At 69.2% G+C, this 55206-nt stretch carries 55 protein-coding genes and 1 pseudogene (1 of these 56 only partly in view); 19 read left to right on the forward strand and 37 right to left on the reverse strand.

Annotated elements, in window-relative coordinates; genetic code table 11:
* Positions 1 to 330: 330 nt before the first annotated feature.
* Entirely contained in the window at positions 331 to 726 is a 396-nt protein-coding gene (locus QFW77_RS01635) for a GFA family protein (protein WP_280572439.1), read from the reverse strand.
* A gap of 32 nt (positions 727 to 758) precedes the next feature.
* On the reverse strand, positions 759 to 1181 hold the full coding sequence (locus tag QFW77_RS01640; protein WP_280572441.1) for a DUF1801 domain-containing protein: 423 nt from the start codon (positions 1179 to 1181) through the stop codon (positions 759 to 761).
* A 283-nt stretch (positions 1182 to 1464) separates the two neighbouring features.
* Between QFW77_RS01640 and QFW77_RS01645 the strand changes: the two genes are divergently transcribed.
* Together QFW77_RS01645 and QFW77_RS01650 are read left to right on the forward strand one after the other, a co-directional pair.
* Positions 1465 to 2922, forward strand: a complete 1458-nt coding sequence (locus QFW77_RS01645; protein WP_280572444.1) for a serine hydrolase domain-containing protein — start codon at positions 1465 to 1467, stop codon at positions 2920 to 2922.
* The gene (locus QFW77_RS01650) at positions 2903 to 4009 is read left to right on the forward strand and encodes a serine hydrolase domain-containing protein (RefSeq protein ID WP_280572445.1); all 1107 of its coding nucleotides are present in this window, start codon (positions 2903 to 2905) and stop codon (positions 4007 to 4009) included. The genes QFW77_RS01645 and QFW77_RS01650 overlap by 20 nt, the downstream gene beginning before the upstream one ends.
* A 151-nt stretch (positions 4010 to 4160) precedes the next feature.
* Here the strand turns inward: QFW77_RS01650 and QFW77_RS01655 are convergent, their stop codons facing one another.
* The 4 genes from QFW77_RS01655 to QFW77_RS01670 all read right to left on the reverse strand — a co-directional run bounded on the left by QFW77_RS01655 (position 4161) and on the right by QFW77_RS01670 (position 7319).
* Entirely contained in the window at positions 4161 to 4592 is a 432-nt protein-coding gene (locus QFW77_RS01655; RefSeq protein ID WP_280572447.1) for a GNAT family N-acetyltransferase, read from the reverse strand.
* A 103-nt stretch (positions 4593 to 4695) separates the two neighbouring features.
* The gene (locus QFW77_RS01660; protein WP_280572449.1) at positions 4696 to 5046 is read right to left on the reverse strand and encodes a DUF2200 domain-containing protein; all 351 of its coding nucleotides are present in this window, start codon (positions 5044 to 5046) and stop codon (positions 4696 to 4698) included.
* 166 nt (positions 5047 to 5212) lie between these two features.
* Positions 5213 to 5692: a hypothetical protein gene (locus QFW77_RS01665; protein WP_280572450.1), complete on the reverse strand. Its 480-nt coding sequence runs from the start codon at positions 5690 to 5692 to the stop codon at positions 5213 to 5215.
* Positions 5693 to 5810: 118 nt separating this feature from the next.
* Positions 5811 to 7319 (reverse strand): amidohydrolase family protein, encoded by a 1509-nt coding sequence (locus tag QFW77_RS01670; protein ID WP_280572451.1) that lies wholly within the window; start codon positions 7317 to 7319, stop codon positions 5811 to 5813.
* 149 nt (positions 7320 to 7468) lie between these two features.
* Between QFW77_RS01670 and QFW77_RS01675 the strand changes: the two genes are divergently transcribed.
* From QFW77_RS01675 to QFW77_RS01690, 4 genes are all read left to right on the forward strand, one after another.
* Positions 7469 to 8083, forward strand: a complete 615-nt coding sequence (locus tag QFW77_RS01675) for a TetR/AcrR family transcriptional regulator (protein ID WP_280572452.1) — start codon at positions 7469 to 7471, stop codon at positions 8081 to 8083.
* Positions 8084 to 8237: 154 nt separating this feature from the next.
* On the forward strand, positions 8238 to 8798 hold the full coding sequence (locus QFW77_RS01680; RefSeq protein WP_425603248.1) for a MarR family transcriptional regulator: 561 nt from the start codon (positions 8238 to 8240) through the stop codon (positions 8796 to 8798).
* Positions 8785 to 9477, forward strand: coding sequence for a hypothetical protein (locus tag QFW77_RS01685; protein ID WP_280572454.1), 693 nt, complete (start codon positions 8785 to 8787; stop codon positions 9475 to 9477). The genes QFW77_RS01680 and QFW77_RS01685 overlap by 14 nt, the downstream gene beginning before the upstream one ends.
* A gap of 45 nt (positions 9478 to 9522) precedes the next feature.
* Entirely contained in the window at positions 9523 to 9783 is a 261-nt protein-coding gene (locus tag QFW77_RS01690) for a YlcI/YnfO family protein (RefSeq protein WP_280572455.1), read from the forward strand.
* On the opposite strand, the pseudogene QFW77_RS01695 reads toward QFW77_RS01690, so the two are convergent.
* From QFW77_RS01695 to QFW77_RS01710, 4 genes and pseudogenes are all read right to left on the reverse strand, one after another.
* A pseudogene (locus QFW77_RS01695) lies at positions 9773 to 9877 on the reverse strand (cold-shock protein); the annotation flags it as partial. The gene QFW77_RS01690 and the pseudogene QFW77_RS01695 overlap by 11 nt on opposite strands.
* 64 nt (positions 9878 to 9941) lie before the next feature.
* A complete protein-coding gene (locus QFW77_RS01700) occupies positions 9942 to 10370 on the reverse strand; it encodes a type II toxin-antitoxin system VapC family toxin (protein ID WP_280572456.1) in 429 nt (142 codons plus the stop codon).
* Positions 10371 to 10384: 14 nt separating this feature from the next.
* Entirely contained in the window at positions 10385 to 10636 is a 252-nt protein-coding gene (locus QFW77_RS01705) for a type II toxin-antitoxin system Phd/YefM family antitoxin (protein WP_280572457.1), read from the reverse strand.
* 67 nt (positions 10637 to 10703) lie between these two features.
* Positions 10704 to 11189 (reverse strand): MarR family winged helix-turn-helix transcriptional regulator, encoded by a 486-nt coding sequence (locus QFW77_RS01710; RefSeq protein WP_280572458.1) that lies wholly within the window; start codon positions 11187 to 11189, stop codon positions 10704 to 10706.
* 76 nt (positions 11190 to 11265) lie between these two features.
* On the opposite strand from QFW77_RS01710, the gene QFW77_RS01715 reads away from it, so the two are divergent.
* Positions 11266 to 12324, forward strand: coding sequence for an efflux RND transporter periplasmic adaptor subunit (locus QFW77_RS01715; protein WP_280572460.1), 1059 nt, complete (start codon positions 11266 to 11268; stop codon positions 12322 to 12324).
* Positions 12321 to 15383 (forward strand): efflux RND transporter permease subunit, encoded by a 3063-nt coding sequence (locus QFW77_RS01720; RefSeq protein WP_280572462.1) that lies wholly within the window; start codon positions 12321 to 12323, stop codon positions 15381 to 15383. The genes QFW77_RS01715 and QFW77_RS01720 overlap by 4 nt, the downstream gene beginning before the upstream one ends.
* 259 nt (positions 15384 to 15642) lie before the next feature.
* Here QFW77_RS01720 and QFW77_RS01725 read toward each other — a convergent pair whose 3' ends face one another.
* Complete coding sequence (locus QFW77_RS01725; RefSeq protein ID WP_280572464.1) at positions 15643 to 16188, reverse strand: carboxymuconolactone decarboxylase family protein; 546 nt, start codon at positions 16186 to 16188, stop codon at positions 15643 to 15645.
* An 86-nt stretch (positions 16189 to 16274) separates the two neighbouring features.
* Between QFW77_RS01725 and QFW77_RS01730 the strand changes: the two genes are divergently transcribed.
* Together QFW77_RS01730 and QFW77_RS01735 are read left to right on the forward strand one after the other, a co-directional pair.
* Complete coding sequence (locus QFW77_RS01730) at positions 16275 to 17198, forward strand: AraC family transcriptional regulator (RefSeq protein WP_280572466.1); 924 nt, start codon at positions 16275 to 16277, stop codon at positions 17196 to 17198.
* A gap of 47 nt (positions 17199 to 17245) precedes the next feature.
* Positions 17246 to 17704, forward strand: coding sequence for an efflux RND transporter permease subunit (locus tag QFW77_RS01735; RefSeq protein WP_425603249.1), 459 nt, complete (start codon positions 17246 to 17248; stop codon positions 17702 to 17704).
* Positions 17705 to 17713: 9 nt separating this feature from the next.
* Here the strand turns inward: QFW77_RS01735 and QFW77_RS01740 are convergent, their stop codons facing one another.
* The 3 genes from QFW77_RS01740 to QFW77_RS01750 are packed head-to-tail and all read right to left on the reverse strand — an operon-like array spanning position 17714 to position 23237.
* Entirely contained in the window at positions 17714 to 20968 is a 3255-nt protein-coding gene (locus QFW77_RS01740; protein WP_280572470.1) for a DEAD/DEAH box helicase, read from the reverse strand.
* Positions 20969 to 21015: 47 nt separating this feature from the next.
* The gene (locus QFW77_RS01745; protein WP_280572471.1) at positions 21016 to 22857 is read right to left on the reverse strand and encodes a DNA/RNA helicase domain-containing protein; all 1842 of its coding nucleotides are present in this window, start codon (positions 22855 to 22857) and stop codon (positions 21016 to 21018) included.
* Between the two features lie 29 nt (positions 22858 to 22886).
* Positions 22887 to 23237, reverse strand: a complete 351-nt coding sequence (locus QFW77_RS01750; RefSeq protein WP_280572473.1) for a nucleotide pyrophosphohydrolase — start codon at positions 23235 to 23237, stop codon at positions 22887 to 22889.
* 231 nt (positions 23238 to 23468) lie between these two features.
* Here QFW77_RS01750 and QFW77_RS01755 point away from each other — a divergent pair, with 231 nt between their 5' ends.
* The 5 genes from QFW77_RS01755 to QFW77_RS01775 all read left to right on the forward strand — a co-directional run bounded on the left by QFW77_RS01755 (position 23469) and on the right by QFW77_RS01775 (position 26731).
* Positions 23469 to 23714: a CopG family transcriptional regulator gene (locus tag QFW77_RS01755; RefSeq protein WP_280572475.1), complete on the forward strand. Its 246-nt coding sequence runs from the start codon at positions 23469 to 23471 to the stop codon at positions 23712 to 23714.
* Between the two features lie 222 nt (positions 23715 to 23936).
* On the forward strand, positions 23937 to 24566 hold the full coding sequence (locus QFW77_RS01760; RefSeq protein WP_280572477.1) for a nucleotidyltransferase domain-containing protein: 630 nt from the start codon (positions 23937 to 23939) through the stop codon (positions 24564 to 24566).
* Complete coding sequence (locus QFW77_RS01765) at positions 24520 to 24963, forward strand: UBA domain-containing protein (protein ID WP_280572478.1); 444 nt, start codon at positions 24520 to 24522, stop codon at positions 24961 to 24963. The genes QFW77_RS01760 and QFW77_RS01765 overlap by 47 nt, the downstream gene beginning before the upstream one ends.
* Positions 24964 to 25346: 383 nt before the next feature.
* Positions 25347 to 25595: a hypothetical protein gene (locus QFW77_RS01770; protein ID WP_280572479.1), complete on the forward strand. Its 249-nt coding sequence runs from the start codon at positions 25347 to 25349 to the stop codon at positions 25593 to 25595.
* Between the two features lie 335 nt (positions 25596 to 25930).
* On the forward strand, positions 25931 to 26731 hold the full coding sequence (locus QFW77_RS01775; RefSeq protein WP_280572481.1) for an XAC0095 family protein: 801 nt from the start codon (positions 25931 to 25933) through the stop codon (positions 26729 to 26731).
* Between the two features lie 205 nt (positions 26732 to 26936).
* Here the strand turns inward: QFW77_RS01775 and QFW77_RS01780 are convergent, their stop codons facing one another.
* Positions 26937 to 28745: a sensor domain-containing diguanylate cyclase gene (locus QFW77_RS01780; protein ID WP_280572483.1), complete on the reverse strand. Its 1809-nt coding sequence runs from the start codon at positions 28743 to 28745 to the stop codon at positions 26937 to 26939.
* Between the two features lie 575 nt (positions 28746 to 29320).
* Here QFW77_RS01780 and QFW77_RS01785 point away from each other — a divergent pair.
* Positions 29321 to 29473: a hypothetical protein gene (locus QFW77_RS01785; protein WP_280572487.1), complete on the forward strand. Its 153-nt coding sequence runs from the start codon at positions 29321 to 29323 to the stop codon at positions 29471 to 29473.
* Here QFW77_RS01785 and QFW77_RS01790 read toward each other — a convergent pair.
* From QFW77_RS01790 to QFW77_RS01840, 12 genes are all read right to left on the reverse strand, one after another.
* Complete coding sequence (locus QFW77_RS01790; protein WP_280572488.1) at positions 29440 to 29865, reverse strand: VOC family protein; 426 nt, start codon at positions 29863 to 29865, stop codon at positions 29440 to 29442. The two genes, QFW77_RS01785 and QFW77_RS01790, sit on opposite strands and share 34 nt — an antisense overlap.
* Before the next feature lie 143 nt (positions 29866 to 30008).
* The gene (locus QFW77_RS19075) at positions 30009 to 30494 is read right to left on the reverse strand and encodes a type II toxin-antitoxin system PemK/MazF family toxin (RefSeq protein ID WP_425603245.1); all 486 of its coding nucleotides are present in this window, start codon (positions 30492 to 30494) and stop codon (positions 30009 to 30011) included.
* Entirely contained in the window at positions 30394 to 30939 is a 546-nt protein-coding gene (locus tag QFW77_RS01795) for a hypothetical protein (RefSeq protein ID WP_280572489.1), read from the reverse strand. The genes QFW77_RS19075 and QFW77_RS01795 overlap by 101 nt, the downstream gene beginning before the upstream one ends.
* Before the next feature lie 120 nt (positions 30940 to 31059).
* On the reverse strand, positions 31060 to 31290 hold the full coding sequence (locus tag QFW77_RS01800; protein WP_280572490.1) for a hypothetical protein: 231 nt from the start codon (positions 31288 to 31290) through the stop codon (positions 31060 to 31062).
* An 86-nt stretch (positions 31291 to 31376) separates the two neighbouring features.
* Positions 31377 to 32444 (reverse strand): lipocalin-like domain-containing protein, encoded by a 1068-nt coding sequence (locus tag QFW77_RS01805; RefSeq protein WP_280572492.1) that lies wholly within the window; start codon positions 32442 to 32444, stop codon positions 31377 to 31379.
* A complete protein-coding gene (locus tag QFW77_RS01810) occupies positions 32434 to 34896 on the reverse strand; it encodes an FtsX-like permease family protein (protein ID WP_280572493.1) in 2463 nt (820 codons plus the stop codon). The genes QFW77_RS01805 and QFW77_RS01810 overlap by 11 nt, the downstream gene beginning before the upstream one ends.
* Positions 34893 to 35567 carry an ABC transporter ATP-binding protein gene (locus QFW77_RS01815; RefSeq protein ID WP_280572494.1) on the reverse strand — a complete coding sequence of 225 codons (675 nt, stop codon included), beginning with the start codon at positions 35565 to 35567 and terminating at the stop codon, positions 34893 to 34895. The genes QFW77_RS01810 and QFW77_RS01815 overlap by 4 nt, the downstream gene beginning before the upstream one ends.
* 73 nt (positions 35568 to 35640) lie before the next feature.
* Complete coding sequence (locus QFW77_RS01820) at positions 35641 to 36024, reverse strand: VOC family protein (RefSeq protein ID WP_280572495.1); 384 nt, start codon at positions 36022 to 36024, stop codon at positions 35641 to 35643.
* Between the two features lie 345 nt (positions 36025 to 36369).
* The gene (locus tag QFW77_RS01825) at positions 36370 to 36642 is read right to left on the reverse strand and encodes an antibiotic biosynthesis monooxygenase family protein (RefSeq protein WP_280572496.1); all 273 of its coding nucleotides are present in this window, start codon (positions 36640 to 36642) and stop codon (positions 36370 to 36372) included.
* A 78-nt stretch (positions 36643 to 36720) separates the two neighbouring features.
* A complete protein-coding gene (locus QFW77_RS01830) occupies positions 36721 to 37125 on the reverse strand; it encodes a nuclear transport factor 2 family protein (protein ID WP_280572497.1) in 405 nt (134 codons plus the stop codon).
* Between the two features lie 79 nt (positions 37126 to 37204).
* On the reverse strand, positions 37205 to 38044 hold the full coding sequence (locus QFW77_RS01835) for a methyltransferase domain-containing protein (protein ID WP_280572499.1): 840 nt from the start codon (positions 38042 to 38044) through the stop codon (positions 37205 to 37207).
* A 34-nt stretch (positions 38045 to 38078) separates the two neighbouring features.
* Positions 38079 to 38477 carry a hypothetical protein gene (locus QFW77_RS01840; protein WP_280572500.1) on the reverse strand — a complete coding sequence of 133 codons (399 nt, stop codon included), beginning with the start codon at positions 38475 to 38477 and terminating at the stop codon, positions 38079 to 38081.
* Positions 38478 to 38780: 303 nt separating this feature from the next.
* On the opposite strand from QFW77_RS01840, the gene QFW77_RS01845 reads away from it, so the two are divergent.
* From QFW77_RS01845 to QFW77_RS01855, 3 genes are all read left to right on the forward strand, one after another.
* The gene (locus QFW77_RS01845) at positions 38781 to 39650 is read left to right on the forward strand and encodes an alpha/beta fold hydrolase (protein WP_280572501.1); all 870 of its coding nucleotides are present in this window, start codon (positions 38781 to 38783) and stop codon (positions 39648 to 39650) included.
* Between the two features lie 288 nt (positions 39651 to 39938).
* Positions 39939 to 40439: a hypothetical protein gene (locus QFW77_RS01850; RefSeq protein ID WP_280572504.1), complete on the forward strand. Its 501-nt coding sequence runs from the start codon at positions 39939 to 39941 to the stop codon at positions 40437 to 40439.
* A gap of 19 nt (positions 40440 to 40458) precedes the next feature.
* Positions 40459 to 40656 carry a helix-turn-helix transcriptional regulator gene (locus QFW77_RS01855; protein WP_280572506.1) on the forward strand — a complete coding sequence of 66 codons (198 nt, stop codon included), beginning with the start codon at positions 40459 to 40461 and terminating at the stop codon, positions 40654 to 40656.
* A 356-nt stretch (positions 40657 to 41012) separates the two neighbouring features.
* Here the strand turns inward: QFW77_RS01855 and hslU are convergent, their stop codons facing one another.
* From hslU to QFW77_RS01905, 10 genes are all read right to left on the reverse strand, one after another.
* Entirely contained in the window at positions 41013 to 42398 is a 1386-nt protein-coding gene (gene hslU, locus QFW77_RS01860) for an ATP-dependent protease ATPase subunit HslU (RefSeq protein WP_280572507.1), read from the reverse strand.
* 134 nt (positions 42399 to 42532) lie between these two features.
* Entirely contained in the window at positions 42533 to 43084 is a 552-nt protein-coding gene (gene hslV / locus QFW77_RS01865) for an ATP-dependent protease subunit HslV (RefSeq protein WP_280572508.1), read from the reverse strand.
* A 307-nt stretch (positions 43085 to 43391) separates the two neighbouring features.
* A complete protein-coding gene (locus QFW77_RS01870) occupies positions 43392 to 48656 on the reverse strand; it encodes an autotransporter domain-containing protein (RefSeq protein WP_280572509.1) in 5265 nt (1754 codons plus the stop codon).
* 288 nt (positions 48657 to 48944) lie between these two features.
* The gene (gene xerC / locus QFW77_RS01875; protein ID WP_280572510.1) at positions 48945 to 49865 is read right to left on the reverse strand and encodes a tyrosine recombinase XerC; all 921 of its coding nucleotides are present in this window, start codon (positions 49863 to 49865) and stop codon (positions 48945 to 48947) included.
* Positions 49858 to 50532, reverse strand: a complete 675-nt coding sequence (locus QFW77_RS01880) for a DUF484 family protein (protein WP_280572511.1) — start codon at positions 50530 to 50532, stop codon at positions 49858 to 49860. The genes xerC and QFW77_RS01880 overlap by 8 nt, the downstream gene beginning before the upstream one ends.
* On the reverse strand, positions 50529 to 51386 hold the full coding sequence (gene dapF / locus QFW77_RS01885) for a diaminopimelate epimerase (protein ID WP_280572547.1): 858 nt from the start codon (positions 51384 to 51386) through the stop codon (positions 50529 to 50531). Before dapF ends, QFW77_RS01880 begins: the two co-directional genes overlap by 4 nt.
* Positions 51387 to 51390: 4 nt before the next feature.
* Positions 51391 to 51804 carry an LPS translocon maturation chaperone LptM gene (gene lptM / locus QFW77_RS01890; RefSeq protein WP_280572512.1) on the reverse strand — a complete coding sequence of 138 codons (414 nt, stop codon included), beginning with the start codon at positions 51802 to 51804 and terminating at the stop codon, positions 51391 to 51393.
* Between the two features lie 65 nt (positions 51805 to 51869).
* Positions 51870 to 52265, reverse strand: coding sequence for a YbaN family protein (locus QFW77_RS01895; RefSeq protein WP_280572513.1), 396 nt, complete (start codon positions 52263 to 52265; stop codon positions 51870 to 51872).
* 261 nt (positions 52266 to 52526) lie between these two features.
* Positions 52527 to 54674 carry a S9 family peptidase gene (locus QFW77_RS01900; RefSeq protein WP_280572515.1) on the reverse strand — a complete coding sequence of 716 codons (2148 nt, stop codon included), beginning with the start codon at positions 54672 to 54674 and terminating at the stop codon, positions 52527 to 52529.
* 79 nt (positions 54675 to 54753) lie between these two features.
* Positions 54754 to 55206 carry the 3' portion of a prolyl oligopeptidase family serine peptidase gene (locus QFW77_RS01905; protein ID WP_280572516.1) on the reverse strand. 1656 nt of this gene lie beyond the right edge of the window, so only the last 453 of its 2109 coding nucleotides appear in the window; its start codon lies off the right edge, out of view — the gene reads right to left on this strand; its stop codon occupies positions 54754 to 54756.

Genomic DNA, 55206 nt, shown 5'->3' on the forward strand with positions numbered 1-55206 from the left:
GGAGCAACGTAGCCACCACCGCCATCGTGCATCATCACTGCCATGTCGTTGTCTCCGTGGGGAGGCGCACCACGGGCGCGGCGCGCGCATGAGCGAATGCTGCGCCTTGCCACGCGCCGCGGCATCTGGGGTCGTCCCTAGGTCGGCCCGAAACCGTGCACCCTGCACAACGGCACCGGCGCGACACCCGCCGTCATCCCCGCGGGAACGCCCCCGTAGGAGCGGGCCATGCACGCGAAAGCCGGCGCCGTCGGCCGACACCCGGCATCACCGCCACCCAACCGAAGCCCCCATGGCCGCGACAGCCGACGCCCCTTACCCGGCCGCACCTCAGTCGATGTGCTCCATGTCCTCAGGCAGCCCCAACCAGCCGTGCATGCGCGACTCGTACACCGACACCCGCGGCCGGGGGAACGCCGGGTCCGCGAAGGCCCCGATCGGGATCACCACCACGTCGGCAAGCGCATCGGGCGTGTAGAAGACCGTGGTGCCGCAGACCGGGCAGAAATGGAACCGCGCCCTGCCGCCCTCGTCGCCGACGCGGACGTACTCGGTGCTCGGCCCCTCGATTGTCACCGCGTCGGCAGGGAACCGCGCCTGGGCGGCGAACACGCTGCCGCTGCGCCGCTGGCACGCCAGGCAGTGGCAGATCGAGATCCGCACCGGCTCGCCGCGTACGCGGGCGACGAGCTTGCCGCAGCAGCAGGAGGCGAGACGGTCGGCCATGGCGGGGTGCCCCGTGAACCCGGGTGCGCCGCTCAGAACAGCGCGTCGCCGGGCAGCTTCGCCGCCTGCTTGAACCACTTGGCCAGCTGCGCCTCGTCGATCTCCTCGTCCTCGTGGATGTGGAGGTAGCGCACCTGCTCTTGCTTCGACGTCTCCGGCGGCATCGGGCGCAGCGAGGCGCCGTTGAGGAAGGTCACCTTCACGTACCGGGCGAAGCAGTGGTAGCTGAGGAACCAGCCCTTTCCCTCCACGCCGTAGAAGGGCGAGTTCCAGCGCACCGCCCTGCGCACCTTCGGCACGGCCTTTTCGACCAGCGCGTCCAGGCGCTCCCCCACCTCCCGCTTCCAGCCCGGCATCGCCTCGATGTAGGCCTGCACCGGGCCGTCGCCGTCGCCCTTGGGGATCTGCGGATTGCCGCCGGACAGCAGGGCCGGCTTCTTCGCTGCCTTGGTCATGATCTCACCCGTTCCGAGAGTCTGGGGTCCGGCTCCTGCGGGAGCCTTGCGCCAGCCCATTGGACTGCAAACCGCCGCGCCACTCAAACGGGGCCGCTCGCTTTGCGCGGCGCCAACGCCGCGGCGCCCCGCTTCGCCCGCCCCAGCCGCGCGCAGCCGTCGCGCTCCAACCGTCGCCCCGATCGGGCACCCATCCGCGTTTTCGGCGGTTCCGTCGCATCGCGGTTGATCGACGTCCGCGCCCGCGCCAGCCTGCCCCCGGTCCTTCACCGGCGTTCATCTCATGAAACTTCTCGCATCCTGCCTGGGCGTGCTCTGGGGGCTGGCGGCCGCCACCGCGTCGGCGGCGGCGCCGGACACCAGCCCCGAAGCGGCGGCCGCGCGCGTCCGCGAGGGCCTGCTGCCCGCCCACTACCTGGACGGGCACCTCGCCGCCAGGTCGATCCCGCAGGCGATGCTGGAGGAGGGCATTCCGGGGCTCGCCATCGCCTTCGTCGACGACGGCGAGATCGCCTGGCAGCAGGCGTTCGGCTACGCCGACCTCCGGACCGCCACCCCGGTCACGCCCGACACGGTGTTCGCGGCAGCGTCGCTGAGCAAGCCGGTGGCGGCCATGACCGCGCTGCACCTGGTGGACCGGGGCCTGCTCGGCCTCGACGAGGACGTCAACCAGCACCTGCGCGGCTGGAAGCTCCCCGCCGACCGGTTCACCGAGACCGAAAAGGTCACCCTGCGCCGGCTGATCGGCCATACCGCCGGGGTCAAGAACCACGTGTGGGCGTCCTACGCGCCCGACCGGCCGCTGCCGACGGTGGAGGCCCTGCTCTCGGGCGCCGCGCCCTCGGTGGATCCGCCGGCCGTGCTCGAATCCGAGCCCGGCCAGCGCTACAGGTACTCGAACCCGGGGTACCTGATCGTCGAGAAGCTCATCCAGGATGCGACCGGCCGGGACTTCGGCGCCGAGGCCGAGCGGATCGTGTTCGCGCCCGCCGGCATGCGGCGCAGCTCCTTCGCGCAACCGCTGCCGCCAGCGTTGCGGGCCGATGCCGCCACCGGCTACTCGGGCGATCTGCACCCCTACCCGTACCGCGCGTTCCCGTTCCTGGCCGCGGGCGGGCTGTGGTCCACGCCCGGTGACCTCGCACGGTTCGCGGCCACCCTCATGGCCGACCACGGCCCGGGCCGGAACCGGATCGTTTCGGACGAACTGGCGGCGGAGGTCTTCGCCCGCTCCGAGGCCAGGCTGGGCTTCACCAAGAAGCTGGGCCCGGGCGAACTGCTGTTCGAGCACTGGGGCAGCAACGCCGGTTTTACCAGCTACCTGGTCGGCTCGCTTCCGGACCGGCAAGCGCTGGTGGTGATGACCAACAGCGACCAGGGCTTCGACCTGATGGCGTCGATCGCCCGCGCGGTGGCCCGGGAGTATGGCTGGGCGCCGCTGGAACCCGAGGTCTACCGGGAAACCGCCGTCCCCGTGGCCGCGCTGGAGCGCTTCGCCGGCACCTACGGCGCGGAAGAGGATGGGAGAAACCGGCTGGTGTTCACGCTGGCGCAGGGCGAGCTGCGCCTGCGGGAGCCCGGCGCGGAGTCCGCCCAGGCGCTCGTCCCGGTCGGCGACCAGACCTTCCTTTCGGTCCCGCGCAACACCAGCTACCGCTTCCTCGAGGCGAAGGACGGCGGCATCGGCTGGGTGCGCGTGACCGCCGCCAGCGGCTACAACAATGACTTCCCGCGGAACTAGGCTACGCCAGCGGCGGAGCGGCTGGCCGGCACTGGCGTCGTTCGCCCTGGCGGCGCTGCTGGCCGGCTGCGCGGCCGCCCCCGAAGCGCCGGCCGGCGCCCACCAGGCGAGGGACTTCGCCGCGCTCGACCGGTTCGTCCGCCGCGAGATGGAAGCGGCCGGCGTGCCCGGCCTGGCGATCGCGGTGCTCCGGGACGGCCGCATCGTCCACCAGGGCGCCTACGGCGTGAAGCACGCGGCGAACCGCGAGCCGGTCACGCCCGACACCCTGTTCGAAGCGGCCTCGCTGTCCAAACCGGTGTTCGCGGCCTTCGTCGTGCTGCAGGCCGAGCAGGGCCTGCTGGACCTGGACCGGCCACTGTACCGCTACCTGCCGCACCCGGACCTCGCCGGCGACCCGCGGCATCGCCGGCTGACGGCGCGGATGGTGCTGGCCCATGCCTCCGGGCTGCCGAACTGGCGGCAGGACACCGGCGGCGAACTCAAGTTCCTGTTCGAACCGGGAACGCGGTTCGGCTACTCCGGCGAAGCCTACGAATACCTCAAGGACGTGCTGAAGCACCTGCTCGGCGTGGACGATGCCGGCCTGCAGGCGCGCCTGGAGGCGGATGTCTTCGGGCCGATCGGCGCGCCTTCCATGCGCTACACCTGGGACGCATCCATTCCCGCCCGCAAGGCGTACGGGCACCGCGGCGGCACCCCCACCGACAATCACCGGCACGATGACGGGTTCGGGGCCTCGTACACCCTGCACGCCACGGCATCGGACTACGCCAGGTTTCTGGCCATGCTGGCCCGGCCGGGCCGCGACCGCGCGCCCGCGGTGGCGCGGCTGCTGGCGATCCAGCGGGACCTGCCGCACGAAGAGGGCGAACTGCACCGGAGCCTGGGCTTTCCGGTGAAGGCCACGGCGCGGGGCCTGCGCTACTACCACGCCGGAAACAACGGCGACTTCCGGGCGTACTGCCATCTCTACCCGGGTCGGGGCGACGGCGTGGTGCTGTTCGGCAACGCCGACAACCTGTTCTCGTCCGGCCTGGCGCAGCGGATCCTGGAGCGCCTCGAGGAGCCGTGGTTCTACATGTAAAGCGCGAATGGCGTGCGGACCCCACTTCGCCCGGCCCGTTTTACCCCCGCCTGGAGTCGATGCCGCGGGCATTGTCGATCGGCATGTCGAGGCGGCAGAACGGCCCGCGGCCGCAGCCAACGCCGTTTCGGCGCGGCCGTCGCCCCGGTGCTCAGCAAAGCCTGGACCGGAAGTGGAAGCACTCGATCCCGAAGCCCTCGCGGAAGTAGAACCGGTGCGCCTGCTCCCGGGTCACGCGCGAGATCAGCTGGATTTCGCTGCACCCCAGGGCCCGCCCCTGCTCCTTGAGCCTGGCGATCAACGCGGCGCCGTAGCCGCGCGAACGCACCCGCTCATCGACGACGAGGTCGTCGACGTAGATGAGTTTCTCGCAGTAAAGCATTCGCATGACGCGATACGTGGCCACGGCCCTGACCGCACCCCCGTCCCGCAGCGCCAACAGCCCGAGCCCTTCGCTCGCCATGAGGCTGCGGATCATCGGGACGTACTGGTCCTGTGCGATCTGGGGCCGGAGTTGCCGCATGACCTCGAAGGTGGCGGCAATCTGCTCGTCGGTTTCCGCAAAGGCGATGTCGATAGTCATTGGGATCCAGCGTTTGGATGAAGCGGGTGCCCGGGACGACCTAAACGGGCAACTCCGCGCAGCGCCGCCACACGGCGGCCGTTCTTCGACCCGTCGATCACCATCACCGCATGATCTTGTCCAGCGCCTTGCCCTTCGCCAGTTCGTCGATCAGCTTGTCCAGGCAGCGGACGTTGCGCACCAGCGGATCCTCGATCTCCTCCACGCGCACGCCGCAGACCACGCCCTTGATCAGCGCGCGGTTGGGGTGCATGGCCGGGGCCTCGGCGAAGAAGGCCTGGAAATCGCTTTCCTTGTCGATCTGCTGCTGCAGGCCGCGTTCGCTGTAGCCGGTGAGCCAGCGGATGAGCTGGTCGACCTCCTCCCGGGTGCGCTGCTTGCGCTCCGCCTTGGCGACATACATGGGATACACCTTCGAGAACTTCATCGTGGCCATGCGATGGTCGTTCTTCATTGCTCCTCCGATGGTGGGCCGAGCGCTGCCGGCCATCCGGGCTGCCGATCCGTCCGCGGCGCACATGAGAGACGCCGGGGCGGTTGGGGCGACGTGAACGCCCGCAAGCGACAGGGGCAGATTCACGCCGATGGATTCCCTGTTTCCCGGAAAGCCCGCCCCTGGTTCAAGCGGCACCGCGAAGCGGCATCGCCGTCGATGGCTTGCCCAACCACGCACCGCTGGCGCTTTCGCACCGGTGCCGCACCAGCTCCCGGCCGGGTGCGCTGGTCCGGTCGATCAGCCGGTCGCCGTCCGCCGAGAGCGTGAACTTCGCGGTGGCGAGCCAGGTTTCGCCTTCGCCGGACAGCTCCGAGATGAGTGCGATCTCGTCGCCGCGCACCACCACCGCCTCGATCGGGCCTTCGCTTTCCCAGTAGGCGATGCGGTGGTGCGCGATCCGAAGGATCAAGTCGTCGATGTGGGCATCGCACGCGCCGGGGCTGCCGGCCCAGCGACCCACGAAGCGGTCCGGAACCGTGGCTGCCGGATGCCCGGCGGAGAGTTGAAGCGGTAGCAGCAATGCGGCGATCGCAACGATGCGCTTCATCGGCCTCCCAGGCGCGCTGTCGACCGAATACGGCGATTTTTTCGAAGGCTTGCCCATGGATTTTTCCTCGGTTCGGCCAGGCTTCGGGCCGGACCGCAAGCCTAGCCGAGATCGCCTGGACGCTCGACAAGCAATGCAGATGGCATCCAGACACTTCATCGCCGCCCCGCCCGGATCAGTCGGCGATCGCGGGCGACCCGGCCTGCCGATTGGCGGCCTCGACGGCCCGCAGCATGGCGTCGAGATCGGCGCGTGACAGGACGCGGCCGTTGACGACGACCGTCTCGATGCTGGCCGTCGCACCGATGTCCTCGAGCGGATTCTCGCGCAGCAGCACCAGGTTGGCGCGGAAACCCTCCTCGATCCGGCCGGTGTTCCATTCCATCCAGCGGCCCGGCAGCGACGTCGCCGAGGCCAGCACCTGCGCGGGGCGCATGCCCGCCGCCACCAGCGCCTGCATTTCCTCGTGCATCGAGAACCCGGGCACCATCACCGGCACGTTGGCGTCGGTGCCCACCAGAATGGTGACGCCCGCGTCCAGCAGCGCCTCGAGCATCAGGTGGTGGGCCTGCGCGTAGGCCGCCCAGTAGGCCTCGTTGCGGCCGCGCCAGCCCTCGTTCCGGTGAGCGTCCGGCACCCGGTACGGATTCACGCCCGGCACCCAGCCCATGGCGTCCCCCTGCGCCACGCCGGGATTGACGTAGCCGAGCGCCACGTCCGGGAGCAGGCCTTCGAGGTCGACCGCCTGGCGGCCGAAGCTTTCGCTCAGGGCCAGCGTCGAGGTGACGTGGATCCCGTTCGCCGCCAGCCGTTCGGCGATCTCGCCGCGCCGCGCCCGCACATGGGCAAGGAACGCCTCGGCATTGGTGCTTCGCAGGCCCCCGAACTCGCGACCGAGCGCCTTCACCAGCTCCTCCACATGGGCGACCTCGGACTGGTTCGACGCCCACAGGTCCGGCAGGCCGGCGGCCAGGGGCAGATGACCGACCAACGGGACCGACATCTCCCGCGACGCCCGGCCCGCCTCGGCGTAGGCCTCGCGGCTCAGGAAGCTGCTGGCCTTGACGGCGTCGTAGCCCTGCTCGACGAGCGATTCGATCCTGCGCGCGGTGGCCGGCGGCGAGCGCACCACGTTGCGCCCGGAGGTCCAGCCCACCCAGAGCCCCTCCCAGAGCCCATAGGACGCGAGCTGCGCGGCGACGACGTACATGTCCGGCCCCAGGCGCCCGGATTCGATCTCCTGCTTCCATTGCAGGTGATGGGGGCGGCCGTGCATTTCGCGGACCTGCGTGACCCCGTTCGCCAGGTACAGCAGCAGATCGTTCGGGCTGTTCCACAGGTGCACGTGCGAATCGGTGTAGCCGGGCACGGCGAACAGCCCGCTGCCGTCGATCACGGCGATCGAACCGGCCGGCTCGACCGAAGGGCCGACGGCGCGGATGACGCCATCCTCGACCAGGATGGATTGCCGTGGTCGGAACTCCTCCCCGGCGGGGCCGAGCACCGAGACGTTGGCCAGCACGAACCGATCCGGCGAGCGCTGCGCCAGCCCCGGCTGCGCCACCGGCGTCGCGCCGCCGAACATCGTATCCACGGCATCCTCGATGACGAAGAAGGTCACCACGCCGCTGGCGATCGCCAGCACCGCGATGGCCAGGAAAATCCGAACGAGCCACTTTTTCACTGCAACCCCCTGTCAGGCCGACGCCCTGCATGGGCGGGTCGGCATGGATGCCATCTAGGCACTGTCAGGATCACCCTACGAGCCTAACTAGACACTGTCAAGATGCAGCCGTATCATCGGCGTCCTGATGCGCTGACGTTGGCGAGCCGGTGAACCGACAGCCCTACCATCATGGAAACCTGCCCTCGGCGCTGTTGCAGGCGGCCGAGGAGGAGCTGGCGCTGCACGGCATCGAGCGTTTTTCGCTGCGGGCGGTGGCCAAGCGCGCAGGGGTCAGCCATGCGGCGCCGGCGCATCATTTCCGCGACCTGCGCGGAATGCTGACCGCGCTGGCGGCCCGCGGCTACGAGCGGCTGCTCGCGTTCCAGGGCCGCCGGCAGGCAGCCGCCGCGCCCGATCCCCGCGCGCGGATCGTCGCCTCGGGGCTTGGCTACATCGACTTCGCGATCGCCCACCCGGCGCTGTTTCGGCTGATGTTCGCCTCGGATCGGCCGGACCGCGACGATCCCCGGTTCGCCACGGCGTCGCTGCAGACGTTCGAGAAGCTGGTCGCCGAAACCGAAGCGATCGCGAACAGGAACCCGTACCGGGACCCGGCGGCCATGAAGGACCTGATGGCCTCCTGGGCGCTCGTCCACGGCTTGGCCGAGCTGATCGTGTCCGGACGGGCCGAGCGCCCGCTGGGCCTGTCCGCACTGCAGGACGACGAACGCGACGCCCTGTTGACCGATATCGTTCAACGCTTGGCATCGGCGGGGGGCTGAAGGTGGAAAAGCTGCGTGCGATGCGGCGAAGGGGCTGGAGGACGTGCGCGCAGGCCGCACCGCCACGGCGGCAGAAACTGAAGCGCGGATTTGCACACGGGGGGCGCAATAGCCGGCACAGTCAGCCCTTGCCAAACAGCGACGCGTCGGCCATATTCGTTATTCGGGAATAGCGAATATGGCCATGTCTCTCAAACCCCAGGAATTGTTGGTGCTGCTCAAGGTGTGCGCGCACCCGGAGCGCAAGTTCACCTTCGCCGCGCTCTCGAAGGAACTGTCGATGAGCGCTGCGGAAGTACACGCCAGCGTGAAGCGCGCGGTCGTTGCCGGGCTGGCGGTGCAGCGGGGGCGAGGCGACTGGCAGCCGATCCGCCCGGCCCTGCAGGAATTCCTGCTGCACGGTGCGCGCTATGCCTTCCCGGCTGAGGTGGGCGCGGTGAAGCGGGGCGTGCCCACCTCGTACGGCGTACCACCCCTGGCCGGCGCGCTGCTCGGTGGAGGAGACGCGCCCGTGTGGGCCCACCCGCAAGGCAGTGCGCGCGGACCTAGCCTGTCCCCGATCTATCGCACGGCTCCGCAGGCGGCACTGGCCGACCCGGCACTCCACCAGCTGTTGGCGCTTCTGGATGCACTGCGCACGGGACGCGCGCGCGAGCGCGAACTGGCGGGTAAGTTCGTCCTGGCCGCCTTGAGTGGTCTGGATGCAGCGGCCTGACCCCAATCTGCCGCATCTGCTCGCAATCGCCGGCGCGCTGGGCGAGCTACGCGAGCGGATGGTCTTTGTCGGCGGTTCGATCGCGGGTCTGTTGCTGACGGATCCGCTGGCCGAAGGCGTACGTCCGACCCTCGACGTGGATGCCGTTGTCGAAGCGGATGGCTGGCTGAACTTTCATCGCGTCGAGGAGCAGATCGAACAGCGAGGCTTCGTGCGCGACGCCGCAAGCGGCGTGATCTGCCGATGGAAACACCGGGCATCGGGCATTCCATTCGACCTGATGCCGGTGGACTCCAACGTGCTTGGCTTCAGCAATCGCTGGTACGGCGAGGCGGTGACTACAGCGCAGCCCATGCAGCTGGCCGACGGGATCGTGATCCGCATGGTCGCCGCGCCGGCCTTCGTGGCGACCAAGCTTGAGGCCTTCCTGGGTCGCGGCCAAGGCGATTACCTGGCCAGCCATGACTTGGAAGATGTGCTCAACGTCGTCGACGGGCGTGACGAGTTGCCGAACGAGCTGCAACACGCGTCCATGCCTTTGCGGGATTTCGTGGCAAAGACATTTGCCGGCTTGCTCGCCAAGTCCGATTTCATCAACTGCCTCCCCGGACTGATCGCCGACGGGAGCCGAGCGGATCTAATTACCGAACGTTTGCGTCGCATCACGGCTCAGGATTGAATTACACGGCCCATCCAACATCCATCGCAATGCACGAGGTGCCTCGTGAAAACTGCATCGCTGCCTTGGCCTCCCCATGTCGACTCCGCGCTGCGCCAGACCGTCGAGTCCGTGCTGCAGGAAGGCGAAACTTGTTCCAGCTTCATTGAGAAGGCCATCCGCACCGAGGTCCAGCGGCGCCAGCAGCAGGCAGCCTTCATCACCCGCGGCCTGGCGTCACGCGAACGCGCGCGTTCCAGTGGCCGTTTTGTCGACGCCGACGAGGTGCTGGCCGCGCTGGAAGCCCGCCGCGCTGGAACGCCTTGACGTGGACGAACGCCCGATCGCCGCCGCCGTTCGGCGCCACGAAGCCGAACCCCTTGTCATCGTGCCAATCGGTGATACGACCGGCCAGGCGCATGGCGATTCCCCGTCACTACATCGCACTCACGATCGCAGCGGAGTGCTGGTCGCCCCGGTGAGGATCATCCGGCCTGTTCCTGCCACGGGTCCAGCAATGCGACATCCATGGGGGCGAAGTCGGCGGTGTTGCGGGTGACCACGGTCAGCCCGTGCACCAGCGCGGTGGCGGCGATCAGCGCGTCGTGGGCGGGGCGCGGGTCCGGCACGTGCAGTTGCGCGCAACGCAATGCCACGGGCTGATCGACCGGCAGGATGCGCCCGGCGAATTCCGGAATCACCCGCTGCTCCAGCCACGCACGCAGCAAGGCACCTCGCGCTGCATCGCGCCGTTCGACCCGCAGCACGCCAACCTGCAATTCCTGCAGCGTGATCACCGAGAGGAAGCAGGCTAATTCGTCGAGATCCGCCTGCCACGCGGCAACGCGCGCGGCCGCCCTGCCCTCGGCGACCTTGCGCAGTTCGGAGACGACATTGGTATCGAGCAGATACACGCTGGACAGGACCGTCAGGTTTCGAGGTCCGGGATGCGCGGCAGGTCGCGGAAGCGTGGCGGGTCGAAGTCGATATCCGCAACGCCCGGCATCGCCAACGCCTCGCCCAGGGTGCGGCGCTTTCCGGTGAGACGGCGGTAGTCCTCGATCGACAGCAGCACGTGCGCGGGCTTGCCGCGGTCGGTGATGAAGACCGGCCCGTGCCTGGCTTCGCGCTTGGCGCGGCCGATGTCGTGGTTGAGCTCGCGACTGGTCAGGGTGGTCATGGCGGGGCTCCCGGCAGGGAATGTAGCAACGTTACTACATACATTTGGCGCTCGCAAGACGGGCGCCTCAATCCGGCTTGAGCAGCGTCGTTGGCAGGGTCGCCACGCAGCGCTCCAGCAGGCCCACCAGCTGTTCCTGCTCCGTGGCCGACAGTACGCCCAGCGCGCCATCGATCACCCCCTGCGCCACCGCGCCGCCACGCGTGATCAGGTCGCGCCCCTTGTCGGTGATCCGCACCGTCATCACCCGGCCCAGCCAGGGGTGCGGCGCGCGCGTCACCAGGCCGTCGCGGCCGAGCCGCAGCAGGATCTGGTGCATGGTCTGCGGCGACACCGCGCTCATCCGCGCCAGCTCCGCGTTCGACTTGCCCGGGCATTCGGACAGGTGCATCAGCGTCAGCGCCTGCGGCCGGGTCAGCTCGATGCCGTGCTCGCGCAGGCGCTCCTCCATCAGCACCGTCAAGCCGACGTGCAGGCGCTTGAGCAGGGCGCTGGCGCGATAACCGCGGGAGTTCCTGAACGCTTGCAGTGGGCTGGACTCTGGTTTCGGCATTGCAGGCCCTCCGCGGGTTCCGCAGTGTATCAGTATGCTGATAGAGTATCAGCCTTCTGATACGAGCTGAACCCCGATGTCTGCCATTCCCCTGCGCGCGCTGGCCGTTGCCGGACTGCTGGCCCTGGCCGCCTGCGGCGACGACGCGACGCCCGAGGCCACGCCGAGCCTGACGGTCTCCCTGGCCACGCCCGCCACGCGCGAGGTGGTGCGCGAAGTGGTGGCCTCCGGCGCGGTGGCCGCCTGGGAGGAAGTGTCGGTGGGTGTCGAGCTGTCCGGCGTGCGCGTGTCGAGCGTCGAGGTGGAAGTGGGCAGCGTGGTGCAGCAGGGCGACGTGCTGCTGCGCCTGGACGACCGCACCCTGGCCTCGCAGCTGGCCCAATCCGACGCCGCGGTGACCGAGGCCCGGACCAACCTGGACACCGCCCGCCGCAAGGCCGCCCGCGTGCGCGAGCTGGCCGACGCGCAGATGGTCTCGCTGCAGGACGCCGAGGAGGCGGAGGCCGCGCGCGACAACGCCCAGGCGCGGCTCAACACCGCCATCGCCAGCCGCGACGCGGCGCGGGTGCAGCGCGACTTCACCGTGGTGCGCGCGCCGGTGGACGGTGTGGTGTCCGCGCGCAGCGTGCAGCCCGGGCAGGTGGTGGGCGCCGGCGGCGAACTGCTGCGCCTGATCCGCGACGGCCGCCTGGAATGGCGCGCCGAGCTGGCCGAGGCCGACCTGCTGCTGGTCGCGCCCGGTGCCACCGTGCAGGTGGAGACGCCCGCCGGCGCGATCGACGGCGTGGTGCGCCGGGTCTCACCGGCGCTGGATGTGCAGAGCCGCACCGGCACCATCTACGCCGACCTGCCCGAACCCGCCGGCCTGCGCGCCGGCATGTTCGCGCAGGGCCGCATCGCGCTGGGCCGGGCGCAGGCCATGCTGATTCCCAACGACGCGGTGGTGCGGCGCGACGGCCGCGCCTACGTGTTCACCGTCGAGGACGACAACCGGGTACGCGAGCGCGGCATCGAGGTCGGGCCGACCCACGGCGACCGGATCGAGGTGCGCAGCGGCCTGGAAGCGGACGCGCGCGTGGTCGCACGCGGCGCGGGCTTCCTGGGCGATGGCGACTTGGTTCGGGTGGTGGAATGAACTTCTCCGCCTGGTCGATCCATCGCCCGCTGCCGGCGATCCTGGTCTTCATCCTGCTTACCGCCGCCGGCCTGCTGGCGTTCAACCGCCTGGCCGTCTCGCAGTTCCCGGACCTCACCGTGCCGGTGGTCAACGTCACCGTGACCCTGCCCGGCGCCAGCCCCAGCACCCTGGAAACCCAGGTCACGCGCAAGGTCGAGGACGCGGTGGCCAGCATCCCCGCGCTCGACAACATGGCCTCGATCGTCAACGAGGGCGTGTCCACCACCGTGCTCACCTTCCAGATCGAGAAGGACGGCAACCTCGCCAAGGACGAGGTGCGCGATGCCATCGACCGCGTGCGCATCGACCTGCCGCGCGACGTCGAGCCGCCGATCGTCTCGCTGGTCAACGTCACCGGCGGCGACATGCTCACCTACGCCGTCACCGCCGACGGCTGGAGCGACGAGGAGCTCAGCTGGTTCATCGACGACACCGTCGCCAAGCGCCTGTTCGCCGTGCCCGGCGTGGGCTCGGTGCGGCGCATCGGCGGCGTGAACCGCGAGATCCGCGTCGCCCTGCGGCCCGAGGCCGTGCAGGGGTTCGGCGCCAGCCCGGCGCTGATCAGCCAGCAGCTCGCACGCATCCAGCAGGAGCAGCCCGGCGGGCGCACCACCATGGGCGGCAGCGAACAGGCGGTGCGCACGCTCGGCACCGTCGACAATGCCGCGGCCCTCGCCGATTTCCCGATCTCGATGCCCGACGGCCGCAGCGTGCGCCTGTCGACGCTGGCCACCGTGACCGACGGCAGCGCCACCGCCACCCAGCGCACCACCCTCGACGGCCGCCCGGTGATCGGCTTCGCCGTGCAGCGCACCACCGACACCAGCGAAGTGGACGTCGGCAACGCCGTGCGCGAGGCCGTGGCGGCGCTGCAGGTCGAACAGCCGCGCCTGCGCATGGTGGAAGTGGCCTCCACCACCCAGGAGGCCGAGAACTCGTTCGAGTCCTCGATGCACATGCTCTACGAGGGCGCGGCGCTCGCGGTGCTGGTGGTGTTCCTGTTCCTGCGCGACTTCCGCGCCACCCTCATCAGCGCCGTGGCGCTGCCGCTGTCGATCATCCCCACCTTTGCGGTGATGTACTGGTTCGGCTTCAGCCTCAACATGATCACCCTGCTGGCGCTGGCGGTGGTGGTGGGCATCCTGGTGGACGATGCGATCGTGGAGGTCGAGAACATCGACCGCCACGTGCGCATGGGCAAGGCGCCGAAAACTGCCGCACTCGAGGCCGCCGACGAGATCGGCCTGGCGGTGATCGCCACCTCGTGCACCCTGGCCGCGGTGTTCATCCCGGTGGCCTTCATGCCCGGCATCCCCGGCAAGTTCTTCCGCGAGTTCGGCTGGACCGCCGCGGCCGCGGTGATGTTCTCGCTGTTGGTCGCGCGCCTGATCACGCCGATGATGGCGGCCTACCTGCTCAAGCCGCTGCCCGAACACAAGGGCGACTCGAAGCTGATGCAGTGGTACCTGCGCTGGGTGGACCGCGCGCTCAGGCACCGCAACGCGACGCTCGCGATCGCGCTGGGCATCTTCATCGGCTCGCTGGCGCTGCTGCCGCTGCTGAAGGTGACCTTCATCCCGCCCGCCGACGGCATCCAGAGTACCGTGCTGATCGAGCTGCCGCCGGGCACCGCGCTGGCCACCACCGAGGAGGTGGCCGAGACCGCGCGCCGGCGCATCGCCGACATCCCCGAGATCGAGCGCGTGTTCGTCACCGCCGGCAGCACCTCCGGCACCGGCGGGCCGGGCGGGGACCCCAGCAGCGCCGAGCTGCGCAAGGCCACGCTCACCATCCGCTGGAAGGACGACCGCGGCCCGACCCAGTACGAGCTGGAGTCGGTGGTGCGCGAGCGCCTGGCCGACCTGCCCGGCGTGCGCCTGAGTTTCCAGGGTGGCGAGCCCGGCCGCGCGCTGCAGCTGGTGCTGGCCGGCGACGACCCGGTGAAGCTGGCCACGGCCGCGCGCGACGTGGAGCGCGGCATCCGCCAGCTGCCGGGCCTGGGTACCGTGAGCTCCTCGGCCGCGCTGGTGCGCCCGGAAATCATCGTGCGCCCCGATGCCGCGCGCGCCGCGGACCTGGGCGTGTCCACCGCCGACATCGCCGCCGCCACCCGCGTGGCCACGCGCGGCGACTACGAGCAGTTCCTGGCCAAGCTCAACCTGCCCGAGCGCCAGGTGCCGATCCGCGTGCAGCTCGACGAGGCCGCGCTGTCCGACCCGACCCTGCTCGGCCAGCTGCGCGTGCCCACCGCCGGCGGCGGCAGCGTGCCGCTCTCATCGGTGGCCGAGATCACCACCGCCAGCGGGCCTTCGCAGATCGACCGCTTCGACCGCCGCCGCAACGTCACGATCACAGTGGACCTCAACGGCATGGCCATGGGCGAGGTGGAGCAGCAGATCGACGCGCTGCCGGCGCTGCTGAACCTGCCGGCGGGCGTGGAACGCCAGGCCGCCGGCGACAGCGAAGTGTTCGCCGAGATGTTCGGCGGTTTCGCCATGGCCATGGTGGCCGGCATCTTCTGCGTCTACGGCGTGCTGCTGCTGTTGTTCAACCACGCCAGCCAGCCCATCACCATCCTGGTGGCGGTGCCGCTGGCCGCCGGCGGCGCCTTCGGCGCGCTGCTGATCACCGGCCTGGACATCTCGCTGTCGGTGCTGATCGGCCTGATCCTGCTGATCGGCATCGCGGTGAAGAACTCGATCCTGCTGGTGGACTACGCGGTGATGGCCGAGAAGCAGGGCATGGCCCGCCACGACGCCCTGATGGACGCCTGCCACAAGCGTGCCCGCCCGGTGATCATGACCACCATGGCCATGGGCGCCGGCATGCTGCCGATCGCCCTGGGCCTGACCGCCGACGCCAGCTTCCGCATGCCCATGGCCGTGGCCGTGATCGGCGGCCTGATCACCTCCACCGTGCTCAGCCTGATCGTGGTGCCGGCGGCCTTCACCCTTGTGGACGACGCCGAGGAGTGGGTGCTATCCAGGTTCCGCAAGCCCACCCCCGCCACCGCCTGACGAACATGGACCACGAGCGCGACATTCCCGCATGGATGGGGCCAGCCGAATAACCAATCGCAAGAACGGGGCTTCGAACCGTTGCAAGCCTGTTCTTTCCCTGGGGGGTTCGTAGAAAGAGAAAATTGCTCACTTCAAGCGAGCAATTTCCAGGCACTACAAACCTGACGATCATCCTGGTCAGCGGCGCGCACACCGCCAAGCTTCCGACAACGCAGACGACGCGGCCGGCGTGATCGCCGGCCGCAACCTCTAAGCCTCAAGCCGCAGCCCGCAGCCGCACCGCTGGGAAATCCACCGGCACCGCCAGCGCCACGTTCACGTAGTTGGTGAACAGGTTGAGCGCCACGTGCGCCAGCAGCTCGACGATCTCGCCGTCGTCGAACCCCGCCGCGCGCAGCGCCTCCACCTCGGAAGCCTCCACCTGTCCACGGCGCTCCACTACGGCCAGCGCGAAGCGCAGCGCCGCGGCGGTCTTCGGGTCGGCAGAGCGGCCGTCCTGCGCCTGGCTCATCTCCTCGGCGCTGGCGCCGGCCTTGCGGCCCAGCGCGGTGTGCGCGGCCAGGCAGTACTCGCAGGCGTTGCGGTTGGCGATGACCACCGCCACCTGCTCGCCCAGCCGCGCCGACAGGGCGCCGCCGCCCAGCGCGCCGAACGCGCTCCACATCGACTTCAGCGCGGCGGGCGAGTTGGCCACCGCGCGGAACATGTTGGGGGTGGCGCCGAAGGCGGCGTGGATCTCGGCCAGCAGGGCCTGGCGGTCGGGGGTGGTGGCGGCCGGGTCGACCAGGGGGATGCGGGACATGGGGTTGCTCCTTTGCGTGGGCCGCCGGGATTGGCGGCAGCGGCTAGACTAGGCGCCCGTTCTGGACGCAGGGCGCCGAAACGTCCATGAAACCTGCCGATTCGTCCACGCTATCCGCCGAGGACCCCGCCCCGGTCGACCGCCTGGCCGCCCTGCTCGACCGCTTCCACGTCCACGCCGAGCTGTTCCACACCGGTCCACTGTGCGGCCTGCACGTGTTCGAGCCCGCGCCCGGGCGCGCCTTCCTGCACGTGCTGCGCCGGGGCAGCATGGAGGTGGTGCACCGCGGCGCCCATGGCCTGGTGCGCACCGCGCTCGCCGAGCCCACCCTGCTGCTGTTCGCGCGCCCGGTGCACCACGAATTCCACAACGCCCCGGTGGACGGCGCCGACTTCACCTGCGCCACGCTCGATTTCGACGGCGGCGCGCGCAACCCCATCGTGCAGTCGCTACCACCGATGCTGGCGGTGCCGCTGGCCGCGGTGGACGGCCTGGCCCCCACCCTCGACCTGCTGTTCGCCGAAGCCGACCGCGTACGCTGCGGCTCGCGCCTGCTCGCCGGCCGCCTGTTCGAAGTGCTGCTGGTGCAGGTGCTGCGCTGGGCGCTGGACGAACCTGCCCAGTCCGGCGTGGACCGCGGCACCCTCGCCGGCCTGGCCCACCCGCAGCTGGCAAGGGCGCTCACCGCCCTGCACGCCCGCCCCGCCGAGCCCTGGCCGCTCGAACGCCTGGCCGCCCAGGCCGGCATGTCGCGCAGCGCCTTCGCCGCCGCGTTCAAGCACGCCGTGGGCACCACGCCCGCCGCCTACGTGCTCGACTGGCGCCTGGGCCTGGCCGCCGCCCGCCTGCGCGAGGGGCGCACGGTGAAGCAGGTGGCGCACGAGCTGGGGTTCGCGGAGGCGGGGGCGCTGTCGAAGGTGTTTCGGAGGCGGTATGGGGTTTCGCCGCGGGGTTGGAGGCTTGAGAGCGATGACGGCGCAACGACTGCTCTACCAGATTACGAGGACTGATCGTGAGCGTGAGTCCTTCCTCCATCGATCGTGCGCCCCGACGCCGCGTGCGCCGCCGACCTTGGCGTGTCCACCGCCGACATTGCCGCCGCCACCCGCGTGGCCACCCGCGGCGATTACGAGCAGTTCCTGGCAAGCTCAACCTGCCAAAGCGCCAGGTGCCAATTCGCGTGCAGTTGAACGAGGAAGCGCTGTCCGACCCGGCCCTGCTAGGCCAGCTGCGCGTGCCCACCGCCGGCGGCGGCAGCGTGCCGCTCGCGGCCGTGGCCGAGATCACCACCGCCAGCGGCCTCTCGCAGATCGACCGCTACGATCGCCGCCGCAACGTCACGATTACAGTCGACATCAATGGCCAAGCCATAGACGAGGTGGAAAAGCAGATCATCGCGCTGCCCTCGCCGCAGAACCTGCCGCTGGGCGTGGAGCGCCAGGGCGCCGGCCCACTCCAGTGCATCGGATCCCCCTCCCGCCGTGCGAGTAGGGGGCGCGAATTGCCACATGAATAGTGGATTGGGCTAGTCACTGCCGAAGACTTTGAGCTTTCGTCCTGTGAACTCAAGAATGAAGCCGTCGGCGGCTGCAAGTATCGATGAAAGTTTAGGCGTCATGCGTGCGGCAGACAGACCCGGCTGAACGATGCAAATGTTCACGCGGGTCCGATTGTTGGGGAGCCGGCGCAGGAGCGATCGCAGTGTCGGGGTGTCGCCGCGTTCGAAGCGGGTTGGACGCCCACCAAGACGGAGTTCGCGCTGCAGCATATGCTTCAGTAGGGCCTCGGGATGATGTGCTAGTCGGCAGCTCTTAATAGCTTGGCCGCATACGACATACAGATCATCAAATCTCGCCCCGGCGGAGTCGCTCTGTGAATACTTGCAGTGGTAGAGAGTGATCTCCAGCTCGTGGGCGTCGGGGCGTTCGTCGAGGACAATGATGTCTGCGGCCTCACCGGTGTCATCGTCGTCGAACACAATCGTGTGGTTCTGGGCCAGACAATGGTCAATCATGTGGCCTTGAACCGAATCGTGTCGTACTTGCCCGTTGCGCCACTTCGATTCCACTGTTACTGGCGTGTCTCCCCAGTCCAGTGTGAGGATGGAGCTGGCAGCGAAGGTGTATGGCAGGTTGTTCGGGTGTTTGAAGTGGTGCTTCCCTATCACCTCGGAGCCGTCTAGCAAGAGAACTGCTGGCGGGTTCGTAGTTAGGTAGTCGTCAAGGCCAATCAGCTGGTCGTTGTCAGGCAAGAAAATTCGTATTCCAGACTCGTGCTCTATCTCGAATCCCCCGTTCCACTTCATTCGAAGTTCGCAATAGTTCTGCGACGCGACAGAGGCAGCAATCTTTAGCTCGTCGCCGTCTACCTCAATGCTATCGAAGGACAGATCGGTGCTCGAAAATTGCGTATTGTCACCCTCGCAAAATATGCGGTGTTCGCCACCCGGATAGCCGGGCAGTAGCTCATTGGGCGCAATGCATATGAAGGGATCTCCGTCGGGTCGGGAAGTGATCTCTGTTGGGATGAGAGTAAACTGCAAATAGCTGTTGGTCGGTATGTTTGCGTCGAGTATCTTCCCGGCGATGCTATCGCACCACTTTCTCCACTCCGGAATCGTAAGCTGGCTCATTGACCAAGCTTGGCCTTTGAAAGACGCGCCAATATTGATCTTTGCGCCGTCCTGGTAACCAATTGCGAAAAGGTTTGACTTCGTGCTCCCTGCTTGTATAGCTGTACTCACTTGGGATCCGATATCAATTCCTGCGAGCATTTGGAACCTAAGCTGGCCCTTTCTGTAGAGGCCGACGTTATACAGTACGGATCGGCGTAAGCTATCGAAAATGCGGAACATGGATTCGCCTGAGATCAGGGTGGTCGTGTCTCCTCCAATGGTCTTGGCAAGCTTTGAGATGCGCAGGTCGCCGTAGGTGCTGTTGATATAGATAAGGCCATTTTCCGAGTTGTGGGCGATAACACTTAGGTTCCACTCAAAGCTCGCGGCATCTCTTGAAATGGTCCACTTTGGATACTTGATGTCATAAGTAACCAGAATCAACAGGTCGCGATCATCGCTTATCCAGCTTTGGTGCGCTGATGATGTTCTGGGTAAGGCGGATGCGGCTCTTTCCGGGTAAAAGTGGGATGAAGTAAATATCTTCACACCACACTTTGGGGTTATCAGGTTTAGGTCAAACTCCTTGTCTTCCGGCTTGGTTAGTGCCCGCATGCTGTTTGCAAAAGCGGCTGCTGCCTCCTCGGCCCCTATGGATCTTGCGCTTAGTTCCGGGACCATGTGGTTCCAGTCGGAATCTTCCGAGAAGAGCTCCTCGACTGCAGTTCCAGTCATTGCTTCGGCGATGTTGATAATAATCGTAGCGTTGCCAACCGAGTTCGTGGATCGGGTAAAGCGCCCGATGAACTGCAGCGTAACCGGCAGGCTGCGATGTGAGTCGTGGAGTGCGGCGATCTTTAAGTTGGGGATGTCGATTCCTTCACCAAGCATGTCAACACAGATCACGACCTTGTTCGAAAGGTTACGAATGCCCTCGATTGCTTTTCGGCGGGCTGATGCGCCTACGCCGTTGTGCAACAACACAGGATTCAACTCTGGGTACCGTTCCTTATAGATCTCATAAAGCCGGTCTGCGTGCTGCTGGGTGTGCGCACGGGCCATTATCAGATGATTGAATCCAACGGATTCATCCTGTTCTAGAGCCCTCACGGCCGCTTGGGCGATCATTATGTCGGCTTCGTATGGATCGGGCTCGTCTACTCTATGCACAGATATCTGCGAGAAGTAGCCTAGCTCTTGAGCCCTTCTTAGTGGGAACTGATAAATGAGCTCTCCGGGAACTCGGCGCCGGTCATTTCGATACGGGGTTGCTGTAACTGACAAAACTCGGGTTGACTCTGGAATGAGGCGTGAGATACGAGTCCAAGATGCGGAGGGCAGATGGTGCGCCTCATCGAACATAACTAGATCGAAGCGCTCGAGGAACTCGCTTATATTCTCGTCGTCCGCGCCCAGGAGCATTTGTGTTGTGGACACGACGACATTTGATGCAAGCAGGGTGCTTGCGCTGGATATCGCTTGTGGCGATTTGATAAGTTTTCCGACGACAGGGTTTAGGGCTGTCTCTGGTACGCCGCCTATGTCTCGCAGCCGTCCGAGCTTGGCGAAGCTTGAAATCATCTGCGTTCGGAGTGGATCGGTTGGAACGAGTACTAGCGCGCGCTTCGCCAGCTTAAGAAGCGTGGCGGCGATCAGCACGTCGGTCTTGCCAGTTCCGGTGGGTAGAACAACCTTTGCGTGGGTTGTTTTGACAGTCCAGTGGGCGGATATTGCATGTAGCGCGCCAACCTGTGGCAGCCTGAATCCTGGCGTTTGGGTGCCATCTGCAGTCTGCGATTCTTGGACTAGAAGTGGGTATCCTGTCCAGCTCCTGCGTACTTCTTCAGCGTATCTACTCAGTGCCGCATGGCTAATGCCCGGGTGGATTTTCCATGCCGCATCGTCCCCAAGGACGATGGTTTCGTTCTCGATTACACAGTTTGGTGCATGAATTTCGCGGGGTGTGCCGGTTGGTGCAAAAAGTCTCGAGAGAGAAATTGCTATCGGGTTCCCGTCGTGCTGAATTATTAGCGACTTAACCCGCCCGCGAGTCTCTGCGCTGATTGCACAGCCAGTCTCGATGGTCTGGCTTGGCTCTAGTTCGGCATTAATTTCTAGTTGCTCATCTTTGTAAGCGTAATTCGCCTTCGGAAGGGTGACGGTCATCCGCGGACGAACGTTATCTGCTCGGATCATCTTGCTTCCCTGTCAAGTTAAAGCTCTTTGGTTCCGAGAATATGCACATAGCACCCCTTCATCCCCCGACTCATCAGCGTCTTATACGTATTCCGCACGATACGCTCCACGCGCTCGCGGGTGGCTTCGGGATCCTGCTTCATCAGGGTCTTGTAGCCGCGGATGGAGCGGTCCATGCGGGAGCGTGATTCGGGGAAGACGTCGGGCTGGCCGTCGATCCATCTCAGGTCCGGGCCGATGATCACGCCGACGTAGTCCAGTTCCAGGCCCTGGCAGGTGTGGATGCAGCCGACCTGCTCGACCGAGTCCGGCGCGACGATCCAGAGGCTGCCGTCCTTGTCGAGGTTCCACTGGGCGCGGTAGCCGTGCTCGGGGATCTCGATGTCCCAAGCTTTAGGATCCTTCTTGCTCTCCCAGTCCCAGCAGTAGCCGGCGACCACGCGGGCCTTGTTGTTGAGCTTGTTCTTCTCGCGGATCAGGTCATGCAGTTCGGTGGGGGAGTCGACAATGCGGAAATCGAAGCTATCGCGGTCGAAGTCGGTGTTAGCGGTCTCGCGGATGCCGAGGAAGTTGTCCAGCCAGGCGATGTAGCCGTCCGAGCCGCCGCAGCGGAACTGGGATGCCAGTTCCAGCCGGATGACCTCCGCGCCCATCTCGCCGGCCCAGCGTTCCAGCTCGGCGATGCGACCGATGTCGGACAGGGTCACGATCTGGTCGTCGTCGGCGAAGAAGACCGTGCAGCGGGCGCTGCGGATCAGCTCCATGATCTGGTTCTGGCCGAGGTTGCCGTACAGGCCGCTCTTCTCGTTGAGGCGATGCGCCTCGTCCACGACCAGCGTGTCGAAGACGTTGGGCTCGCTCTGGTGGAAGCCGCCCGAGCCGGCGAACAGGTTGCCGATCTCGACTTTGCGCAGGTGGCCGGCAAGCTTCTGCTGGTAGACCGCGCGTGGCGCTGCGTTCTTGGAGACGTACTTGGTCACCTGGCCACGCTTGGTCAGCTCGACCAGCAGGTTGATGGCAACCACCGACTTACCGGTGCCGGGGCCACCCTCGACGATCACCACCTGCTTGCGGGCGTTGCTGGCTTGCGCCGCCTTGGCCAAGCAGGTCTCGTAGACGACCTTCTGGTCGTCCACCAGCACGAACTCCTGGTTGCCCTTGAGCATCTTGGCCAGACTGTCGGCCAGCATCTTGGAAGGGCGGATGCGGCCGCTCTCGATCTCGTACAGCAGCTTGCCCTGGTCGCCCTTGCGGACGTGCTGCTTGATGAAGGCGCGAAGCTTGTTCAGTTCGTCCGCGCCGTCGAGGAAGACCGGCGCCTTGTCCAGGTACGCCGCGTAGTGGGGGTTGCGGATGATGCCGTCGTCCTTGTAGTTGTGCAGGTATGCACAGGGACGCAGTTCGGTGCCGGACTCGTACACCGCCTCATTGAATCCGTTGAGCAGTGCGGCGTACGACCAGGCCTGATAGCTTGGGTGGGCGCCCTCGGTTTCCGCACCGCCGCCGCGGTTGGCGATCAGGATTCCATCCTTCTCGCTGATGCGGGACTTCGACCACTGCTTGAGCTCGACGATGACGACATGCGGGGTGTCGTCGACGGCCTTGCCGGAGAGGATGAAGTCGATCCGCTTGGCGGTCTGCGGGATGCCGAACTCCACGCCGATGCCGATGTCGCCGGGAATGTCTTCGTCCCGGAGCACCCGCGCCATCGCCGCGAGCGACGCGCGCCAGGACCGGAACTCCGAGCCCGAGGCATACCGCCCGACCCTCTGGACGTAGGCGCGTTCGACCACGTCTTCGATCTGGTCGTGATCGCAGTCGTGCAGGAACTTCGACTTGGTGGCTTGGTAGACGATCACGCGGCCAATTCCCCCCTCGGCTCGCCGGTTCAGAGTTCCGTGTATTTCTTGCTGCTGCCCCGCGCCTTGTCGGCAGGGTACTTGGCGGCATTGATCGCCAACTTGTCGCGGGCCGCTCCGAGCGGTTCGATGCCCAGCTTGTCGGACAACTGCAGCAGGTACAGCAGCACGTCCGCGATCTCGTGGCCCACGGCCTTCCGCTGCTCTTCGTCGAGCTGGCGGCTCTGGTCGTCGGTCAGCCACTGGAAGTGCTCCAGCACTTCGCCCGCTTCGATGGAAAGGGATGCGGCCAGGTTCTTCGGCGAGTGGAACTGATCCCAGTCGCGCTCTTCGGCGAACCGGCGCAGGGCGGCCTGGAGTTCTTCGATCTCGCGACTCACGTGCGGTGCCCCCGGGAGCGGTCGTGCGCACCAAGTATAGGCAGAACAACAGTCGCGGGTTTCTCATACATCAGTGCGGATGCACCGATCGCCGCAGATGCCTCCCGGGGGCGCGGGACGTCAGTGAAGTCGGCAGGCGCCTACGCTCCAAGTTATTGATGGCCGCCCTTAGCTTGTCTGTGGCACATTCGTGCTGCTTGCTACGAGGCCACAGCCTGCCGGGAGCCCCGCATGAGCACGATCACCATCCGCCTGCCCGATGAACTGAAGGCCCGCGTCCCGCGCGGCGAGGAGGCTGGCACCACTTCGCAAGCCTTCATCCTGGAAGCGATCACCGAGAAGGTCGACCTGGCCGAGCAGAGCGCTGGCTTTCACGATGAGGCGGAGCGGCGCTTCGTCCGCATCGTGGAGACAGGCGAGACCATTGACTGGGATGAGGGCCGCACGTATCTGATGGACCGTCTCCGGGGTCAGTGAAGCGCCCGGTGGCGCGCACAACCGGGAAATGATGTGGCAGCCGTCATTTCGCCCCCCCGGTAAGCAGGTGATCTGGGTCGGCCAGAAGACGAAAATCGTCCGCGGCCACGCTACCGCGGTGCGACAGCGTTCCGGCGGAGTCGGCGGGACCGTCCCTACCCGGTTTGCCAACCACCGAGCGCAGTTGCTTGATGTTGCCATATGAGCAACAATCATTGCCGAATGAGCAACAACACCGCTCTGATGGATCTCCTCTTCGGCCAGGCCCGCCAGGCGGTGCTGGCCGTGCTGCTGCTGCAGCCGGAGGCCAGCTTCCACCTGCGCGAACTGGCGCGGCTGACCGGTAGCCATGCCGGCACCCTCGGCCGGGAATTGGAGAAGCTGGTTGCCGCCGGACTGGTGCTGCGCCGCGAGCAGGGCAACCAGATGCGCTACCAGGCCGATCGGGCATGCGCGCTCTACGGCGAGCTGGCAGCGATGTTCCGCAAGACCCATGGTGCCGTACCGGTGCTGCGAGATGCGCTCGCGCCCCTGGCGCCTGCCATCAGGGCAGCCTGGATCTTCGGCTCGGTGGCCCGGGGCGCAGAGGTGGCGGGGAGCGATGTCGATCTGTTCGTGATCGGGGACGCGGGGTTCGCGGACGTTGTCCGGGCCATCCACCCGGCGCAGGCGGAGCTGGGTCGGGAGATCAATCCCGTGGTGTACTCGGCCGCGGAGTTCAGGCGGAAGCTGGCAGCGGGCGATGCATTCGCCAGGCAGCTGTTGGATGGACCGAAGCTGATGGTGATCGGAGACAAGGATGACATTGGAGAATCTGCTGGCGATCCGCCAGCTGCAGCCGCACACGGCTGAACCTGCGGCGATCCGGAAGCTGCTGGGGGCGGCCCGCCGCAACCTGGCCGATGCGCGGGTGGACCACATCAGTCCCGACAACCGTTTCGATGCGGCCTACAAGTGCGTGATGCAGTGCGCGATGCTCGGGCTATGGGCGCGGGGCTATCGCACCTCCACCAGCCAGCCGGGCCACCACCAGACGGCGATCCAGTGCCTCGTCCATACGATGGGCGTGGCCAAGGACGACATCATCGTGCTCGACGCCTTGCGCCGGCAGCGCAACGTGACCGACTACGAGGGCGATCCGGTGTCGGAGGCCACGCTGGCAGAAGCCCTGGTGCAAGCGGCGAAGCTTTTAGCGCATACCGAAACCTGGCTGCGCGCGAACCGTCCCGACACGATTGGGGATACATGAACCTGCACGAGGCCAGGCCGGCCGCTGTTCCGTGTTAAAGCCAGGGTTGCGCATGCCGCGACAGGCCGAGGCCGCTCGGGCGGGCCAGGTTCGAGCCGAACGCTTGCTAATCGGCTCTGCATGAGCCGAATACGCCGCCTATTCGGCTCACCAGCGCTTCATCCGGCCTGGTGCGCAGCTGTTCGCCGATTTCAATACGGATCTGGTCCAGGTGACCTGCCCTCCGTGGGCTTCGGCACGGGCATTGCACGGCGTACCAGTACGGGCGTGCCCCAGGGGCGGGCCCGGAAGCATCGTTCTGGAGCTACCCAATGCCACGCAGCCAACAACGCACCAGCACTGTGATCGCCGGCCCCTGGTCACCGCCCCGCCCTGCCCCGGCTGTGCGCACGCCCGAACGCCGCAAGCGCGCGCCCACCGGCGATGCGGAACTGCTGCGCGCCGGGCTTACGCCCCAGCAGCAGGTCACGCTGGAGGCGATGGAGATCTTCCGCTGGCGGCTGGCCTTCGTGCGCCGGCCGCTGTTCCAGGCGCCGGTGCCGGTGCTGTTCGACCAGGACGAGACGCGCCACGTGGTGATCCGCGAGGACGGCGCGCTCGACGAAGAGCCGACGCTGAAGCTGCGGTCCTGACGAATCCCCGACGCTAACGCTGCGTCCTGACGGGCGGTCTTGCCGAAGGGACCGCCGTCGTTTTGCGCGCTTGACATGCGCAAGCGCGGGGCGCAAATTCGAGTTACGGAGCCTCGAAACTCCACTTACAGCGGTACCCACCTCCGACAACCCGGTGGGTTTTTTGTGCCCGCGCATTGTGGGACACGACCGACGCGATGCCTGCGTCGGGAGGGCGGTGAATACAACACCCGCAAGGGAAATAAGCCCGCCGGCTGTAAGCGGTTTCGAGCCTCCCGACTTCCCGTCGGCCGCGTTGCGGTGGGCGGGTCACTTCATGGAAGGAGGAGGCAACGATGTCGAAGCATGACCTGGAAGAGATGGGTACGACGGGCTATTTCCTGGCCGAGGACAGCCAGTTCCGGCTCAAGAAGCTGCAGGACTACATGATGTTCCTGTCGCAGTTGGCGCAGCCGCGGTCGAGCGAGGAAGAGCACCCCTGGGGCCCGGGCCCGGATATCCGCACCGCGGACCTCGAGATCTGCCTGGAGTTGCTGGCCGAACAGGTGCAGATCGTGCTGGACGAAGTGTCGTGGCCCGCGGAACGGGTGCCGAAGGCGGCTGGGTCGACGAAGCAGGCGGAAGCGGCGGAAGACGCCGATGAGGCCGATGAGACGGAAGCGGGCGGCATGGAGGTATCTGGGGAAGATGCTGTTCCTGAGGATCCGGACACGGCCGCGCAACGCTATGTCTTCGGCATCACCGGGGATCAGTTCGATACGCTGGACCGCCTGGTTCAGACCATTTCTGCCCACAGCGACATGGTGGCAAGTACCAATGCGGCCGACCTGGCCAGCGGCACCGTGTCGCTGGTGGGGCAGGCGATCTTCGACGGCATGGAAACCGTGCGCGCCATCCTGGACGCGGTGGAAGCGCAATCGTTGGGGCGGCTGGGTGATCGGACCGGCGTCGGTGAAGAGCGGGCTGTCTATGGCACCCCGATTGGCAGACCGATGCTGCCGCATTCGCGCGTGACGGAAGAGCGGCCCAGTTATGGGGAAGTGGTTGCACGGCGAACGACGCGGCGGGAGGCATGGCGGGTGGGCCCGGGATTGATGCCCGTGGCGGCCTCGCAGGTGGCGTGCGTGCTGCACTAGGGGCGGTCTGAACGAGCGGCGTCGTCCCTGCGAAGGAGTGGGCCGATGGGGACTGGAGCGTTGAACAGCAACGTCCTTGGGTTCCCCGCCTTCGCGGGGATGACGATAAATAAGGCGGGTTGTTCGGAGTTTTCTGGAGGCGCGGGTACAGCGCTGCCCAGGCGGGGCCGTATCCGTCTCGGTGTGCCTCACTCGTCGCTGCGGTTCATCCTGCCTTCGCATTGGCCACGCCAGCAACGTGATACCGATTACGCCCCGCATTCTTCGCCACGTACAGCGCGGCATCGGCCTGGGCCATCAGGGCGGCCGGGTCGACGGGCTCGGCGGTGCAGGCGATGCCGATGCTGGTGCTCACGGTGAGATGCACGCCGCCGGCGTCGACCGGGCGCGCCATGGCGTCCACGATCTTGCGCGCGACCGTTTCCGCGCTGACGGGCGCGGCGTCTTCCAGCAGGATCACGAACTCGTCGCCGCCCAGCCGGGCCACCAGATCGGTGTCGCGCACGCTGTCGCACAGGCGTTTGCCGAAGGCCTGCAGCACGATGTCGCCGGTGGCGTGGCCATGGCCATCGTTGATGCCCTTGAAGTGGTCGATGTCCAGGCACAGCAGCGCGATCGGGTTGCCTTGGCGCTGCAGGCGCCTGCACGCAAGGGAAAGGCGTTCTTCGAACTGGCGGCGGTTGGCCAGGTCGGTCAGGGCGTCCACGCGCGACTGGCGCTCCAGCTCGCGCCGGCTTTCTTCCAGCGCCCGTTCGGTGGCCACGCGGCGGTCGATGTTGCGCGTGGTGATCATGAGGTCGATGCGGCCGCCGCCGTCGTCGGCGGGGATGGCGCGCGACACCGCTTCCACCCACACGTACCGGCCGTCCTTGTGGCGCAGCCGGTAGATGTCGGTGCGCGGCTGGCCGGTGGCCAGGGCGTCGGCCATCGCCTCGCGCTGGCGCTCGCGGTCGTCTGGGTGAACGATGGCCAAGTGCGGGCCGTGCATCTCGTCGGGTCGCCAGCCCAGCATCTCGGTGACCGAGGGCGAGACGTAGGTGCGTTCGCCATCGGCGCGCACGCGGGTGATGGCGTCGTGCGAGTGGTCGGCCAGCATGCGGTAGCGCCGTTCGCTGTCGCGCAGGCGCGCGGCCAGGCGGTCGCGCTCGGCCATGGCCAGGCACACGGGGATGGTCAGCAGGCAGCCGCCGGCGATGTACAGCTGGATCACGGCGATGCGGCCGGCATCGTCCAGGCCTTGCTGCCACAGCGGGCCGTGGCCCAGGGTGGTGGCGATGGCGGCCACCAGCGCCAGTGCGATCACCCCCAGCGCCGCGCCCACCAGCCGGTGTCGCACCGCTATCAGCAGCAATGGGGGATACGCCAGGAACAGTACGGCGTGGGGGTTGAGGAACACGCCGGTCGCCACCGCCACGATCAGCGCAAGCGTGGCTGCCAGGTCCCAGCGCCGGCCGGGCGCGACGAACAGACGCTGCCGTTCGCGCAGCGCCACCAGGGTCATCGTGGCCACCACCACCATGCCCACCACGTGCGCGGCGAACCAGCTGCCCAGGGTGGGCAGGAACGGTTGCGCGTTGAGGGTATGGGCCAGGCCGGCGGCCAGCACACCTGCCATCGCGGCGGCCAGCAGCGTGGATGCGGTGGCGATGCCGCCCAGGCGCATCCAGTTGCGCGGGTCGCGGGTGTCGGGCACCAGGCGCCGCACCGCGCCGGCCACGATCAGCGCTTCCAACAGGTTGCAGGCCGCGACGGCGACGGCATACGGCGCTTCATCGCCGGCCAGCATGCGCGCGGGCAGTTCCGCCACGAACGCGACCAGCACGTAGCCCGGCCAGGTGGCCGTGCGCCGCGACAGCAGCCAGCCGGTGAGGATGCCGTTGCCCACCCAGATTGCGGCCAGTTCGCCCGGCCCGCGCGCCAGCGTGAGCGAGAGCCAGGCGGTGCTGGCGATCAGCACCGCCAGGATGCTGCGGTCGGCCCAGTACGTGCGTGGCCGGGTCGGGCGCTGGCGCATGCCGTCCTCGTGGGTAGGGACGCCTGCACTGTAGGCAGCGGCGGGCCGCTTGTCATTCGCGGGGCGCCCGGGGCTGGGCACGGCGTTTCGCTCTGCCGAGACCGTCGCTTCTTGCACGCTCGTTTTCCATGCGCGTGCTCAGGGGAAAGGTGAAGCCCACGACCAGGACGAAACACGCCACGTGGTGATCCGCGAGGACGGCACGCTCGACGAAGAGCCGGCGCTGAAGCTGCGTCCCTGACGAATCCCCGGCGCTGAAGCTGCGTCCCTGACGGGCGGTCTTGCCGAAGCGACGGCCGCCACCCCGCACGTTTGACATGCGCAAGTGCGGGAGCAAATTCGATTCACGGAGCCTCGAAACTCCTCGTAGAGCGGTACCCACCTCCGACAAACCGGTGGGTTTTTTGTGCCCGCACATTCCGGGGCACGACCGACGCGATGCCTGGGTCGGGAGGGCGGTGAATACAACACCCGCAAGGGGGATAAGCCCGCCGGCTATCCACGGTTTCTAGCCTCCCGACTTCCCGTCGGCCGCGTTGCGGCGGGCGGTTACTTCATGGAAGGAGGAGGCGAGGATGTCGAACCAGGAACCGAACGTGCCGGGGCTTCGCGCGGGAGGCGGTCTCGAGCTGCTGGCGGAGCAGACGCGTCCGCGGATCGAGCCGACCCGCGAAGCGGGCCGGCTCGTCGATGGCTACGCGCCAATCTGGTCGAAATCCGGGTTATAGACCACCTCCCAGACATGGCCGTCCGGATCCAGAAAATACCCGGCATAGCCGCCATAGAACGTCTCGGCCGGGCGCTTGAGCGGCGTGGCGCCGGCCGCCCCGGCCTGTTCGAACGCGACATCCACGGCATGCTTGGAGTCGACGTTGAAGCCGATGGTCATCGCCCCGGTGAAGCGATCGGGAGCGGGGCGCCCGGTGTCGTGAGCGATGCTTGCAAGAGGCCAAAGGGCGAGCTTCAATCCCGGTTGCACATCGAAGAACGCAACCGCCCCGAACTCGATCTCGGTGCCCACAATCCCTTCCGTGGACAAGCCCAGTCCCTCTCGATAGAAACGAACCGCGCTTTCCAGATCGCGCACGCCCAACGTAAGTACGGTGATTCCAAAGTTCATGGATCTCTCCTTTGCAGACGAGTTCATTGAACTTGGACCGACCAACGAGCTGCTGAAAGCAAAGCACGACCTTCAACCGACGCAAGTCGGACCAAGGCCGCGGGGCCGCGAAGGGCGCAGAACTCCGGTTCGGAGCGGCTGGACTAACCATACCAGCCTGTCTTTTTCGGCGGCCTCAGACTACCGCCGCAATCCGAACGAGGCAACGCCCGAGCAGTCAGGGATCCGGTCATGCGTCTGCACCGAAGTGCCTGCCCAGCCGACCAATCAGGGCACCCGGCGCCTGTGCGATTTCCAGCTGGTCCAGCAACTGCTCGGAAACACCATGTGGCCTGCTCGATGTGTTCGCTGAGCGAACAGACCACCACGGTCGCGATCCTGGAGTGGTTGAAGACGTCGCTCTGCATCACGAGGTGCGGATGCGGCGATCCGGACATGGCGCCGATCGATGCGTCGGCCGCCACCCGGAAGATGTCCCCGTAGTTGATCAACGCCCTGTGCCCTGCTGTTGCATCCCTGCCCGACCTGCTAGGTCGCAGCCCGCGAACGGGTGGAGGGCCGCACCACGGCTGCCACCCCCCGGAAGACGAGGCGCACCACGACCGACACGGCTGCGAGCACGGCGGCAACGAGCGAAGGCAGCACGGCACCGAAGGTGAACGTCATGCCGACGATGAACCCGAAGACGTACTCGGCACGATAAACGGGCAAGGCCACGGCGAACAGGAGCAGACCAATGAACAGCCCGGAAGTGACGGCCGAGGCGTCGAGCTCGAAAGACACCGCCATTGCCGCACCGTACAACAGGCCACCAGCGAGGCCTGGCCACATACCGGCAGACATACCAGGCCGGGTCGACGAGGCCAGATGGTTGCGGATCCGGACACCCAGCATCCAGCCGAGCAGGGGCAGAGCGATCAACCCGAGCCAGTTGGAAACGGCGGGTAGATCCGGGTTGTTCAACAGGTGATGGCTCTGCACGCCACCGCTGAAATGTTCATACGCGAGATGGGCGGCCGCGAACCCGAGCGAGGCGAGCGCAAGCAGTGCAGGCACGCGGCGGCGCATGGTCATGCTCTGTCGATCCTCACTGGGGGCTGGTCGTGTGCCTCACACCGTAGTGATCGTGCGGACCAACGAGAACGTGCTGTAGGTCACCGTGCTGTCTGGCATGCGGCCTGGCCCGGGTGCCGGTCAACCCGCGTCCGGATCGTCCAGCTGCGTGTCGACCAGGTAGCGGTCGTGTTCGGCGAGCATGGCCTGGATCCGCCTGGTTGCGAGCTCCGCGTGCGCGCCGGCCTGCTCCACGATGGGGTCCGCCTCGGCGATGAAAGCGACCCAGAATTCGCCCGGGTCCGGGTGCTGGGCGATCATGCCGGGCAGCCTGTTCTGCAGGGCGTCGAGTTGCGCTTGGAGCTCGGACAAGTCGGCCATCTGCGGATACTGGCATTCCGGGCGTGGAACGTGCATGACTTCCTTGCCGGCCGGGACGTCGTCGGCCGGGATGTTGATCAGTACCCGGTCATCTCCAGGTAGCCGATGCCGCCGGCGCTGCCGGTCACCCGCACCGGCCCTTCCCAGTACGCGGTGTCCAGGTCCATCCAGGCTTCGGGATTGATCGCGGCGACCTCCACCTCCAGGCCATCGCCGGGGATCGCCAGCGACCAGCGGGTCGGCACCTCGCGCCCGGCCACGTGGGTGGTGTGCAGGGGCCGCAGGCGGATCTCGCCTTCGCCCAGTGGCGCGATGCGCTCATCGGGGGCGATCCAGTTGCCGCTCAGAAAGGCGCCGCCGCCGGCGTGGCGCAGGCGGAACAGCATCAGCCGGCGGCCGTCGTCGAGGTGCAGAGAGAACCAGTCCCAGCCGTGCTGGTCGGCGGCCAGCGGCTGGCTGCTCCACTCGCGGTCCATCCAGGCCGTGCCGGTGACCGCGACCTCGCGGCCGTCGATATCGAGCACGCCCTCGGCGCGGAAGAACGGCTGGCTGTAGTAGTACGAGGCCTGCCCGCCGGCGGACTTGCGGCTGTAGCCCTGCTCGCCCTGCAGCACCAGCGGCCCCTCCGCCTGCAGGCGCAGGCGGTAGCCGAATCCGCTGCCGCTTGCGCGGGCGCGCAGCTCGCCGGCCGGGTCGCCCTGCAGCGACCAGTCGTCGATCCACGCCTCGAAGGGCGCGGCCACCACGCCCGCCTGCCCCACCCCGCCGCGCGCCATCCGCTGCGCCGACCAGTGCCGGTCCCGGGTGGTCAGGCCGGCATGGCCCATCCACAGGTTGCCGTTGCCCCAGCCGGCCGCATCGGCGGCGGGGCGCAGGGCGTTGCGGAACAGGGTCCATTGCACGCCGTAGTCGCGGCCCTCGGCATCGCGCAGGTTGGCGGTCAGATACCACCACTCGATGCGGAAATCCGGATGCGCGCCGTGATCGACCGGGAACGCGAATGCCCTGCCGGGGACCACCCGCGCGAATCCCTCGCTCTCCTGCCCAAGGCCGGCGAAGCCCCCCGACGGCGCCGGCGCCGGCTCCGCGCAGCCGCCCGTGAGCAGCGCCAGACCCGCCAGCAGCCAGCCCCGTCTAGCGCTCATCGGCGAACGCCCCCAGCAGATCCACCGGGCGGCTGCGCCAGAGCTTGAACAGCGGCCAGGCGGACGCCAGCGCGGTGGCGGCGGCGGCCCAGCCCGCCAGCTGCAGCAGCTGCCCGGGGAATACCTGCAGCGGCAGGCGCCAGCCGAATGCCTGCACGTTGATCACCGCCACCAGCGCCCAGGCCAGCAGGATGCCCAGCGGCAGCGCCAGCAGCAGGGTCAGGCCCGACAGCAGCCAGGCCTGCGCGGCGTTGAGCTGCATCAGCCGGGCCCGGCCCACGCCCGTCGCCCACAGCGGCGCGAGTTGCCCGAGCCGCCCTTGCCCCTGGGTCAGCAGCGCGATGAACAAGGCCACGCCCGCCACGCCGAGCGTCAGGCTGTTGAGCGCGGCCGTGGCGCTGAAGGTGCGTTCGAACACCTGGCTGGCCCAGCCCTTCAGCCGCGCCTGGTCGACCACGCGGTCGCTGCCCAGCGCGAACCGTTCCTGCAACCGCGCGGCCAGGGCGTCGACCCGGTCCGGCGCCACGCGCACCGCGACGCTTTCCACCGGCGCGGCGGGCCAGTGGCGGAGGAGTTCCCCGCCGGGGACCAGCACGTGCCCGCGTGGATTCCCGTAGTCGGCGTAGATCGCCACCACCCGCGGCCGCCACGGCGCGCCGGCGGCCGGCAGCGCGACGGCATCGCCGAGGCCCACGCCGAGCCGGCGCGCCAGTTGCTCGCTCAGCATCAGCGCGTCGCCACCGAACAGCGCATCCCAGGGCCGGTCGACCGATTGCAGCAAAGGCCAGTGCGCGCGATACAGCGGATCGTCGGCGATGCCGGTGAGCTCGACCAGGTGGCCGGCGACCTCGACATCGAGCCCGCGCACCGCAACCTGACGCTGGACCTCGGGCTGGCGCGCCAGCCATGCCTGCAGCGCGCGCGCCTGGGCGTCGTCGGCCGGGCGCACGTACAGTTCGGCGGCCAGCCGCTGGTCGAGCCAGCCGGTAAAGGTCTGGCGGAAGCCTTCGGTCATGCTGCCGGCGCCGATGTTGGCGGCCAGGGCCAGCAGCAGCGCCATCAGCGCCAGGCTCAACGCCGGCAGCTGCTGGCGCGCGTCGGCGATGAACCAGCCCGCCAGCGGCGAGCGGCCGGCGGTGGGGATCAGGCGCAGCCCGCCGCTGAGCAGCAGCGGCAGCGCGAGCGCGGCGCCCAGCAGCATGCCGCCGAGCATGACGAAGCCGCTGACCAGGCTGCCGCCCCATCGCCATGCCGCCAGCGCCACGGCGATGGCCACCGCCGCCGCCACGCCCTGCCGCCGCAGCCACAGCCGGTGCGCCTGCATCCAGGCCTCGCCGCCCGCCACCGCCAGCAGCGGCAGCCGCGCCGCGCGCCAGAGGCTGCCGGCGCCGGCGAGCAATGCACCCATCAGCGCCAGGCCGAGCCCGCTGAGCCACCACGCCGGGCTGAGGGTCAACTGCCCGCCGATCTCCGCGCCGTACAGGCCACGCAGGCTGGCGGCCACGTCCGGCAGCAGCAGGCTGGCGAGCAGGTAGCCGCTGGCCACGCCGGCGGCCCCGCCCAGCAGCGCCAGCGCCCCCAGTTCGATCGCCAGCGCCAGCAGCAGCGCGCGCACCCCGACCCCGCTGGCGCGCAGGGTGCGCAGCAGCGGCCGCCGCTGCTCCAGCGCCAGGCCGATCGCCGCGTGCACGATGAACAGGCCCACCGCGAACGCCAGCAGCCCGAGCGCGGTGAGGTTGAGATGGAAGCTGTCGGTCAGCCCGTCCAGGCCGTTGCCGTCGCCGTCGTCGCGGCGCAGGCGCGCGTCCCAGGGGGGCGGCAGCGTAGCTTCGGCGCCGGCCGGCAGCAGCAGCCGGCCGACTTCCCCGGGCTGCTGCAGCACGCGCTGCGCCACGCCGATGTCGACCATCACCACGCCCGGCGCCATGCCTTCGCGCACCTGCAGCGGCGGCAGCCGTTCTCCGTTGGCCAGCGCCGGGGTCGCGCCCTCGCGCCAACCCCGCGCCGCCAGGGTCTGCGCCGCGATCCAGCCCTGGCCGGGCGGGCTGATGAAATCGATCAGACCTTCCACGGCGGCGGGCGCGCCGGCGATGCGGCTGCCCGAAGGCAGGCTCAGCGGCTCGATCCCCATGATGCGCAGGCGGCCGCTGCCGTCGGCCAGCTGCACGGCGCCCTCCAGCACCGGCGACACCGGCCAGCCCTGCCGGCGCAGCGCGCTGAAGGCGGCCTGCGGCAGCGGCTGCCCGTCGACCGGCTGCAGGCTCGCGTGCGGCGCACCGCCGATCAGCCCGCTGGCGCGCGCATAGCTTTCGCGCGCCTGGCCGTTGATCGCCTGCACCCCGGTCAACAGCGCGGTCGCCAGCCACAGCCCGGTGAACAGGCTGAAGAACTGCACCGGGTGCCTTCGCCAGTGGCTGAGCAGGGCACGCAGGGTCCAGCGCACCACGTTCATGCCGGCGCGCCCGGCCCCGGATGCACCCGCCCCTTGCGCAGCACCACGGTGCGCTGCAGCCGCGCCGCCACCTGCGGGCTGTGGGTGACCATCAACAGCGTGCTGCCGCTGCCGGCCACCAGCTCCAGCAGCAGCTGCAGCACCTGCTCGGCGGTCGCCTCGTCCAGGTTGCCGGTGGGCTCGTCGGCCAGCACCAGCGCCGGGCGCGCGGCCAGCGCGCGGCCCAGCGCGACGCGCTGCTGCTGCCCGCCGGACAGCTGCTCGGGATAGCGATGCAGCACGTCGCCCAGCCCCAGCCGCTCGATCAATCGCGCCTGCCAGGCCAGGTCGTGGCGGCCGGCCAGCCGCGCCTGGAACGCCAGGTTGTCGGCCACCGTCAGGCTGCCGACCAGGTTGAACTGCTGGAAGATCAGCCCGATCCCGCAGCGGCGCCACTCGGCCAGTTCGGGCTCGCCCATCGCGTGCAGGGCCTTGCCATCGGCGTGGATGCGGCCACTGTCGGCGCTGTCCAGCCCCGCCACCAGGTGCAGCAGCGTGCTCTTGCCGCTGCCCGACTCGCCCATCAGCGCCAGGCTGCCGCCACGCTCCAGCCGCAGGTCCACGCCCTGCAGCACGGGCAACGGCCCCTGCGGGGTCTGGTAGCTCTTGTGCAGGCCCACCACTTCGAGCATCGACGGCCTCCGGCGCATGGGCCCATGATCGCCCAGGCGAACGTGGCGTGTAAGCGCGCCGTCAGCGCGAGCGCTAGGGGCCGGTATTGCCCAGCGCGTCGTGAGGCGCCGGTTCCCACAGTTCGATCGGGTTGCCCTCGGGGTCGTGGATTCGCGCGAACCTGCCGACCTCCGAGTCCCATTCTTCCGGCCGGGTCTCCACGTCGATGCCCTGATTGCGCAGCTGTTCGATCATCGCGTCCAGGTCGGCGACGCGGAAGTTGATCATCCACTGCTGCTCGGGCCGGCCGAAATACCGGGTGTCGTGCTTGAATGGACAGAACACGGTGGGCCCGCTGTTTTGGTGCCAGACGGCTTCGAAGATATCGATGCCGAGGTGGTCGGTGTACCAGCGCGACAGCGCTTCGGGCTCCTTCGCGCGGAAGAACACGCCCCCGATGCCCAAGACCTTCTGCATGTTTCCTCCTGCTGTCCGGTACCAGCGCCGCGCCAGTATGCACTTACGCTCCCGGTCACGGGCTGCCGACGTGTGCTTCACGTGCAGATCGGGATATGTCCAGCGCGTGCCGGGGTCCGTACCGAACGCCAGCGCAAGGACTGCAATGATGCGGTCTTGATCGGATGGCGTGGCGGTCTCGACAGGCATCGTGGGCACAGCGCTCTTTGAAGTGCAATCACGTGGTCAACATGGTTCATCGATCCTTGCGCGGCAGCTCGCACGACGTGGAAGCCGTACCGTCCACCACCGACTGGACCTTGAAGCCCAAGCGGGCAAGCAGCGCCTTTGCTCGGTTCTTTTAGGTCAGGCGTCGAACCGCGCCACGGGCTCCACCTTCACCGGCGGCTCCCGGAGCGCGAGCTTCCGTGCGATCGCGGGCACTTCCGGGTCGGCGAGGAACCCCTCGTAATCCTCCTGCGCCCAGTCGAAGAACGCCCACACCCGTTGGGGGTCGCCGGGGTCGCGGACGAGTTGGGCGCCCTTGCAGCCGTGCTCGCGCCGCTTCGCCACGCCCTCGTTCGAGAAGGTGCGCAGGAACTGGTCGAAGTCCGCCACGTGGGCGATGGTGACGATCATGGTGCCTCCCGATGCCGATCGATTGCCTGCTGCGCGGTCCGCGGCGCGGCTTGAACCGGGTTCGGGCCGCCGCTCCATTCACCCCGCATGCTGCCTGCCGATTTCCGCCAGCAGCTCGGTTCTGTCGAAGTAGACCTCGTTCCTCCGGATCTTCCCTGCGCTGTCCAGTTGAACAAGGCAGACGCCCGTCGCCTCGAGCACCTTGGGCCCCACCGGGATCTCGGCGCGCCACTTGTTCAAGAAGCCGCCCTCCATGGGAATGCCCTCGATCTGCGACCACACCCAGTCGGGGTTGCGGCCGAGCAGCTTGGTGAAATAGGCGAGCAAGGCGGGTTTTCCCGCGATGCCCTGCGGCACGCCAGGATCGAGGTAGAACGCATCGTCCGAGTAGAAGCTGGCGAGCCGTCCGGGATCGTTGCCTGACCACGCCGGAAGCCATGCTTCCGCGAAACGGCGCGACTCGCTTTGGCTGAGGAACTTCATGGGGCTTCCGTTGCGGCCCGGCACCCGGCAGCCCGGGCGGGCCGGTATCGCCCGAGTATTCGGCCCGGGCCCAGACGCGTCAATGCCGCCCGGCCGCGCAGACCGCGACGTTCGGCACCCGGACGCCGCCATCGGCCGCGGCGTACTGCCGGAGACTGCCGGCCAGCCTGTGCCGGTAGTCGGCCAGTTGCTGCGGCGATCGACCGGAGAACAGCGCGGAAAATTCCGGCGAGACGTCCATCAGGTAGCGCGTGCAGTCGTCGGTGGACCGGAATTCCAATGTCAGCGCGGTTTCCTCGATCCGTACATCGGCGAAGCCGGCACGAGCCAGCTGCCGGGCCAGCGCGTCTTCTACCGAGCCGGAAGCAGGAACGGTGGGCCCGGGCGGCGGCGGCAGGTCGAACGCCTCGGTGGCGGCAGCCATCGCCAGGCTCGCCATGGGGCGGCCCCTCGGCCCCGCCTGCCACACCGACGTGGCGAACCATCCATCCGGAACCAGCACGCGCCGGACCTCGGCCGCGGTGGTCTCCGGATCGGGCAGGTAGCCGAGGCCCCAGCGGCACAGCACGGCGTCGAAGCTGCCATCGGGAAACGCCAGTCGCCCCGCATCCATTTGCAGGAACTCCACGTTGGCCAGGCCCAACCCGGTGGCCCGCTCCCGGGCGATCGCGAGCATCCGCGGCGAACGGTCGGTCGCCACCACCCGCCCGCGGGGGCCGACCCGGCCCGCCGCCATCAACGCGGGCTCGCCGATGCCGGTGGCGATGTCCAGCACGCGCTGGCCGGGCCCCACCTTCGCCAGGTCGAGCATGCGCGCGCTGACCGCCTGCGCGCCCTGCTCGATGCTCGGCCACCACCGTTTCCAGCCGGCGGCCACGTCATCCCAGGCGGAGCGCTGATCTTCCGCGGGGCGCTGCATACGGTGGCGTCGGCCCGAGGATGAACCGCGGGGCCTAGAGCCGCGTTCTGCGGTATTCGGCCGCCGCCTGGGACGCGGTGGGGTTGGACATGGCCATGCCGTTCACGAACACCGCTGGTGCACCGGCCCGGAACACCGCCACGGCGCGGTCGATGCCTGCGATCTGCTCGGGCGTGGGATTGGCGACCTCGAAATCGATCCCGCTGCCGCGCTTCACGGGGATGCCCTGCCCGTCCAGCGCGGCGATGAGCGATTCGGCGCGTTGGGCCTGCTCGGAGGGGCAGTTCGGCGGTGCGAGCACCAGCACGGTATTGCGCGGGGCGCCATCGGGCATCTCCACCTGCACGAACCCGTTCGGGCTCGGCGCGGCTGCGGCCGCCTCGGCTTCCTGCCCCTGCCACCAGCGGTACCCGCCGAACAGCGCGGCCGCCATGAGAACCAGCACAACGAACCGCATGGGAACCCCCTTGGTTTCCGCGTCCTATGTTCGATTTCCCCGAAGCCTGGTGGCCGAGTGACCAGGTATGCGCACCCGGCGAGGCCGGGTGCGCTTTCCCCGGAGCCGATAACCGCGGCCCCCTCGCCCGGACAACTGTAGCGGACAACGCAGATGAAGACAGCCGGGGGGCGTGGCGGGCAGCTCATGAATTCGTTAGGCGGCATTGCCGGGGTTCTCACCGACCGATAACGCCCGAACAATAGATTCGATGATCTTCAATCCAACCCGGAGCAATCCATGAAAATGGAGCGACTTCGCCTGTCCGGCGGCACCGAGCTGGCGTTCGCCACAGCGGGCGATGCAACCAGGCCCGCCGTGCTGCTGCTGCACGGCACCCCGAACTCGTCGCGGATGTTCGAGGCCGTCGTTCCGGCGCTGGCGCAGGCCGCCTACGTGATCGCGCCCGATCTGCCGGGCCACGGCCAGTCCGGCGTGCTGCCGTCGATCTCGTTTTCCGCCATGGGCGAGGCGATCGCCGAGCTGCTGGAGCGGCTCGGCATCGGGCCGCGTTTCATCTACCTGCACGATTGGGGCACGCCGGTGGGCCTGCACATCGCGATGCAGGCGCCGGAACGGGTGCTGGGGCTGATCGTCCAGAACGCCAACGCGCACCGCAGCGGATGGGGACCGGGCTGGGCCGCGCAGCTGGACTACTGGGCGCAGCCGACTGCGGAAAACACCGCGGCGGTCACGGCGCACCTGACCCTCGAAGGCACGCGCGACACCTACGTGGCCGGCGTCCCGGCGGACGTGGCCGCGCGGATCCCTGCCGAGCACTGGGAAGAGGACTGGCGGGTGATGAACCTGCCGGGCCACCTGGACACCCAGCGCGCGCTGATCGACGACTACGCGAACTACGCCGCGCGCTTCGACGACATCGCCCGCTACCTGGAGCGCTGGCAGCCGCCCGCGCTGATGGTGTGGGGACGGCACGACGTGTATTTCGATCTGGCCGAGGTGCTGTCGTGGATGCGCGCGCTGCCGAGGATGGAAGCGCACGTCCTCGACGCCGGCCACCTGCTGCTGGAGACGCACGCGGCCACGGCGGTGCCGCTGATGCTCGATTTCATCGAACGCACGAAACGCAATGCGGCGCCCGCTGCGTGAGCCCGAGGGACGGTCGGGACGGATCGACAGTCCCGACCTCGCGGCTGCGTGTCGCTGTCGGGGCTGCTGGCGGGCGGCGGGCCGGGCCCGGAAAGGCGCTTCTCCACCGGGATGCAAACAACACTTGTCATCGGCGTGAATTGATGACAAGCTAGCTTTGCTTTTTGGGAAGCCTACGGTGCACGCACCAGCGCGCTCCTGGCCCGCCCGGCTTGGTTCCGCCTGTCCCCGCCCGACCTGTTGGGGGCGCTACCGCGCTGCCTCCAGGAATCGTCCTCCGCGCTCCGCTTGCAAAGGAAGACTCTCATGACACCCCACCCTCCCGGCAAGATCGGCCGGTCCGCGCTTTGGCTTTCGCCGGTCGTCGTCGTGGTCGCCGGTTTCTTTGCCGCGATCCCGTGGCTGAAACAGCAGGATGACGCGTTCGTCCTGGCGATGGCTGCCGCGGTCTCGATCTTCGTGATGGGCTACGCGCTTTTCGTATCGCACAAGATGCAGCGGTATCAGGACGAGATGCAGATCGCCGGCGCGGGATTCGCCAGCTCCCGTGGCTGGATCTGGGGCGCGATGGCGACGGTGGTGCTGCTGTTGCCGCCGCCGGCGACGAACTGGCTGATCGACCTGGCGAACACCCTGAGCACCGGATCGCCGGACACGCCCGATCGCGGCGCCGTGCAGCTGGCGCTGTTCTTCGGCCTCATCCTGGTGGTCCTCATGCAGCTGGGCGCCGTTCTGCTCGCCTCCGCGATCTGGCAGCGGCGCATGGAAGGACCAGGGGAACCGTCATGAGGTGCGGGCGAGTGTCGACATGAAGAACCGGATCCGCGTGCTGCGTGCCGAGAAGACATGGAGCCAGGCGGAACTGGCCGAGCGCGTCCGCGTCTCGCGCAACTCCATCAATGCGATCGAGAACGGCCGGTTCGATCCATCGCTGCCGCTCGCCTTCCGCATCGCCGACGCCTTCGGCCTCAGCGTGGAGGAGGTGTTCGACAAGACGGATGCCTGAACGATGGCGCTGGCGGCCCTCCGGGTCATCGCCCGGGTCCCTCAGGTTCGCCCGGCACGAAGGGCCACGAGATCCAGCGCAACCGCAGCCGCCGGATCCCCTCCTGCTATACCGGCCGCACCAGGGCCGCCACGCGGATGCGATGCACCACGGCTGCGCCCCGCGTTGATGATCGCGGTAAGGATATCGACGATTCCGGACGATCATTCGGCCGCGCCGGCTTTCGCGGCCATGGGCCGCTCCCACAGCGTGCATGCACGCTCCCACGGAAACCGGTTCGCCCCGCCTGTAGGAGCGGCCCATGGCCGCGAAGGCCGCGGGAGGCTCATGCGGGCTCGCGCGGCCGGCGGGCGCGGCTAGAGGATGTACCGGCTCAGGTCCGGATCCTCCACCAGCCCGCCCAGCTGCTGGTCGACGTAGGCGCGGTCGATGACCACGCTGTCGCTGCGGTCGGGGGCCTCGTAGCTGAGGGAGTCGAGCAGGCGTTCGAGCACGGTGTGCAGGCGGCGGGCGCCGATGTTCTCCTGGCGCTCGTTCACCTGCGCGGCGATCTCGGCCAGGCGCTCCACGGCCTCCGGCTCGAAGCGCAGCTGCACGCCCTCGGTCTTCATCAGCTCCACGTACTGCAGGGTGAGCGCGGCACGCGGCTCGGTGAGGATGCGCACGAAGTCGTCCTTGGTCAGCGCCGCCAGCTCCACCCGGATCGGGAAGCGGCCCTGCAGCTCCGGGATCAGGTCGCTGGGCTTTGCGACGTGGAAGGCGCCGGAGGCGATGAACAGGATGTGGTCGGTCTTGATCGAGCCGTACTTGGTGCTGACGGTGCTGCCTTCCACCAGCGGCAGCAGGTCGCGCTGCACGCCCTCGCGGCTGACGTCGCCGCCAATCGAGCCTGCTTCGCCACGCTTGGCGACCTTGTCGATCTCGTCGATGAAGACGATGCCGTGCTGCTCGCAGGCCTCGATGGCGGCCTCGCGCACGTCGTCCTCGTTGACCAGCTTGCCGGCCTCCTCCTCGATCAGCTGCGGGCGCGCGGCGCGGATGGTCAGGCGGCGCTTGTGGGTCTTGCTGCCGGCCAGGTTGGAGAACATCTGCCGCAGCTGCTGGCCCATTTCCTCCATGCCCGGCGGGGTCATGATGTCGACGCCGCTGTTGGCCGACAGTTCCAGCTCGATCTCGCGCTCGTCCAGCTCGCCGGCGCGCAGCTGGCGGCGCAGCTTCTGGCGGGTGTCGGACTCCTGCCGCGAGGGCTCGGCGCCGATGTCGACAGTGGCGGTCTGGGCGCTGAAGCCGAAGGTCTGCGGCGCGGATTCGCGGCGCGGCAGCAGCGCGTCGAGGATGCGGTCCTCGGCGCGCTCCTCGGCCTGGGTGCGGACCCGCTGCTTGGCCTGGGCGCGGAACATCTTGACCGCGGTGTCGGCCAGGTCGCGAACGATCTGCTCCACGTCCTTGCCGACGTAGCCGACCTCGGTGAAGCGGGTGGCCTCGACCTTCACGAAGGGCGCGTTGGCCAGGGTGGCCAGGCGCCGCGCGATCTCGGTCTTGCCCACGCCGGTGGGGCCGATCATCAGGATGTTCTTGGGCATCACCTCGTTGCGCAGCTCGTCGTCCAGCTGCATCCGCCGCCAGCGGTTGCGCAGCGCGATCGCCACCGCGCGCTTGGCCTGCTGCTGGCCGACGATGTGGCGATCGAGCTCCTGCACGATCTCGCGGGGGGTCATGGTTGAAGAGCCGCTATTGGTCATCAGGGGGGCCGTGATTCGGGATCGGTGATTCGGAAGTGGTGATTGGTCAGGAGCGTGCCGGGACGTGATCATCGGGTCGCTCTTGCGAACCAACGCTTTCAACAGCCGAATGGCTGCTCATCACGAATCCTGAATCACAGCTCCTCGACCACCACGTTGCGGTTGGTGTAGATGCACACGTCGCCGGCGATCTTCAGCGCCTCGATGGCGATGTCCTTCGCTTCCATGGTGGTATGGGTGTGCAGCGCGCGCGCGGCGGACAGCGCGTAGGGGCCGCCGGAGCCGATCGCGACCAGGCCGTCCTCGGGTTCGATCAGGTCCCCTGTGCCGCTGATGATCAGCGAGGTCTCGCGGTCGGCCACCGCCAGCAGCGCCTCGAGCTTGCCGAACCGGCGCTCGGTGCGCCAGTCCTTGGCGAATTCCACGGCCGCGCGCAGCAGCTGGCCGTGCTTCTCCAGCTTGGTCTCGAACAGTTCGAACAGGGTGAAGGCGTCGGCGGCCGCGCCGGCGAAGCCGGCCAGGATCTGGCCGTCCTTGCCGAGGCGGCGCACCTTGCGAGCGTTGGATTTCATCACGGTGTTGCCCAGGGTGACCTGGCCGTCGCCGGCGATGGCGACGCGCTCGCCGCGGCGCACCGAGACGATGGTGGTGGCGTGGAAGACGTCGGGGTGGCGGCTGGGATCCATGGGCGCTCCGGGGGTCGAATCCCCTGTGTGGGGGCCGAACCGGGCCGGGGCAAGGGTGGCGGCTGGCGGCGGCGCGAAAGCGGTGTGCCGCGGACCTCAAGTCCGTAGGCGCGGCCCATGGCCGCGAAGGCCACGTGAGCGGCGGCCTGGGCGGCGGTGATATCCGGTGGTGCGGCGTTCGCGGGATCGCCGGCGGCGCCGGCTTTCGCGTACATGGCACGCACCTGCGGGGAAGGCACACCCTCTTGCTGCGAGGCGGCCGCCCGGTGCGAGTCCGGTGCGACCGCCTTCCCCCGGCCGCGGCCGGCTACCAGCGCCAGCGCATGCCGGCGCCGATGCTGGCGGCGTCGAAGTCGTCGCCGGCCTGGTAGTCCAGGTCGACGAAGAGGTCGAGCGTGTCGCGGCTTGCCTGCAGGCCCACGCCGAGCAGGGCACGGTCCTCCGGCACGGTGACGCCGCGGGTGCGGAAGCCGGCATCCGGCGCGCCGGCCAGGGCGACGTCGAACTCCGCGTGCAGGTCGCCGAAGGTGTGCAGCCAGCGCGCCTGCGCGGTCGGCGCCAGGCGCCAGGCGCCGCCGCCGAACGCGCCGCTCCAGCGCAGGCCAAGGCCCGCCACGGTGCGCTCGACGTTGTGCGCGCTGCCCACCAGGCCCAGCGCATCGGCGCCGCTCTCGCGGAAGCCCTCGGTGGACAGCAGGCTCCATTCCGCGCTCAGCAGCGGCTGCAGCAGGCCGCCACCCACTGGGTAGTTCAGGCCGGCCTCGACGTGGGTGGCGAAACGATGCATGCCGTAGTCGCTGCTGGCTCGGTGGCCGATGTCGCCAACCTGGATCAGACGCGAGACCTCGCTGTCCCACCAGGCGTAGCTGGTGGCCACGTCCAGGTACGCCCGCTCACCCTGCACGCTGGTGTAGAGCGCGATGTTCTTCGCGTCGGCTTCGCCGCCGTCGCCGTCGCGGAAGTCGGCGTCGACCTTCAGCGTGTTGAGGCTGGCGCCGACCAGCCACGACTCGCCGGCCCAGGCGTCGACGCCGGCCGCCACGCCGTACAGCTCGAGGTGCGCGCCGTGGGCGTTGCCGTCGCCATCCAGTTCGCTGCCCGAGCCATAGGCGCGCACCCAGGTGCCCCCGCGCAGCCGCTCCGCGCCCACCGCCTCGCGGCGCTCGGCCAGGCGACGCGCCACGGTGCGGCCGTACAGCGCGTGCCCTTCCAGCATCATCCCGGCGAAACTGGCGTGGGCTTCGCCGGAGAGCCGGTCGAAGCCGGCCCGCGCCCGCTCCAGGGTGAGCGTGGTCACCTCGGTCAGGACCGCCTCCATCGCCGGCGTGAGGTCGCCGCGCTCGCCGATCGCGTCGAGCGCGCCGGCGACGCGGCACTGATTGAGGCTGCCGTCGCCGCAGACGATGTCGAAGTCCACGTCGCTGCGGGCGACGTCCAGGTACGCGTGGTTGGCGTCGTAGGCCAGCGACAGGTCGAGGAACGGCAGGTCCTGCTCGAACGCATCGAAGCTGCCGCTCAGGCCGCCGGCCGCGTCGATCAGGGTGTAGCGGGTGCCGCCGGCGTACTGCCCCGGCGCCTTCGCCACCTCGACCAGGCCGCCTTCGAGCGTCGCGCTGCCCGCCACGTCTAGCAGGTCGGCGCTGCCGCCGGGTTCGATCTCGACCGCGAGCACGGCGCCTGCGCGATGCACGTAGTCCCCGGCCAGGGTGAGCGTGCCGATCGAGTCGCCGGCCGCCACGGTGCCGGCGTTGTCCACGCTGCCGAGGGTGCCGGTACCGCCGAGCAGCGCGCCGCTGGCAACGGCGAGCGTACCGCCCAGCGTGCCGTCGATCCGCAGCGCGCCCGCCTCCAGGCTACCTGTGCCGGCGAAGGCACCGCTGTCGCCGGTCAGCACCAGGGTGCCATCGCCGCGCTTGGCGAGCGCACCGTTGCCGGAAAGGTCGCCGTCGAAGGCGAAGCTGTCGCCGCGATCGAACACGAAGCCGGCGCCGCCGGCGATGTGCACGTCGCCTGCCAGGCTGCCGACGCTGCCGCCATCGCCGAGGCGCAGGGTGCCGGCCTCGACGGTGGTGCCGCCGGCATGGGTGGCATCGCCGCGCAGCGTGAGGGTACCGGCGCCGGTCTTGCGCAGCGCGCCGGTGCCGGCGATGTTGCCGGTCAACGCCAGGTCGGGGCCGGCGTCGAAGGTGCCACCGCCTGCCAGCAGCGCCACATTGCGATCGCTGGCGAACGCGGCGCCGGTGCGCAGCACGCCACCGTCCATGGTCAGCGCGGCGGACGCGTGGCCGAGGCTGGCGTCGGTGGAGACCTGAAGCGCCCCTGCTTCGATTCGGGTGCCGCCGGCATGGGTGTTGGCGCCCGCCAGCGTGAGCGTGCCGGCGCCGGTCTTGGTCAATGTGCCGGCACCGCCGATCGTGCCGGAAAGCGCCAGGTCGGCATCGGTCTGCAGCACGCCGCCTTCGGCGTCGAGCGCGATGTCGCGCGCGCTGTCGAAGGCGGCGGTGTTGCGCAGGGTGCCGCCGTCGAAGCGCAGACCGCCCGAGGCGGCGCCGAGGTTGGCGTCGGACGACACCTGCAGGGTGCCGCGGTCGATGCGGGTGCCGCCGGCATAGGTGTTGGCAGCCGACAGCACCAGGGTGCCGGTATCGGTCTTGACCAGGCCACCGCTGCCGGCGATCGGCGTGCCGATCGCGGCGGTGACGCCGGGGTCGACGCGGATCACCGTGGCTGCATCGTCCACGCGCAGTGCGCCGCCGGTGCCGGCGGCCAGGGTGTAGTCGGCCATGAACTGCGCGCCGCCGATCGCCTGTTCGCCCTCCACCGTGACCGTGCCGGCGCTGCCGCCGAACACCGCGAACACGCCGTCGTCCCAAAGCCCGTTGAGGGCGCCGCCGGCATCGGTCCAGTTGCCGTCGGCGGCGTTCCAGGCGCCGTCGCCGCCGTCCACGGCGCCGTTGTTGTGGCCGCTGGCGTCGGCCCCGTCCCAGAACGACAGCACCATCCCGGCGCTGTTGACCAGGTTCACCTGGCCGCCGATCGCGGTCTGCAGGAACAGGTCCTGCGGGTCGGTGCCGCCCGGCAGCAGGCCGAGATCCAGCCCGTTGTCGGTCAGCGCGCCGCCGTAGTCCATCAGCCGGTACACGCCGGCGCCGAAGCCGCCGATGTCGGTGACGTCGAGGGTGCCGTCGAGGACGAGGTCGCCGTCGATCGCGATCAGGTCGTTGACGCCGCCGCCGACCACGCCGGCCTGGCCGAGTTCGTAGTCGAGGATCGCGCCGGAAGAGAGTGTCAGCGAACCGAGCGTGAGCGTGCCGGCGCTGGAGCCCGGCGCCAGGACACCGCCGTCCTGCACGAGCACGCCGCCGCCGATCGCGCCGGAGCCGCCGAGGGTGGCGCCGCCGTGCACCGTGGTGGTCATGTTCCCCAGCGAACCCTCCACCAGCAGGGTGCCGCCCGCCACGTTCGCCGCGCCGCCGGCATCGCCGGCGCCGGTCAGGATGGTGGTACCGGCCAGCTGCTCGAGCGTGCCGTTGCCGCCGATCGCGGCGTCGAAGGCGTAGCCGCTGCCGGTATGGTTGAAGACGATCGTGCCGCTGCCGGCGCCCAGTTCCACCGTCGCGGCATCGAGCGTCCCGGCGGCGGCGGCCGGATCGCCGGCGGCCGCGCCGAGGACGAGGGTGCCGGAAGAACCGGCCACGTCGGCGAGAACCATCGCACCGCCGACCTGGACGGTGCCGCCGTCGGCCAGGGTCAGCGCGCCGTTGCCGCTGCTGCCGACCACCAGGTCCACCGAGGTACTCCATGACGAGCCGGCGCCGCGAACCAGCGCGCTGCCGCTCCCAGTGGCCTCGGCGCCGAGGATGCCGTCGATGCCCGACACCGTTCCGCCCTGCTCGACCAGCAGCGTGCCCTCGCCTGCGCGGCCGATCTCCAGCGAGTTGCCAAGGTTCCAGTTCGCGCCCGCCCCGCCGACCGTCACCGTGCCCGAGGCGCCCGCGAAGCGCCCGAGGATGCCGCTGGCGCTCGCCACGCTCCCGTCCGTCACGTCCACGCTGCCGGTGCCTCCCACCCCGACGAACAGGTTGCCGGTCATGTTCCAGGCCGAGCCCGCTCCGCTGACGGTGACCTCGCCCTGCCCGCCCGCGCCGTTGCCGACCAAGCCCTCGTCGCTGGCGACCTCCGCGCCGTTGCCGATCGCCAGGGTGCCGCTGCCGGCATGGCCGACGACGAAGGAATCGACGCCCCCGGCCTGGGTCAGCAACGAACCGCTGCCGTCGAGGCTCAAGGAACCCAGCGCACCGGCGTTCGCACCGAGCAACACGGCGCCCACCTGGACGGTCGCGCCGGTGTCGACACCCAGGGCGCCGGTGCCGCTGAGGCCGATGGTCAGGCCGTTCGCGGCGACCAGGCTGCTGGCATTGCCGGCGACCGTGGCGGTGCCTTCGCCCCCCGCCGTCTCGCCGAGTACGATGGAGTTCGCCGAGGCGCTACCGCCGGTGTCCACCGCCAGGCTGCCGATGCCGGCCTGGCCGACGATCAGCTGGCCCGCCGATGCGAGGCTGCCGCCAGTGGTCACCGATGCTTCGCCCTGCACGCCGGCGAGCGAGCCGAAGGTGGCGACGTCCGCCTCGACCGCGCCGCCGTCCTGGATGTGCAGCTCGCCGGCGCCGCCGCTGCCGACCACCAGTGCGCTGGTGTCCCACAGCGTGCCCGGTCCGGTGACCGTGGCCGTGCCCGAGGAGCCGGCGGCGTTGCCCAGGTACCCCAGCGTGCTTTCGATCCGGCCGCCCCCGCCGAGCAGCAGGGTGCCGCTGCCGCCGTAGCCGACCACGACGGCGCCGCTGGTCGCCAGCGAGCCTGCGCCGTCCACCACCAGGGTGCCGTCGCCGGCTGCGAGCGCGCCGACCGCGAGCAATTGCTGCGCATCGACGCGGCCGCCATTGGTCACCTCGAGACGTCCGGTGCCGCTGCTGCCGATCTGGATCTGCGGACTATCAGGGCCAGTCACGAGCCAGGCAGCGCCCGCGCCGTCCACCGACACCAGCCCGTTGGACCCGGCGCCGTTGCCGATGACGCCGTAGCCGCTGGCCAGCGTTCCACCGCTGTGGATGGCGAGCCGCCCGCTCCCGGTCGAGCCCACCACGACCTCGGCAGCGGTGGCCGCGCCGGCCGCGATCTCGGTCGCGTTGGGCGCCGTGGTGTCGATGACCGCCTGCCCGCCGGCAGGCACGGTGCCCTCCTGCCAGTTGTCGGGGTCGAACCAGTCGCTGGAAATGGTGCCTGTCCACGATTGCGCCATGAGCGGCCCCGCCGTGCCCGCCGCGAGCAGCGCGGCGGCGGCCAGGGCCAGCGGCCGCGCGCGGCGCGGCGCGGCCGGGCGGCGGACTTCCAGGGCGATGGCCTGCGCCAGCGGATGTGCACGGTGTCCTTTCGATGCGCGGCGGCAGGCGCGCGAGGCGCCCTGGCAGTGCTGCATGGCAATGTCCCCGAGATTGGATTGGATGGTGGAACCGATGGCGCGAGATCGCCCCTGCGCCGGTGCCGCCGGCACGCCGCCGACGGCGCGTGCCATGCCCGCTGCGGGCGGACGGCGGCGATGGGTTTTTACCACACCTGCGCGGCGCCCCTGCGCGTCGGCCATGCCGCAGACGCGGATCGTTGCCGCGAAGCCACGAAGACCGCATGGGCCGCGCGGGGGCGAACGCGCGGCCGCGGCGATGTCGTGTAGGAGCTGCCCATGGCCGCGAAGGCCGCGAGAGTGTCGGCCGATCGGTGGTGGATATCCGGTGGTGCGGCGTTCGCGGGATCACCGGCGGCGCCGGCTTTCGCGTGCATGGCACGCCCCTACGGGGGCGAAGCTTCAGGATTTCTCGGGCTTGCGCCGGGCGCGCGGGTGCGCGGCGTCGTAGACCTTGGCCAGATGCTGGAAGTCGAGGTGGGTGTAGATCTGGGTGGTGGCGATGTCGGCGTGGCCGAGCAGTTCCTGCACCCCGCGCAGGTCGCCGGAGGATTCGAGCACGTGGCTGGCGAAGCTGTGCCGCAGCAGGTGCGGATGCACGCGCTTGAACAGGCCCTGGCGCTGCGCCAGCAGGCGCAGGCGCAGCTGCACCGCGCGCGGGGTGATGGGGCCGCCGCCGCGGCCGGGGAACACCGGCGCATCCGCCGCCGCGCCGGTCTCGGCCCGCCACTCCGCCAGCGCTCGGCGCGCGTGCGAGCCGACCGGCACGCTGCGCTGCTTGCTGCCCTTGCCGAGCACCGTGACCAGGCCGTCGTCGAGCTGCAGGTCGCGCCAGCGCAGCGCGCACAGCTCGGCCAGGCGCAGGCCCGAGGAATAGAACAGTTCGAGGATGGCGCGGTCGCGCAGGCCCAGCGGCACGTCGGTGGGCACTTCCACCAGCGCCTTGGCCTCGTCCGGGTCCAGCACCTGCGGGAGCTTGCGCGCGGCCTTGGGCGCGCGGATGCCGGCGCTCGGGTCGGCCTGGATGCGGCCGTGCCGGAGCAGCCAGCGGTAGAAGCTGCGACAGGCGGACAGGCGCCGCTGCAGGCTCTTGGGCGCGAGGCCGCGGCGATGCTCGGCGGCGATGAAGGCGCGCACGCCGGCATTGTCGATCCGCGCCGGCTCGGCGATGCCCTGCCCCTGCGCCCAGGCGGCGAACGCGCGCAGGTCGCGGCGGTAGGCGTCGAGGGTGTGGGGGGAGGTGCGCTTCTCGACCTCCAGGTGACGAAGGAAGTCGATGACTTCGGGGGCGGCGACCGCCGCGGGTGGCGCGAGCTCAGCCATCGAACCGGCGCAGCGCGGCGGCGAAGGCCTCGCCCATCATCCGCAGGAACAGCGTGCCCATGCCGGGATAGAAGCGGTTCGGTTCGCGGCTGCCCACCGCCACCAGGCCGATGCCCTCGATCGGCAGCAGCGCGCTCGACTGCACCTCGTCCACGCGCGGGCCGTACAGCAGCGCCTGCTTGTCCGGGTGCAGGCGGCCGCACAGCGGCTCGCCGCTCTTCAGGCAGTCGCCGAACGGCTGCAGCAGGCGGTCGTCGCGCGGCACCACCTGCAGCCATTCGGCATCGTCCAGGCCCGGCACCGGCGCGAACAGCACGATGCGCACCAGGTCGCCGCTGAAGTCCTCGGCCAGCGACGCGGCCATCGCCCGCACGCTGGCGGCGGCGCTGTCCTGGCGCATCAGCGCCAGGGTGAGCTGGTGAGTGCGCACCGCCAGCCGCTCGTTCTCCTGCGAGACCGCGTAGAGGTCCTGCAGCCGCCGCGACAGCTCGCGGTTCTTGTCGCGCAGCACCTCCAGCTGGTAGCTGGCCAGCGAGGCGGCCGGGCCGTCCTCGCGCGGCACCACCAGGCTCAGCGCCAGGTCCGGGAACTGCTGCAGGAACTTCGGGTGGCGCCGCAGCCATGCGGCGATCTCGTGGGCGCCGATCTTCTCCACGGTGCTGCTCATGCGTTCCATACCCCCTCGAAGACGAATGCGGCCGGTCCGGCCATGGTGATCTCGGCGCCGCCGCCGGGCCAGGCGATACCCAGCGCGCCGCCGGGCAGTTCGACCTCGACGCTGCGGCCGACGCGGCCGCGCCGCATCAGCACCGCGGCGGCCGCGCAGGCGCCGCTGCCGCAGGCGCGGGTCTCGCCGACGCCGCGCTCGTACACGCGCAGGCGGATGCGGTCCGGCCCGAGCACCTGGGCGAAGCCGACGTTCACCGATTCCGGGAACGCACCGCTCGCCTGCAGCGCCGCGCCGATCCGGCCGACCGGCGCGATGTCGACATCGTCGACTTCGATCACCGCGTGCGGATTGCCCATCGACACCGCGCCGAAACGCACGGGGGCGCCGTCGAGCGCGAGGGCGTAGTCGTCGGCCGGCTCGAAGCCGCGCAGCGGCAGCGCCGCCGGGGCGAAGTCCGGCACGCCCATGGCGATGCGCAGGCGCCCGTCGTCCAGGCGCTCGACCGCGTGGGTGCCGGCGGGGCTGTCCAGCGCGAACCGCGGCGCGCGCGCGGCGCCGTCGCGCAGCAGCCAGGCGGCCACGCAGCGCGCACCGTTGCCGCACTGCTGCGAGGCGCTGCCGTCGGCGTTCCAGATGCGGTAGGCGGCCACCGCTGCAGCGCTGCGCGCGGGTTCGAGGGTCAGGATCTGGTCGCAGCCGACGCCGGCGTGGCGGTCGGCCAGGGCGCGGCACAGCGCCGGCGTGGGCGCCGCGGCGCCACTGCGCAGGTCGAGCACCACGAAATCGTTGCCGGCACCGTGCATCTTGGAGAAACGCAGCCCCGAACCGGCGCGCGGCGTGCCTTCGGCCATCGGCTCAGCCGCCGTCACCGTCGTCGTCTTTGGCATTGCCGGCGTCATCGGGGTCGTCGCCCTCGGCGGGCGCGCCGCTACCGTCGGCGCCGACGGGCACGGTGCCCGCCGGCGGGGACGGCGTGGCCGCCGCGCCGGCGCCGGTGCCACCGGTGGCGGGGGAGCCCTCGTCCGCCTCGATGCCGGGCGGCGGCAGCGGCAGCGGCTCGGCGGTCGGCACGGTGCCGTCCGCGTCGGGCGCGGGGGCCCCCTCGTCCGTGGCGGGCGTCGCCTGGTCGGCACCGGTGGCGTCCGGGCTCGCGGCTTCCGCTTCGCCTTCGGTTTCCGGCGGCGGCGGACGGAACAGGTCGGCCTTGTTGCCGCAGGCGGCGAGCAGCAGCGCGGACAGCAGCAGGGCGAGCGAGATGCGTGCGTTCATGGCCGGCAGTCTAGCGCGCGGCGGCCGCGAAGACGACGCCGGCGCGGCTGGGGCGAAGGTCCGGCTCAGCGCGCCGGCGGCTCCGGGCGCAGCCACAGCCAGGTGCCGACGATCGCCATGCAGGCGATCGGCAGGGCGGTCATCCACCAGCGGTGCGCGGGGTTGAGCGGTAGCAGGATCGCCAGCAACACCGCGCAGATCGCCATGGTCGCCAGCGCGAGCCGCTTGCTGCGGCGGGCGACCGCGCCGTGGCGGCGCCAGTCGCGGATCATCGGCCCGAAGTGCGGGTGCGCCAGCAGCCGGCGCTGCAGCCGCCGCGAGCCGCGCGCCGCGGCCCAGGCGGCCACCAGGATGAAGGGCGTGGTCGGCAGGCCGGGCAGGATCACCCCGAGCAGGCCCAGCCCCAGGCTGACATAGGCCAGCAGCCACCAGGCCCAGCGGAAGCGGATGCGCCGGGACATGCCGGCATGATATCCGCCGCCGCGCATCGGGCGGGCACCCCGACGGCAACACATGCACCGGTTAGGCCGCATTCCCTGCAGGAGCGTGCCATGCACGCGAAGGCCGGCGCGGTCGGCCATGCCGGGGATCGCCGCCCACCCGATCGGAGCCTGCCGCGGCCTTCGCGGCCATGGGCCGCTCCTCCGGGGGAGCGGCCATCGAGCGGTCGCTGCCGCTGCGGTGCGTGGCGGCGTGCCGCGCACCTGCCGGGCAGGCCGGCCTCAGTTCGCGCCGAGGCGGTCGACCAGGAAGGCGTACATCTCGGACAGCTCGCGGTAGCGGCGAAAGCGGCCGGACTTGCCGCCGTGGCCCGCGTCCATGTTGGTGCGGAACACCACGGTGCCCTCGCCGGTGTTGAGGTCGCGCAGGCGGGCGACGTACTTGGCCGGCTCCCAGTACTGCACCTGCGAGTCCCACAAACCGGTGCCGATGAACATGGCCGGATAGGCCTGGGCCTTCAGGTTGTCGTACGGCGAATACGAGAGCATGTACTGGTAGTAGTCGGCCTGTTCCGGGTTGCCCCACTCGTCGTATTCGTTGGTGGTCAGCGGAATGCTGGGGTCGAGCATGGTGGTGACCACGTCGACGAACGGCACCTGCGACAGGATCACCGCGTACTTCTCCGGCGCCATGTTCGCCACCGCGCCCATCAGCAGGCCGCCGGCGCTGCCGCCGTAGGCGGCGACGCGGTCCTTCGCCGCGTAGCCCTCGCCCACCAGGAAATCGGTGACGTCGATGAAGTCGGTGAAGGTGTTGATCTTGTTGAACAGCTTGCCGTCGTCGTACCACTTGCGGCCCATCTCCTGGCCGCCGCGGATGTGGGCGATGGCGTAGACCATGCCGCGGTCCAGCAGGCTGACCACGGTCTGGTTGAAGCCCGGGTCCATCGAGGCGCCGTAGCTGCCGTAGGCGTACTGCAGCAGCGCGGCGCTGCCGTCCTTCTCGTAGCCCCTGCGGTAGACCAGCGACACCGGGATCCGGGTGCCGTCGCGGGCCTCGGCCCAGACCCGCTCGGTGACGTAGCGTTCCGGATCGTAGCCGGGCACCGGCTGGCGCTTGAGCTCGCGGCGCTCGCCGGTGGCGACGTTCAGCTCGTAGGTGGTCGCCGGGGTGGTCAGCGAGGTGTAGCCGTAGCGCACCCATTCGGTGTCCGCCTCGGAGTTGACGCTCAGGCCCATCGAATAGGCGGGCTCGTCGGCGCGCACGTACTCCTCGCTGCCGCCGGGCTTGATCAGCCGCACCCGCTCCAGGGCGTTGGAGCGCTCCTCGACCGCGGTGAAGCCGTCGAACAGCTCGAAGCCCTCGATGAACACCTCGTCGCTGTGCGCCAGCCATTCCTGCCACTGATCGCGCGAGCGCGCGTCGGTGGGGGCGGTCATCAGCTTGAAGTTGGGCGCATCCTGGTTGGTGCGCACCACCCAGCGGCCGCCGTGGTGGTCGGCGTCGTACTCGACGTCGCGCTGGCGCGGGGCGAACACCGCGAACTCGCGCGGGTCGGCGGCGGGCGCGCAGCGCATCTCCGATGAAACGGTGCTCTCGACCTGGATGCAGACGAAGGCGTCGTCGCGGGTGCGGCCGATGCCCATGTAGAAGCTGTCGTCGGCCTCCTCGTAGACCAGCACGTCCTCGGACACCGGGGTGCCGACCACGTGCTTCTTGACCCGCTTGGTCAGCAGGGTCTCGGGGTCGTTCTCGATGTAGAACAGGGTGCGGTTGTCGTCGGCCCACACCACGTTGGCGGACACCCCGGGGATGGCGTCCTCCAGCACCTCGCCGGTCGCCAGGTTCTTGAAGCGCACGGTGTACTGGCGGCGGCCGCTGGTGTCGTCGGCGTAGGCCAGCATGGTGTTGTCCTGGCTGACCTGCCAGTCGCCGACGCTGTAGTAGTCCTTGCCCTCGGCCAGCTGGTTGACCTCGAGCAGGATCTGTTCGCCGGTGGTGTCGCCGGCCTCGTTGGCGCGCTGGATCGAGGCCGCGTCCACGCCTTCGCCATCGCGGCGCCGGGCGTGGATCGGGTAATCGCGGCCGGTCTCGTAGCGGGTGTAGTACCACCAGCCGCGCTCGCGGTACGGCACCGAGCTGTCGTCCTGCTTGACCCGGCCGACGATCTCCTCGTACAGCGCCTCGCGCAGCGGCTCCAGCGGCGCCATCACCGCGTCGACATAGGCGTTCTCGGCCTCGAGGTAGGCGATCACGTCCTTGTCCTGGCGGGCGTCGTCGCGCAGCCAGTAGTACTCGTCGTCGCGCACCGCGCCGTGCGGGGCCTGGACCCTGTGCTCGCGCTTCTCGGCGTCTGGCGGGGCGGGCGTGTCGGTGGCGATCGCTTGTTGGGTCATCAGCAGCGCGGCAAGGAGGAAGGAGGTCTTCATGGATGGGGCCCGGAGGTGCTGAACGCAATGGAGGACCCACCGGCGGGCGCCGGCGGGCGTGGCGGGGGCGGGCGCGACATCAATCGCCCAGCTGCTGCCACAGGAAGGTGAAGTACAGCGCGTCCATGTGCGCGGCCTGCCTGTTGTTGGCGGAGCCGCCGTGGCCGCCCTCGATGTTCTCGTAGTAGCGCACGTCCTTTCCGGCCCCGGCCATCTTCGCCATCATCTTGCGGGCATGGCCGGGGTGCACGCGGTCGTCGCGGGTGGAGGTGAGCAGCAGGGTCGGCGGGTAGTCCACCGCGGGGTCGAACAGGTGGTAGGGCGAGAAGGTGCGGATGTATTCCCACTCCTCGGGGACGTCGGGGTTGCCGTACTCGGCCATCCACGAGGCCCCCGCCAGCAGCTTGTGGTAGCGCTGCATGTCCAGCAGCGGCACCTGGATCACCACCGCGCCGAACAGCTCCGGGTAGCGGGTCAGCATGTTGCCGGTGAGCAGGCCGCCGTTGCTGCCGCCGCGGATGCCCAGCCGCTG

The organism is Luteimonas endophytica, assembly GCF_029887875.1.
Classification (GTDB): domain Bacteria; phylum Pseudomonadota; class Gammaproteobacteria; order Xanthomonadales; family Xanthomonadaceae; genus Luteimonas; species Luteimonas endophytica.

What these genes read in the sequence shown, in the direction of transcription:
- QFW77_RS01685 (WP_280572454.1), top strand. Translation starts at nt 8,785, where the DNA reads ATGCAGCGGCCTGACCCCAATCTGCCGCATCTGCTCGCAATCGCCGGC.
- QFW77_RS01760 (WP_280572477.1), top strand. Translation starts at nt 23,937, where the DNA reads ATGAGCAACAACACCGCTCTGATGGATCTCCTCTTCGGCCAGGCCCGC.
- QFW77_RS01825 (WP_280572496.1), bottom strand. Translation starts at nt 36,642, where the DNA reads ATGATCGTCACCATCGCCCACGTGGCGGACTTCGACCAGTTCCTGCGC.
- QFW77_RS01740 (WP_280572470.1), bottom strand. Translation starts at nt 20,968, where the DNA reads ATGACCGTCACCCTTCCGAAGGCGAATTACGCTTACAAAGATGAGCAA.
- QFW77_RS01645 (WP_280572444.1), top strand. Translation starts at nt 1,465, where the DNA reads ATGAAACTTCTCGCATCCTGCCTGGGCGTGCTCTGGGGGCTGGCGGCC.
- QFW77_RS01855 (WP_280572506.1), top strand. Translation starts at nt 40,459, where the DNA reads ATGAAGAACCGGATCCGCGTGCTGCGTGCCGAGAAGACATGGAGCCAG.
- QFW77_RS01790 (WP_280572488.1), bottom strand. Translation starts at nt 29,865, where the DNA reads ATGAACTTTGGAATCACCGTACTTACGTTGGGCGTGCGCGATCTGGAA.
- lptM (WP_280572512.1), bottom strand. Translation starts at nt 51,804, where the DNA reads ATGAACGCACGCATCTCGCTCGCCCTGCTGCTGTCCGCGCTGCTGCTC.
- QFW77_RS01880 (WP_280572511.1), bottom strand. Translation starts at nt 50,532, where the DNA reads ATGAGCAGCACCGTGGAGAAGATCGGCGCCCACGAGATCGCCGCATGG.
- QFW77_RS01845 (WP_280572501.1), top strand. Translation starts at nt 38,781, where the DNA reads ATGAAAATGGAGCGACTTCGCCTGTCCGGCGGCACCGAGCTGGCGTTC.
- QFW77_RS01815 (WP_280572494.1), bottom strand. Translation starts at nt 35,567, where the DNA reads ATGCTCGAAGTGGTGGGCCTGCACAAGAGCTACCAGACCCCGCAGGGG.
- QFW77_RS01730 (WP_280572466.1), top strand. Translation starts at nt 16,275, where the DNA reads ATGAAACCTGCCGATTCGTCCACGCTATCCGCCGAGGACCCCGCCCCG.
- QFW77_RS01840 (WP_280572500.1), bottom strand. Translation starts at nt 38,477, where the DNA reads ATGGCGGCCGCGCTGTTCGGCGGGTACCGCTGGTGGCAGGGGCAGGAA.
- dapF (WP_280572547.1), bottom strand. Translation starts at nt 51,386, where the DNA reads ATGGCCGAAGGCACGCCGCGCGCCGGTTCGGGGCTGCGTTTCTCCAAG.
- hslU (WP_280572507.1), bottom strand. Translation starts at nt 42,398, where the DNA reads ATGACCAATAGCGGCTCTTCAACCATGACCCCCCGCGAGATCGTGCAG.
- QFW77_RS01780 (WP_280572483.1), bottom strand. Translation starts at nt 28,745, where the DNA reads ATGCGCCAGCGCCCGACCCGGCCACGCACGTACTGGGCCGACCGCAGC.
- QFW77_RS01900 (WP_280572515.1), bottom strand. Translation starts at nt 54,674, where the DNA reads ATGAAGACCTCCTTCCTCCTTGCCGCGCTGCTGATGACCCAACAAGCG.
- QFW77_RS01635 (WP_280572439.1), bottom strand. Translation starts at nt 726, where the DNA reads ATGGCCGACCGTCTCGCCTCCTGCTGCTGCGGCAAGCTCGTCGCCCGC.
- QFW77_RS01660 (WP_280572449.1), bottom strand. Translation starts at nt 5,046, where the DNA reads ATGAAGAACGACCATCGCATGGCCACGATGAAGTTCTCGAAGGTGTAT.
- QFW77_RS01895 (WP_280572513.1), bottom strand. Translation starts at nt 52,265, where the DNA reads ATGTCCCGGCGCATCCGCTTCCGCTGGGCCTGGTGGCTGCTGGCCTAT.
- QFW77_RS01650 (WP_280572445.1), top strand. Translation starts at nt 2,903, where the DNA reads ATGACTTCCCGCGGAACTAGGCTACGCCAGCGGCGGAGCGGCTGGCCG.
- QFW77_RS01640 (WP_280572441.1), bottom strand. Translation starts at nt 1,181, where the DNA reads ATGACCAAGGCAGCGAAGAAGCCGGCCCTGCTGTCCGGCGGCAATCCG.
- QFW77_RS01665 (WP_280572450.1), bottom strand. Translation starts at nt 5,692, where the DNA reads ATGGGCAAGCCTTCGAAAAAATCGCCGTATTCGGTCGACAGCGCGCCT.
- QFW77_RS01720 (WP_280572462.1), top strand. Translation starts at nt 12,321, where the DNA reads ATGAACTTCTCCGCCTGGTCGATCCATCGCCCGCTGCCGGCGATCCTG.
- QFW77_RS01710 (WP_280572458.1), bottom strand. Translation starts at nt 11,189, where the DNA reads ATGCCGAAACCAGAGTCCAGCCCACTGCAAGCGTTCAGGAACTCCCGC.
- QFW77_RS01820 (WP_280572495.1), bottom strand. Translation starts at nt 36,024, where the DNA reads ATGCAGAAGGTCTTGGGCATCGGGGGCGTGTTCTTCCGCGCGAAGGAG.
- QFW77_RS01785 (WP_280572487.1), top strand. Translation starts at nt 29,321, where the DNA reads ATGTCGAACCAGGAACCGAACGTGCCGGGGCTTCGCGCGGGAGGCGGT.
- QFW77_RS01830 (WP_280572497.1), bottom strand. Translation starts at nt 37,125, where the DNA reads ATGAAGTTCCTCAGCCAAAGCGAGTCGCGCCGTTTCGCGGAAGCATGG.
- QFW77_RS01755 (WP_280572475.1), top strand. Translation starts at nt 23,469, where the DNA reads ATGAGCACGATCACCATCCGCCTGCCCGATGAACTGAAGGCCCGCGTC.
- xerC (WP_280572510.1), bottom strand. Translation starts at nt 49,865, where the DNA reads ATGGCTGAGCTCGCGCCACCCGCGGCGGTCGCCGCCCCCGAAGTCATC.
- QFW77_RS01835 (WP_280572499.1), bottom strand. Translation starts at nt 38,044, where the DNA reads ATGCAGCGCCCCGCGGAAGATCAGCGCTCCGCCTGGGATGACGTGGCC.
- hslV (WP_280572508.1), bottom strand. Translation starts at nt 43,084, where the DNA reads ATGGATCCCAGCCGCCACCCCGACGTCTTCCACGCCACCACCATCGTC.
- QFW77_RS01725 (WP_280572464.1), bottom strand. Translation starts at nt 16,188, where the DNA reads ATGTCCCGCATCCCCCTGGTCGACCCGGCCGCCACCACCCCCGACCGC.
- QFW77_RS01870 (WP_280572509.1), bottom strand. Translation starts at nt 48,656, where the DNA reads ATGGCACGCGCCGTCGGCGGCGTGCCGGCGGCACCGGCGCAGGGGCGA.
- QFW77_RS01705 (WP_280572457.1), bottom strand. Translation starts at nt 10,636, where the DNA reads ATGACCACCCTGACCAGTCGCGAGCTCAACCACGACATCGGCCGCGCC.
- QFW77_RS01775 (WP_280572481.1), top strand. Translation starts at nt 25,931, where the DNA reads ATGTCGAAGCATGACCTGGAAGAGATGGGTACGACGGGCTATTTCCTG.
- QFW77_RS01715 (WP_280572460.1), top strand. Translation starts at nt 11,266, where the DNA reads ATGTCTGCCATTCCCCTGCGCGCGCTGGCCGTTGCCGGACTGCTGGCC.
- QFW77_RS01805 (WP_280572492.1), bottom strand. Translation starts at nt 32,444, where the DNA reads ATGAGCGCTAGACGGGGCTGGCTGCTGGCGGGTCTGGCGCTGCTCACG.
- QFW77_RS01810 (WP_280572493.1), bottom strand. Translation starts at nt 34,896, where the DNA reads ATGAACGTGGTGCGCTGGACCCTGCGTGCCCTGCTCAGCCACTGGCGA.
- QFW77_RS01795 (WP_280572489.1), bottom strand. Translation starts at nt 30,939, where the DNA reads ATGACCATGCGCCGCCGCGTGCCTGCACTGCTTGCGCTCGCCTCGCTC.
- QFW77_RS01655 (WP_280572447.1), bottom strand. Translation starts at nt 4,592, where the DNA reads ATGACTATCGACATCGCCTTTGCGGAAACCGACGAGCAGATTGCCGCC.